At 42.4% G+C, this 57671-nt stretch carries 54 protein-coding genes (1 of these 54 running past the window's edge); 19 read left to right on the forward strand and 35 right to left on the reverse strand.

The window, feature by feature from the left end:
• Positions 1-66 precede the first annotated feature (66 nt).
• Together ptsP and rppH are read right to left on the reverse strand one after the other, a co-directional pair.
• A complete protein-coding gene (gene ptsP / locus CWC28_RS19360; RefSeq protein WP_105175269.1) occupies positions 67-2343 on the reverse strand; it encodes a phosphoenolpyruvate--protein phosphotransferase in 2277 nt (758 codons plus the stop codon).
• Positions 2344-2376: 33 nt separating this feature from the next.
• A complete protein-coding gene (rppH, locus tag CWC28_RS19365; protein WP_063706472.1) occupies positions 2377-2895 on the reverse strand; it encodes an RNA pyrophosphohydrolase in 519 nt (172 codons plus the stop codon).
• A gap of 540 nt (positions 2896-3435) precedes the next feature.
• Between rppH and mutH the strand changes: the two genes are divergently transcribed.
• Positions 3436-4107: a DNA mismatch repair endonuclease MutH gene (gene mutH / locus CWC28_RS19370; protein ID WP_063707194.1), complete on the forward strand. Its 672-nt coding sequence runs from the start codon at positions 3436-3438 to the stop codon at positions 4105-4107.
• A gap of 48 nt (positions 4108-4155) precedes the next feature.
• Here the strand turns inward: mutH and eno are convergent, their stop codons facing one another.
• The 5 genes from eno to rlmD form a co-directional block, all read right to left on the reverse strand.
• Positions 4156-5454: a phosphopyruvate hydratase gene (eno, locus tag CWC28_RS19375; RefSeq protein ID WP_062566760.1), complete on the reverse strand. Its 1299-nt coding sequence runs from the start codon at positions 5452-5454 to the stop codon at positions 4156-4158.
• A 113-nt stretch (positions 5455-5567) separates the two neighbouring features.
• Positions 5568-7202 (reverse strand): CTP synthase, encoded by a 1635-nt coding sequence (gene pyrG, locus CWC28_RS19380; RefSeq protein ID WP_063706470.1) that lies wholly within the window; start codon positions 7200-7202, stop codon positions 5568-5570.
• A 157-nt stretch (positions 7203-7359) separates the two neighbouring features.
• On the reverse strand, positions 7360-8160 hold the full coding sequence (mazG, locus tag CWC28_RS19385; RefSeq protein ID WP_063706468.1) for a nucleoside triphosphate pyrophosphohydrolase: 801 nt from the start codon (positions 8158-8160) through the stop codon (positions 7360-7362).
• Complete coding sequence (gene relA, locus CWC28_RS19390) at positions 8160-10319, reverse strand: GTP diphosphokinase (RefSeq protein WP_063706466.1); 2160 nt, start codon at positions 10317-10319, stop codon at positions 8160-8162. The genes mazG and relA overlap by 1 nt, the downstream gene beginning before the upstream one ends.
• 7 nt (positions 10320-10326) lie before the next feature.
• The gene (gene rlmD / locus CWC28_RS19395) at positions 10327-11652 is read right to left on the reverse strand and encodes a 23S rRNA (uracil(1939)-C(5))-methyltransferase RlmD (RefSeq protein ID WP_063706464.1); all 1326 of its coding nucleotides are present in this window, start codon (positions 11650-11652) and stop codon (positions 10327-10329) included.
• Between the two features lie 80 nt (positions 11653-11732).
• Between rlmD and barA the strand changes: the two genes are divergently transcribed.
• The gene (gene barA, locus CWC28_RS19400; RefSeq protein ID WP_063706462.1) at positions 11733-14501 is read left to right on the forward strand and encodes a two-component sensor histidine kinase BarA; all 2769 of its coding nucleotides are present in this window, start codon (positions 11733-11735) and stop codon (positions 14499-14501) included.
• Between the two features lie 28 nt (positions 14502-14529).
• Positions 14530-14856, forward strand: a complete 327-nt coding sequence (locus CWC28_RS19405) for a hypothetical protein (RefSeq protein ID WP_063706460.1) — start codon at positions 14530-14532, stop codon at positions 14854-14856.
• 68 nt (positions 14857-14924) lie between these two features.
• Here the strand turns inward: CWC28_RS19405 and pdxJ are convergent, their stop codons facing one another.
• From pdxJ to rpoE, 10 genes are all read right to left on the reverse strand, one after another.
• Entirely contained in the window at positions 14925-15656 is a 732-nt protein-coding gene (gene pdxJ, locus CWC28_RS19410; RefSeq protein ID WP_054554340.1) for a pyridoxine 5'-phosphate synthase, read from the reverse strand.
• A gap of 43 nt (positions 15657-15699) precedes the next feature.
• Positions 15700-16386, reverse strand: a complete 687-nt coding sequence (recO, locus tag CWC28_RS19415; RefSeq protein WP_063706458.1) for a DNA repair protein RecO — start codon at positions 16384-16386, stop codon at positions 15700-15702.
• A gap of 17 nt (positions 16387-16403) precedes the next feature.
• Positions 16404-17336, reverse strand: a complete 933-nt coding sequence (gene era / locus CWC28_RS19420) for a GTPase Era (protein ID WP_063706456.1) — start codon at positions 17334-17336, stop codon at positions 16404-16406.
• Positions 17326-18003, reverse strand: coding sequence for a ribonuclease III (gene rnc, locus CWC28_RS19425; protein ID WP_054554337.1), 678 nt, complete (start codon positions 18001-18003; stop codon positions 17326-17328). Before rnc ends, era begins: the two co-directional genes overlap by 11 nt.
• 2 nt (positions 18004-18005) lie before the next feature.
• Positions 18006-18941 (reverse strand): signal peptidase I, encoded by a 936-nt coding sequence (lepB, locus tag CWC28_RS19430; protein WP_063706454.1) that lies wholly within the window; start codon positions 18939-18941, stop codon positions 18006-18008.
• A gap of 26 nt (positions 18942-18967) precedes the next feature.
• The gene (lepA, locus tag CWC28_RS19435) at positions 18968-20755 is read right to left on the reverse strand and encodes a translation elongation factor 4 (protein ID WP_063706453.1); all 1788 of its coding nucleotides are present in this window, start codon (positions 20753-20755) and stop codon (positions 18968-18970) included.
• Between the two features lie 70 nt (positions 20756-20825).
• The gene (locus CWC28_RS19440) at positions 20826-21275 is read right to left on the reverse strand and encodes a SoxR reducing system RseC family protein (RefSeq protein ID WP_063706451.1); all 450 of its coding nucleotides are present in this window, start codon (positions 21273-21275) and stop codon (positions 20826-20828) included.
• 3 nt (positions 21276-21278) lie between these two features.
• On the reverse strand, positions 21279-22232 hold the full coding sequence (locus CWC28_RS19445) for a MucB/RseB C-terminal domain-containing protein (protein WP_063706449.1): 954 nt from the start codon (positions 22230-22232) through the stop codon (positions 21279-21281).
• A gap of 4 nt (positions 22233-22236) precedes the next feature.
• Positions 22237-22863, reverse strand: a complete 627-nt coding sequence (locus CWC28_RS19450) for a sigma-E factor negative regulatory protein (RefSeq protein WP_063706447.1) — start codon at positions 22861-22863, stop codon at positions 22237-22239.
• 1 nt (position 22864) lies between these two features.
• On the reverse strand, positions 22865-23446 hold the full coding sequence (rpoE, locus tag CWC28_RS19455) for an RNA polymerase sigma factor RpoE (RefSeq protein ID WP_036969086.1): 582 nt from the start codon (positions 23444-23446) through the stop codon (positions 22865-22867).
• 404 nt (positions 23447-23850) lie between these two features.
• On the opposite strand from rpoE, the gene nadB reads away from it, so the two are divergent.
• Positions 23851-25473: an L-aspartate oxidase gene (gene nadB, locus CWC28_RS19460; RefSeq protein ID WP_063706445.1), complete on the forward strand. Its 1623-nt coding sequence runs from the start codon at positions 23851-23853 to the stop codon at positions 25471-25473.
• On the opposite strand, the gene CWC28_RS19465 is transcribed toward nadB, so the two are convergent.
• Positions 25448-25792, reverse strand: a complete 345-nt coding sequence (locus tag CWC28_RS19465) for a hypothetical protein (protein ID WP_063707192.1) — start codon at positions 25790-25792, stop codon at positions 25448-25450. The two genes, nadB and CWC28_RS19465, sit on opposite strands and share 26 nt — an antisense overlap.
• Positions 25793-25847: 55 nt before the next feature.
• Positions 25848-26099: an FAD assembly factor SdhE gene (locus CWC28_RS19470; protein WP_063706443.1), complete on the reverse strand. Its 252-nt coding sequence runs from the start codon at positions 26097-26099 to the stop codon at positions 25848-25850.
• A gap of 120 nt (positions 26100-26219) precedes the next feature.
• On the opposite strand from CWC28_RS19470, the gene ygfZ reads away from it, so the two are divergent.
• Positions 26220-27131: a tRNA-modifying protein YgfZ gene (gene ygfZ / locus CWC28_RS19475; protein WP_063706441.1), complete on the forward strand. Its 912-nt coding sequence runs from the start codon at positions 26220-26222 to the stop codon at positions 27129-27131.
• 12 nt (positions 27132-27143) lie between these two features.
• Positions 27144-27629: an FKBP-type peptidyl-prolyl cis-trans isomerase gene (locus CWC28_RS19480; protein ID WP_063706439.1), complete on the forward strand. Its 486-nt coding sequence runs from the start codon at positions 27144-27146 to the stop codon at positions 27627-27629.
• A 50-nt stretch (positions 27630-27679) separates the two neighbouring features.
• Here the strand turns inward: CWC28_RS19480 and CWC28_RS19485 are convergent, their stop codons facing one another.
• The 5 genes from CWC28_RS19485 to CWC28_RS19505 all read right to left on the reverse strand — a co-directional run bounded on the left by CWC28_RS19485 (position 27680) and on the right by CWC28_RS19505 (position 33769).
• Positions 27680-28144, reverse strand: a complete 465-nt coding sequence (locus tag CWC28_RS19485; protein ID WP_063706437.1) for a hypothetical protein — start codon at positions 28142-28144, stop codon at positions 27680-27682.
• Positions 28145-28158: 14 nt separating this feature from the next.
• Complete coding sequence (locus CWC28_RS19490; RefSeq protein ID WP_105175279.1) at positions 28159-28992, reverse strand: DUF481 domain-containing protein; 834 nt, start codon at positions 28990-28992, stop codon at positions 28159-28161.
• A gap of 11 nt (positions 28993-29003) precedes the next feature.
• A complete protein-coding gene (locus tag CWC28_RS19495; protein ID WP_063706435.1) occupies positions 29004-29324 on the reverse strand; it encodes an HI1450 family dsDNA-mimic protein in 321 nt (106 codons plus the stop codon).
• Between the two features lie 119 nt (positions 29325-29443).
• The gene (locus tag CWC28_RS19500) at positions 29444-32557 is read right to left on the reverse strand and encodes an efflux RND transporter permease subunit (protein ID WP_063706433.1); all 3114 of its coding nucleotides are present in this window, start codon (positions 32555-32557) and stop codon (positions 29444-29446) included.
• Between the two features lie 9 nt (positions 32558-32566).
• Positions 32567-33769, reverse strand: coding sequence for an efflux RND transporter periplasmic adaptor subunit (locus tag CWC28_RS19505; RefSeq protein WP_240494387.1), 1203 nt, complete (start codon positions 33767-33769; stop codon positions 32567-32569).
• A 258-nt stretch (positions 33770-34027) separates the two neighbouring features.
• Here CWC28_RS19505 and CWC28_RS19510 point away from each other — a divergent pair, with 258 nt between their 5' ends.
• From CWC28_RS19510 to CWC28_RS19540, 7 genes are all read left to right on the forward strand, one after another.
• Entirely contained in the window at positions 34028-34819 is a 792-nt protein-coding gene (locus tag CWC28_RS19510; RefSeq protein ID WP_063706431.1) for a crotonase/enoyl-CoA hydratase family protein, read from the forward strand.
• 69 nt (positions 34820-34888) lie between these two features.
• Positions 34889-35242: a CidA/LrgA family protein gene (locus CWC28_RS19515; protein WP_063706430.1), complete on the forward strand. Its 354-nt coding sequence runs from the start codon at positions 34889-34891 to the stop codon at positions 35240-35242.
• On the forward strand, positions 35232-35942 hold the full coding sequence (locus CWC28_RS19520) for an LrgB family protein (RefSeq protein WP_063706428.1): 711 nt from the start codon (positions 35232-35234) through the stop codon (positions 35940-35942). Before CWC28_RS19515 ends, CWC28_RS19520 begins: the two co-directional genes overlap by 11 nt.
• A 33-nt stretch (positions 35943-35975) precedes the next feature.
• Positions 35976-36815, forward strand: a complete 840-nt coding sequence (locus tag CWC28_RS19525) for a mechanosensitive ion channel family protein (RefSeq protein ID WP_054562265.1) — start codon at positions 35976-35978, stop codon at positions 36813-36815.
• Positions 36816-36915: 100 nt separating this feature from the next.
• Positions 36916-38067, forward strand: a complete 1152-nt coding sequence (locus tag CWC28_RS19530; RefSeq protein ID WP_105175283.1) for a PepSY-associated TM helix domain-containing protein — start codon at positions 36916-36918, stop codon at positions 38065-38067.
• On the forward strand, positions 38067-38537 hold the full coding sequence (locus tag CWC28_RS19535; RefSeq protein WP_063706377.1) for a PA2404 family protein: 471 nt from the start codon (positions 38067-38069) through the stop codon (positions 38535-38537). Before CWC28_RS19530 ends, CWC28_RS19535 begins: the two co-directional genes overlap by 1 nt.
• 250 nt (positions 38538-38787) lie before the next feature.
• A complete protein-coding gene (locus CWC28_RS19540) occupies positions 38788-40200 on the forward strand; it encodes a family 43 glycosylhydrolase (RefSeq protein ID WP_063706374.1) in 1413 nt (470 codons plus the stop codon).
• Positions 40201-40232: 32 nt separating this feature from the next.
• On the opposite strand, the gene CWC28_RS19545 is transcribed toward CWC28_RS19540, so the two are convergent.
• Together CWC28_RS19545 and CWC28_RS19550 are read right to left on the reverse strand one after the other, a co-directional pair.
• Positions 40233-40982: an RIO1 family regulatory kinase/ATPase domain-containing protein gene (locus CWC28_RS19545; RefSeq protein ID WP_063706372.1), complete on the reverse strand. Its 750-nt coding sequence runs from the start codon at positions 40980-40982 to the stop codon at positions 40233-40235.
• 86 nt (positions 40983-41068) lie between these two features.
• A complete protein-coding gene (locus CWC28_RS19550; protein WP_054554315.1) occupies positions 41069-41533 on the reverse strand; it encodes a MarR family winged helix-turn-helix transcriptional regulator in 465 nt (154 codons plus the stop codon).
• 127 nt (positions 41534-41660) lie between these two features.
• Here CWC28_RS19550 and CWC28_RS19555 point away from each other — a divergent pair, with 127 nt between their 5' ends.
• From CWC28_RS19555 to CWC28_RS19565, 3 genes are read left to right on the forward strand one after another with little or no spacing between them, the layout of a single operon-like run.
• Positions 41661-42812, forward strand: a complete 1152-nt coding sequence (locus tag CWC28_RS19555; protein WP_063706369.1) for a hypothetical protein — start codon at positions 41661-41663, stop codon at positions 42810-42812.
• A 48-nt stretch (positions 42813-42860) separates the two neighbouring features.
• Positions 42861-43751, forward strand: coding sequence for a dienelactone hydrolase family protein (locus CWC28_RS19560; protein ID WP_063706367.1), 891 nt, complete (start codon positions 42861-42863; stop codon positions 43749-43751).
• 48 nt (positions 43752-43799) lie between these two features.
• Positions 43800-44015, forward strand: a complete 216-nt coding sequence (locus tag CWC28_RS19565) for a hypothetical protein (RefSeq protein ID WP_063706364.1) — start codon at positions 43800-43802, stop codon at positions 44013-44015.
• A 76-nt stretch (positions 44016-44091) separates the two neighbouring features.
• Here CWC28_RS19565 and CWC28_RS19570 read toward each other — a convergent pair whose 3' ends face one another.
• The 7 genes from CWC28_RS19570 to CWC28_RS19600 all read right to left on the reverse strand — a co-directional run bounded on the left by CWC28_RS19570 (position 44092) and on the right by CWC28_RS19600 (position 51915).
• A complete protein-coding gene (locus CWC28_RS19570; protein WP_063706362.1) occupies positions 44092-44799 on the reverse strand; it encodes a TorF family putative porin in 708 nt (235 codons plus the stop codon).
• Between the two features lie 11 nt (positions 44800-44810).
• Positions 44811-46028, reverse strand: coding sequence for a hypothetical protein (locus CWC28_RS19575; protein WP_063706359.1), 1218 nt, complete (start codon positions 46026-46028; stop codon positions 44811-44813).
• A gap of 129 nt (positions 46029-46157) precedes the next feature.
• On the reverse strand, positions 46158-47828 hold the full coding sequence (betA, locus tag CWC28_RS19580; protein WP_063706357.1) for a choline dehydrogenase: 1671 nt from the start codon (positions 47826-47828) through the stop codon (positions 46158-46160).
• Positions 47828-49291, reverse strand: a complete 1464-nt coding sequence (betB, locus tag CWC28_RS19585) for a betaine-aldehyde dehydrogenase (protein WP_063706355.1) — start codon at positions 49289-49291, stop codon at positions 47828-47830. Before betB ends, betA begins: the two co-directional genes overlap by 1 nt.
• Before the next feature lies 1 nt (position 49292).
• Complete coding sequence (gene betI, locus CWC28_RS19590) at positions 49293-49883, reverse strand: transcriptional regulator BetI (RefSeq protein ID WP_063706352.1); 591 nt, start codon at positions 49881-49883, stop codon at positions 49293-49295.
• A 293-nt stretch (positions 49884-50176) separates the two neighbouring features.
• Positions 50177-50644, reverse strand: coding sequence for a nuclear transport factor 2 family protein (locus tag CWC28_RS19595; protein ID WP_063706350.1), 468 nt, complete (start codon positions 50642-50644; stop codon positions 50177-50179).
• An 89-nt stretch (positions 50645-50733) separates the two neighbouring features.
• The gene (locus CWC28_RS19600; RefSeq protein ID WP_063706348.1) at positions 50734-51915 is read right to left on the reverse strand and encodes an MFS transporter; all 1182 of its coding nucleotides are present in this window, start codon (positions 51913-51915) and stop codon (positions 50734-50736) included.
• 110 nt (positions 51916-52025) lie between these two features.
• Between CWC28_RS19600 and CWC28_RS19605 the strand changes: the two genes are divergently transcribed.
• Both CWC28_RS19605 and CWC28_RS19610 read left to right on the forward strand, forming a co-directional pair.
• Positions 52026-52913: a LysR family transcriptional regulator gene (locus CWC28_RS19605; RefSeq protein ID WP_063706346.1), complete on the forward strand. Its 888-nt coding sequence runs from the start codon at positions 52026-52028 to the stop codon at positions 52911-52913.
• A 99-nt stretch (positions 52914-53012) separates the two neighbouring features.
• The gene (locus tag CWC28_RS19610) at positions 53013-54104 is read left to right on the forward strand and encodes an alkene reductase (RefSeq protein WP_063706344.1); all 1092 of its coding nucleotides are present in this window, start codon (positions 53013-53015) and stop codon (positions 54102-54104) included.
• 4 nt (positions 54105-54108) lie between these two features.
• On the opposite strand, the gene CWC28_RS19615 is transcribed toward CWC28_RS19610, so the two are convergent.
• Positions 54109-54546 (reverse strand): membrane-bound O-acyltransferase family protein, encoded by a 438-nt coding sequence (locus tag CWC28_RS19615; protein ID WP_063706342.1) that lies wholly within the window; start codon positions 54544-54546, stop codon positions 54109-54111.
• A 150-nt stretch (positions 54547-54696) separates the two neighbouring features.
• Positions 54697-57117, reverse strand: coding sequence for an ATP-dependent helicase HrpB (gene hrpB, locus CWC28_RS19620; protein ID WP_063706340.1), 2421 nt, complete (start codon positions 57115-57117; stop codon positions 54697-54699).
• Positions 57118-57286: 169 nt separating this feature from the next.
• Between hrpB and CWC28_RS19625 the strand changes: the two genes are divergently transcribed.
• Positions 57287-57671: the 5' portion of a substrate-binding periplasmic protein gene (locus tag CWC28_RS19625; protein ID WP_082874103.1), read on the forward strand. The gene runs 383 nt beyond the window's last position; 385 of the gene's 768 nt are visible here — the first part of the coding sequence; its start codon is at positions 57287-57289; the stop codon falls past the right edge of the window.

The following is a 57671-nucleotide window of genomic DNA, read 5'->3' on the forward strand; positions in this document are numbered from 1 at the left end:
CAACCCTTTGGGCGTTTCACATCTTGAGGTGGTTTGGGTATAGGAGCTTCACAGCACAATTTTCCCTCATGATTGACCTTGGCTTGGGGTGTAAAATAATTCACCGAGTTGATGTTCGATCATAAAGTTACGTGTCAACCTAAGTACATGTTTTGCCGTTGGTTGTAATAAGCATTCTGCAAGTAACTTTTCCATATCACTGACATTTAGTCGCCTAAGCACAAACTTAATTTTACTAATCGAAGCATAGTTCATACTCAAGCTTCGATACCCCATCGCAATAAGCAATAGTGCTCCTTCTGGGTCGCCGCCTAACTCGCCACACAAGCTAAATGGCAGCTCATATTGCTGACACTCTTGTGCTATTTTTAACAGCACTCTAAGAACACTTGGGTGATAAGGGTTAAATAGCTCAGCAACACGGGCATTTGAACGGTCAACAGCCAGCATATACTGAGTTAAATCGTTGCTACCCACAGAGCAAAAATCGACTTTTTGCGACCACTCTTCAAGCATAAATACACTCGAAGGGACTTCTAACATCACCCCGATTTCTGGGCGTTCTATTGCCTGTTCGGGGTATTGCTCACTTAACTCAAAATAGGCTTGTTCGAGTAGTTTTAACGATTCATCTACTTCTTCTGAGCCACTGATCATTGGCAACATGATTTTTAAATTACCTAGACCAATATTGGCTTTAAGCATTGCTTTGAGTTGATCTAAAAATAGCTCAGGATGGTCTAAGGTCACACGAATACCGCGCCAACCTAAAAATGGGTTTTCTTCCGTTATATTGAAGTAATCTAAAACCTTATCGCCACCTATATCAAGTGTACGCATCACCACAGGATTAGGGTGATAACTCGTTAGCACTTCGCGATACCACTTTTCTTGTTCTGACTGTGAAGGAAACTGGCCTTTTTGCATAAACCAAGCTTCGGTGCGATACAAACCAACCCCATCGCAAAATGGCTTATTATCATGCTCAGTATTTAATTCAAGGCCCGCATTAAGTAACAAACTAATGTGTTCACCATCTTTGGTAACTGCATCGAGGTTTTGCTCTGCCACAAAACGGTCGTTCAATAATGCTTCTTGAAATTTAAGCTGAGTGTATTCCTCTTGCAGCATTTGCGAAGGCGAGATATATAAACGTCCTGAATAGGCGTCTAAGATCATCGGCTTACCTTCAAACTGCAATAGCGGCACATCTTCAATACCCCAAATTGCTGGAATACCCATAGCACGCGTTAATATAGAAGCATGGCTATTTGCCGCACCATTAACACTCACGACCCCAGCAAGGTGCCCTTTTGGCACTTCAGCGAGCATGGCTGGGGTTAATGTACCGGCAATTAAAATCGTGTCTTTAGGGTAAGGCTTTGCCGCATGCTCGGTATTCACTAAATGGTGTAATACACGCAAACCAATATCTTTAACGTCAACGGCACGCTCTTTAATATAAGGGTCTTGCATCGCATTGAATTGAGTAACTAATTTCTCAATAACAATTTTCAAAGCACTTTTAGCGTTCCAGCCTTGCTGTAATTGTGCTTCAACATTTTGACCAAGGCTTTTTGCATCGAGCAACTGCTGATAAACATCAAAAACCGCGAGTGCTTCTTGTGGAATAGAGTCACTCAGCGTCATCGATAAGGTATTAAACTCGTTACGCGTTGCAGCGACTGCTTGTGTGAATAGTTTTCGCTGTGTGCCTACATCGTCATCTTTTTGTAATTCAATCGAATTGAAGTCGAGTTTAGGGATCACCACAAAGGCCTCGCCTATGGCAATACCTGGCGCACTTGATACCCCTTTAAGTACAGAGGTTTGGTGGGAAAACTCATCAACGCGTAATATTTCTTTTATTTCTGCATGAGCTAACTGAGAAGCCAGCTGTGCTGAAAGCGTAATTAAGAATGACTCTTCGTCAGGGCTAAAAACACGGGCTAGTTTTTGTTGAACAACAATAACCCCTAAAACCTTTTTCTGGTGCACAACTGGCACTGACAAAAACGCGTTGTAGCCTTCTTCATTAACTTCAGGTGAGAGTTTAAAACGTGGGTGTGACTTTGCAAAAGCAATATTAATGGGCTCTTCACGCTGAGCAACAAGACCAACGAGGCCTTCGGTAAAGCCTATACGAAACTTACCCACTGCATCTGGGTTTAGGCCTTGGGTGGCCATCAATACAAAGTTGTCTTGGCTGTAATCTGCAAAATAAATCGAGCAGCACTGTGTTTGCATGGCATCTTTTACCATTTGCACAAAACACCCTAGCGCACTGTTTAAGTCCGCCTGTTGCGACACTGCCTCAGCAATTGACCTGAGCGTGGCTAACATGATGCTGCTCCTTTAATTTAGATAAGGCAGGCCTTATCGTTTTTGTCGCCAATGATCTTTTTGTTGCTCTCGTTTATTAAACGGCATTGCAAACGGAGCAAACTCTTTCATTACTCGACGATATACATCGCGCTTAAACGAAACAACTTGCCTAACCGGATACCAATAACTCACCCATCGCCAATCATCAAACTCGGGGTGATGAGTTTTAAGTAAATTTACATCTTCATCTTTACAACGAAGTTTCAGTAAAAACCATTTTTGCTTTTGCCCAATACACACAGGACTTGAGTCTCTGCGAATTAAACGTTTGGGTAATTTATAGCGTAACCAATGTTTAGAACTTGCGACGATCTCAACGTCTTCAGGAAGCAAGCCCACTTCTTCGTGTAATTCTCTGTACATGGTTTGCTCTGCTGTTTCACCGTCATCAACACCACCTTGGGGAAATTGCCAAGAGTGCTGACCATAGCGACGAGCCCAAAATACTTGTCCCTGATTATTGCAAATTACAATTCCGACATTGGCACGAAAACCTTCGGCATCAATCACCTTAGTGCCTCATTTGTAAGTCGATTTTTATTGATTGTTCCACATAACCTGCGATACAGCAAACACTTTACACCGAAGCCTAAATTAGATTGAAAATAAAATTTTCAACAAATGCTTTTAATCAAGGTATTACGAAGTCATTTTTATAAAAATGCGGCGTTTGAATAAAATAACTATTTACAACCGTATTTTTATCAGCTTACCCACAGCTTGTGCATAACTTTTATAAATCATGCCTAAATTGCAAACAAATCCACAATCAACCGTTGAAATATCCACTTTCTCCACAGAAACTGTGGATAAACATGTTTATATATCTGTATTTATACAAACAACTGATTAATTAATGAAATGGAAACACCATATAAAAACATTAAATTAATTTAATATCAACTAGTTAGAGCTTAACAATCAAAAGTAACACTGGTTATTTTTAGCTCACACTTAACATGCGCAAAAAACACCCAAACACAAAGATATCCACTAAGGCGCGTATTTGCTATCATGAACGGGATAATTAGACAATCAAATAAACGCCTTATGCGACCAATAAAACCAGCCTCAGTAAACGAATTAATGCAACGTGTTGATGCTATTGCCGGCCTCACCTTAGGGCAATTAGCTGAGCAATATCAATTTAAAACTCCTGACGATTTACTACGTGAAAAGGGCTGGACTGGGCAACTTATTGAATATGTTCTTGGCGCAACAGCCGGTTCAAAGCCAACACCTGATTTTGAAGAATTAGGCATTGAGTTAAAAACGCTACCGATTTCATTTAAAGGCAAACCACTCGAAACAACCTTTGTTTCAGTCACGCCGCTTTTAAATGTAACAGGAATGACTTGGCAGCAAAGTACGGTTCGTAAAAAATTAAATCATGTTTTATGGTTACCGATTTTAGGCGAACGCGAAATACTGCCTTTTCACCGTACCATAGGCAGCGGCTTTTTATGGCAGCCAAGCGCAGAGCAAGATGCCCTTTTACAGCGTGATTGGGAAGAACAAATGGAGCTAATCGCCCTTGGTCGCGTAGATGAAATTTCGGGTCATTTAGGTGATGTAATGCAAATAAGGCCAAAAGCTGCCAATAGCAAAGCGCTGACTGATGCGATTGGCCCGAATGGCCAAATAGTACAAACCTTACCTCGCGGCTTTTATCTAAAAACAAGCTTCACCGGCGAGATCCTAAAACAACAATTTCAGCTATAAAAAAACCTCCCGAAGGAGGTTTTTTAGAGTCTTGATAGCTAAGCCAGATTACTGACCTTTAACCTCTTTAAGACCGTTGTAAGGTGCTTTTTCACCTAATACTTCTTCAATGCGAAGTAATTGGTTGTACTTAGCAATACGGTCAGAACGGCTTAATGAACCCGTTTTGATTTGACCAGCTGCAGTACCTACTGCTAAATCAGCAATTGTCGCATCTTCAGTTTCACCTGAACGGTGTGAGATAACAGCTGTGAAGCCAGCGTCTTTAGCCATTTTGATAGCAGCAAGCGTTTCAGTTAATGAACCGATTTGGTTGAACTTGATTAGGATTGAGTTAGCAATACCGTTATCAATACCACGCTTTAAGATCTTCGTGTTAGTTACGAACAAATCGTCACCTACTAATTGTACTTTGTCGCCAATTAGTTGTGTTTGGTGTGCGAAACCATCCCAATCAGACTCATCTAAGCCGTCTTCAATTGAAACAATTGGGTATTGCTCAGTAAGGCCTTTAAGGAAGTGGTTGAATTCTTCAGAAGTGAATTTTTTACCTTCGCCTTTAAGGTCGTAGATATTCGCTTCTTTGTCGTAGAACTCAGATGCAGCACAGTCTAGAGCTAGAGTGATATCTTTACCAAGCTCATAACCTGCATTTGCAACAGCTACCTTGATTGCAGCAAGTGCCGCTTCGTTTGATTCAAGGTTAGGAGCAAAACCACCTTCATCACCTACTGATGTAGAGTGACCTTCAGCTTTAAGTACTTTTGCTAAGCTGTGGAAAACTTCAGCGCCCATACGTAACGCTTCACGGAAGTTTGTAGCGCCAACTGGCTGGATCATGAACTCTTGAATATCAACAGAGTTATCAGCGTGCTCACCACCATTGATGATGTTCATCATAGGTAATGGCATTGAGTAAACACCTGGTGTGCCGTTTAGGTCTGCGATGTGCTCATAAAGCTCAACGCCTTTTGAGTTTGCAGCCGCTTTAGCTGTTGCTAAAGACACAGCTAAGATAGCGTTAGCACCTAGTTTTTCTTTGTTTTCAGTACCATCTAAGTCAAGCATTACTTGGTCAACCGCTTTTTGATCAACTGCGTTTTGACCTTTAAGCGCTTCAGCGATTTCGTTGTTGATATAGCCTACTGCTTTTAAAACACCTTTACCTAGGTAACGTGCTTTATCACCATCACGTAATTCAAGCGCTTCGCGAGTACCTGTTGATGCACCAGATGGTGCTGCAGCACGGCCCCATGAACCATCAGCTAAATGTACATCAGCTTCAACAGTTGGGTTACCACGCGAGTCCATGATTTCGCGACCAATCACTTTTACGATTTCTGACATCTTGATTCCTCTTTTCCCGAAAATGGTGAGTTTGTGCCAATTTTATTAATTATCCTTAATGCCATTGGCTTATTAAAACAAATAAGCCGTGCATAAAGCACGGCCTATTTAAATTACGATGACGCTTTTTGGTGAGTGTGTGCAGCTGCAACAAACCCTTCAAACAGCGGGTGACCATCACGTGGTGTTGACGTGAATTCCGGGTGGAATTGCGCGGCAATAAACCAAGGGTGATCTTTATTCTCAATAATTTCGACTAGTTTCTTATCTTCAGATAAACCAGTGAAACTTAAACCTGCTTTTTCAAGCTGCTCTACGTAGTGATTATTCACTTCGTAACGGTGACGGTGACGCTCAACAATCTCGTCGCTACCGTACACTTCGCTTACTTTAGAACCCGGTGTTAAATGACACTTCTGAGCACCTAAACGCATAGTACCACCTAGGTCAGATTGCTCATCACGCACTTCAACGTTACCATCAGCATCTTGCCATTCTGTGATCAAACCAACAACTGGGTGTGCTGATTTAGCGTTAAACTCAGTTGAGTTTGCACCTTCAAGGCCTGCAACGTTTCGCGCATATTCAATAAGCGCTACTTGCATACCTAAACAAATGCCTAAGTAAGGAACTTTATTTTCACGTGCATATTTAGCCGCTAAGATCTTACCTTCAACACCACGGCCGCCGAAGCCACCTGGTACTAAGATAGCATCAAGGTGAGACAGTAACTCTGTACCTTTGCTTTCTAAGTCTTGTGAATCAACGTATTCAATGTTCACTGTTAAACGGTTTTTCAGACCCGCATGCTTTAATGCTTCGTTTACTGATTTATATGCATCTGGTAGTTCGATGTACTTACCAACCATACCAATTGTCACTTCACCTGTAGGATTAGACTCTTGATATAACACTTGCTCCCACTCAGATAAATCTGCTTCAGGACACTCAAGGTAGAAACGACGACATACGAAGTTATCTAATTCTTGTGACTTAAGTAACGCAGGGATCTTATAGATGCTTTCTACGTCTGGTAATGAAATAACAGCTTTCTCTTCAACGTTAGTGAAAAGTGCGATTTTCGCGCGCTCGTTATTCGGTAATTTACGATCAGAACGACAGATTAAGATATCTGGTTGGATACCAATTGAACGTAATTCTTTTACAGAGTGTTGAGTTGGCTTAGTTTTAACTTCACCTGCAGGGCCTAAGAATGGCACAAGCGTTAGGTGGATAAACAAAGCGCGCTCACGGCCAATTTCAGTGCCTAGCTGACGAATTGCTTCTAAGAAAGGTTGTGACTCGATGTCACCAACTGTACCGCCAATTTCAACGATTGCTACATCGCGACCTTCAGCACCGTCGTATACACGTTGCTTAATGTCGTTTGTGATGTGTGGAATAACCTGAATTGTTGCACCAAGGTACTCACCACGACGCTCACGTCGTAATACATCTTCATAAACACGACCTTGTGTGAAGTTGTTGCGGCTAGTCATCTTGGTACGGATGAAACGCTCATAGTGACCTAAGTCAAGGTCAGTCTCTGCACCGTCTTCAGTTACAAATACTTCACCGTGCTGAATTGGGCTCATAGTGCCTGGGTCAACGTTAATGTAAGGATCCAGCTTTAAAATAGTCACGTTAAGACCACGTGCTTCTAAAATAGCGGCTAATGACGCTGCTGCAATACCCTTACCCAACGAAGAAACAACCCCGCCAGTTACGAAGATAAATTTTGTACTCATGCGAACCCTAGAATATCAGGAATTAAAAGGAATAATATAGAATCAAGACGGGGCGATATTATAGCAAAGGGGCTGCTATCAATCCAGATAAAATTAGCAAATAAGTGCACAAAAAACGAGCTCGGTTACACTGTACCCAAGCTGTATCATTACTGACTTAGTTTGCCTGCTTTTTAATGGCTTCCCATGCGTTGTCCATTTCTTCGAGGCTAGCCGTTTCTAAACTTTGGCCACGTTCATCTAGGTAAGCAGCCACTTTTTCGAAGCGTGACGCGAACTTAGCATTGGCACTTCGTAATAATTGCTCTGGATCGCGCTTAATATGACGGGCTACATTTACCGTTGCAAACAGTAAATCGCCAAGCTCTTCTGCACTGTGCTCTGAGTATGGATCATGAGCCAGCGCTTCTTTTACTTCGTCGACTTCTTCAGCAACTTTATCAAGTGCACCATGATAACTTGGCCAATCAAAACCAAGGCTTGCTACGCGCTGTTGAATCTTCTTCGCTTTTGAAAGACCTGGCATTGCATCCGGAATGTCTTGCCACAGGCTCATTTGTGGCGAGGCTGATTTTTCTGCTCGCTCTTGTGCTTTTATAGCTTGCCACTGCGCTGAAAGCTCTGCATCCGACAGTTCACTTTGCTCTGCAAAGACGTGGGGATGACGACGGACTAGTTTTTCATTAAGCGTATTGGCCACATCGGCAAAATCAAATAAGCCCTGCTCTTTAGCAAGTTGAGCATAAAAAATAACTTGAAACAGTAAATCACCAAGCTCACTTTTAAGCTCTGTAAGTTCACCTTTTTCAATGCAGTCTGCTACTTCGTAAGCCTCTTCAAGGGTGTGCGGCACAATGGATTTAAAATCTTGCTTTAAATCCCACGGGCACCCAGAGTCTGGGTCCCGCAGTTTGGCCATAATTGCAAGCGATTGCTCAATAGCGTGTTTATCTGCCATTACGAATGACCACGCTTTGCTTCATGAACACCTTCTATTTGGTGAAGCTTCGACAATAAGCGGTTGGTACTTGATAAGTCATGCACTTCTACCTGCATTGAAAACAGAGCAAGCTGTTTATCTTCAACCGTGTTAACGTTCATGTTCAGCACATTCACTTTTTCATTGGCAAGTACTGAGCTGATATCTCGAATAAGCCCTGAACGATCCGTTGCTTCTACTTTTATCGTTAATGAGTAAGAGCCATTGATATCATCTGACCAACTTACCGATATCACCCTCTCAGGATGATTATTCTTAAGCTTTTCAAACGAATCGCAATCTTCACGGTGAACGGCAATACCACGCCCTTGGGTGATATAGCCAATGATTTCATCGCCAGGCACCGGTCGGCAGCACTTCGCAACATGGCTCATTAAGCTACCTACCCCATCAACAACAATGCCGTTCTTATCACCAGAGACACTTTTTGGCTTTTTAAACTTAATTTGCGGTTCGTCATCATCACGATCACTAATAAAGTTTAATAACTGATTTAAGCGAACATCACCTGCGCCTACTGCCACCATCAAATCTTCAAGGCCGCGTAAATTAAAGCGCTCGATTGCAGGCGCCAGATCTTTGGTTGTTAAATCTAACTTTTGGAGCTCAGTTTCAAGAATTTCTTTACCAGCACTTAAGTTTTTATCCCGATCAAGCTGCTTAAACCAATGATGGATTTTAGAGCGTGCTCGTGATGATTTAATATAACCAAGCGATGGGTTTAACCAATCACGGCTTGGGTTAGGCTGCTTTTGAGTTAGAATTTCAACCTGATCACCAGTACTTAATTGGTAAGTGAAAGGCACAATTTTGCCAAACACTTTTGCGCCAATACAGCGGTGCCCTACATTTGAGTGAATGTAATAAGCAAAATCAAGCGGTGTCGCGCCCAGTGGCAAATCATAAATATCGCCTTTTGGCGTGAACACATAAACACGGTCTTCAACAACTTGGTTTTTGAGCTCTTCAGCTAAGTCACTACCATCAACAACCTCTTCTTGCCATTGCAGTAACTTACGTAACCAACTAATTTTTTGCTCATAGCCTGAACCACGCCCTGGTAGTGCACCTTCTTTATACATCCAGTGCGCAGCAACGCCCAGCTCTGCATCTTGATGCATGTCGCTCGTACGAATTTGGATTTCGACAGTTTTACCTTCAGGGCCAAATACCACGGTATGAATCGACTGATAACCGTTTTGCTTTGGTGTTGCTATGTAATCATCAAATTCTTTATTTAAATGACGCCAATTGGTATGCACAATACCTAACGCCGCATAACAATCTTGTAGGCGCTCTACCACAATGCGCATAGCGCGAATATCGAAAAGCTGATCGAACTCGTAGTTCTTCTGCGCCATTTTTTTGTAAATGCTGTAGATATGCTTTGGTCGCCCATATACCTCACCTTCAATACCTGCTTCAGCCAAGCGTGCTTTGACTAAAGCAACCATGTTTTCCATGTAAGCTTCACGAGCAAGGCGCTTATCATCCAGCTGTTTGGCGATGTTTTTATAAGTCTCTGGGTGCAGATAACGGAACGAAAGATCTTCAAGCTCCCATTTAAGCTGACCAATGCCTAATCGGTTAGCAAGGGGTGCAAAAATATCGCGAGTTTCTTTAGCGGCAATAACGCGCTCTTCTTCACTGGCGTCTTTCACATCACGTAAGTGGCAGACCTGTTCTGCCAGTTTGATCACCACGGCGCGCACATCTTCAACCATGGCTAGTAACATACGGCGGATATTATCGATTTGCACTGTACCTTTGCCTTGATGGGCTAAGGTACTAATGGTGGCCATTTGGCTTACGCCTGTTAGTAATAATGCAACGTGATTGCCCAACTTGTCGGTGACTGTCTCAATCGAGATTTTTTCAGCTAAAAAATAAGGCGTTAAAAATGCTGTCGCAAGCGAGTCTGCATCTAAATTAAGCTCAGCTAAAATCTCCACCATTTCAATGGCTGTGTTTTCACGTTTTGCATCATCGCAATGCAGGCACAATTGGTGAGCCTGCTCTAATAAGGTATGTTTGTCTTCTGTTAGCGCTAACAGCTCGATACGGCTGGCAAAATCACTCGGCTTTGTTAGCTGATGTGACTGTCTAGTGGCTACCATGTGCGCTTTACCTCCTGTGAAATAACGCCATCGTTTCAATATGCCCGGTATGTGGGAACATATTCATAAGCCCAATTTTTTCAATGCTAAAGCCTGCTTGTAGAATAATTGCACTGTCACGGGCTAAAGTAACAGGATCACAAGAGACGTATAAAATCGTTTTAAACTGAGTAAGTGGTAGCTGCTCTAAAATGGCCATTGCGCCAGTACGTGATGGATCAAGCACTAACACATCAAGTTTGGCACTAAACCAAGCAGCTGATTGCATTGATTGTGTTAGATCAAAGCAATAAAAATCGGTATTCGACAATGAGTTAGTTTGCGCATTTTGTTTTGCTAATGCAACCGCAGAATCGACCCCTTCAACACCAATAACATAATTAGCATACTTTGCAATCAATAATGAAAAGTTACCAATACCACAGAATAAATCCAGTACCTGCTCATGACCTTGTAAATCTAACCATTGTTTTGCTTGATGCAACATGGCTTGATTCACTTGCGGGTTAACCTGAATAAAGTTTTCAAGGCCAAATTCAAAGCGTAAATCATAACCTGGTATCTGGTAGTACGGCATAGGGTGGTCACTGTGATCAATTTCACCGCTTTGTGATTGCCAAACAACACGCCAGCTATATTCATTACAGGCCGCGACGACAATGGCTTTTAACTCTTGATTAATAGCTTTCGTGTGCCTAATGACCACAAAGGCTGCATTATCAGCTTCGCATAATTGTAAGTGGCTAATACTACTCAGGCCTGAATGGCTGTTGATAAGAACATCAAAGACCGTAAAAACATCTCTAAAAGTGCCAGTAAGTACATCACAGTTCTCAATGCTAACCAGTTGCTTAGAGCCTTGAGCTCGATACCCCACTCGCATTTTTTTGGCGGCTTTGTCGTGCATTACAGCAATACGCGCAGAGCGACGATAATGATGCTCATCACTGAGCAAAGGTGCTTGCCAATTTAAGTCATCGGCTTTAGCAAATTTACTAAATAGCTGACTCACCGCTGCTTGCTTCTCAACGAGTTGCTGCTTTGCATCAAGGTGTTGTAACTGACAGCCACCACACACTTGATAATGCTGGCAAAAAGGAGTAACCCTATGCGCTGAGGCTGATAGCACTTTTTTACAATCTGCACTGGCAAAGCGCGCTTTATCTTCAATCAACAAGGCTTTTACTTCTTCACCCGGTAAAGCACCATTAACAAAACAGACTTTATTTCCTTGCTTAGCAACGCCTCGTCCTTGGTGGTCCATAGCTGTGACATTGAGGGTTAGCATTTTTTGCGAAACGGATTTTTTTTTGGCTTTGAAAATCTGTGCCATCGGGCAACACCTTAATTATTGATAAAGCGGGAGTAAGTATATACTCTTAAACAACGATAATAATGATAACAACATTCTTTATGACTAAATTTGGCTTACGTGACTCAGTCTTAACCCTTACACTTATACCGACTGTGATCATAGGCTTGTTGCTGGGCGGTTATTTTACAATAAATCGTTACATTGAGCTCGATGAAATTTTATATCAGCAGGGTGTAACTATCATTGAGCCCCTCGCGATTGCCGTTGAGCAGCCTTTAATAAAGCGTGATAAAGCCTTATTAACTCGCTTAGTGAGTCATACACATAACAAACACTCCCCTGCTATCCAATCCATTGCTATTTTCGATGAAAACAATGAGTTGGTGATTTTTAGTAAATACCAAAGTGAATTCAAAGAAATTGTCAAAAGCAATGCAAACAGCATGGATGGCATTCAAGTACAAAATTCTGAGCACTATCTAACATTCTCTACTGCGATAATTAATCATAGCCGCCAAGACATGATTTGGAATCATCACAGCTATCAAGCATCACTAGGTACTGTGGTGATCATGCTCAATAAACAACAAGCCATTATTGGCCAGCAACGAGCCTTACTGGTCAGTGGCGTGGTAATTTTACTGGCGCTAATACTTGCGACCGTACTAGCATTTAGATTGACTCGTATGTTTATTCAGCCACTTAATAAGTTAGTACTAGCTACCGACAAGCTTATTGAAGGTAAAGTCGATACGGGGCTTGACCAAAAAATGTTTGGTGAGTTTGAATTACTACGCGCAGGCTTAAACACCATTTCTGAAACCATGGTCATGCAACGTGATGAGATGCAAAAACACATTGACCAAGCAACCTCAGATTATCGCGAAACACTCGAACAATACGAAACCCAAAATATTCAGTTAAGTATTGCTAAAAAAGACGCGCAAGATGCGAACCGAGTTAAATCTGACTTCTTAGCTAAAATGAGTCACGAATTACGTACACCGTTAAATGGTGTAATTGGTTTTACACGCCAGCTTTATAAGACTCCGCTAAATAAGCATCAAAAAGATTATCTCGATACCATCGAGCTTTCGGCTAACAGCTTAATGACTATTATCAGTGATATTCTCGACTTTTCGAAATTAGAAGCCGGTGCCATGGAACTAGAATCAATGCAGTTTCAGCTCCGTGATAATATAAACGAAGTACTAACCTTACTGGCGCCAAGTGCTCACGAAAAGCAACTTGAACTCTCTATATTTATCCACCCGCAAGTGCCTGATAACCTCACTGGCGATCCGACACGCTTCAAACAGATTTTGATCAACCTGTTAAGTAATGCCATTAAGTTTACTGAAAAAGGCTCTATCAAGGTTGATGTTGGCTACCGTTTATTGGATGAAGAGCGCGCCTCTATTTTGGTGTCTGTGACCGACACCGGTGTGGGTATCCCAATGGATAAACAAGATGCGCTATTTACTCCATTTGGCCAAGCAGACTCGAGTATCACCCGTAAATTTGGTGGTACAGGCCTTGGTTTAATCATCACTAAACATATTGTTGAAGCGATGAATGGCCGCATTACTCTAAACTCAGCACCTGGTAATGGTACCTGCTTTACGTTTAATGCCGTATTCAGAACGCCAAGTAACTCAATTACCAGTGACTTACCGACCCAATCACTGATCAATAAACGTATTCTGTATCTTGAGCCTCATGAGCATACCCATCAAGCAACGTTATCGCTACTGCATGAATGGCAAACTCGCGTTACCGCCTGCATGGATGAAGAAAGCTTCTTAAATGAGATCAACAAAGACTTCAGCTACGATATTTGTATTATTGGCCATACCGCCACAATCGACGATATGCAGCAACTGAAGAGTTATGTAAAAGCAGTGCGCCCTGTCACTGATTATTTATACATTATGCTCAATACCGTTTCGCATAATATGCGTGAAGCCTTTGTTGGTAGTGGTGCAGATGCTTGCTTGAGCAAACCGCTTAACCACCGTAAATTATGTGAGGTACTTGCTGCGCCTTACCGCCTTGATCACCCGGTGCATAATATTGAGCAAGGTGATGAAAAGTTATTACCACTAAAAGTACTGGTTGTTGACGATAACGATGCCAACCTAAAACTTATTTGTACCTTGCTTGAAGAACAAATTGAGCTAATTGATACCGCACACAACGGCTCACAAGCTTACAGCTTAAGTAAAAGCCACAAATATGACCTGATTTTCATGGACATCCAAATGCCAATTATGGATGGTATTACAGCATGCAAACTCATACGTGAGTCATCTCTTAATGAAGATACGCCTATCATTGCGGTAACCGCTCACGCCTTAGCAGGTGAAAAAGAGCAACTGCTTAAAGATGGCTTTAAAGGCTACTTAACTAAGCCTATTGATGAAGATATGCTAAAACAAATAATCAGCGATCATAGCCCGCAATCGCCGATTAATCGCGAACGCAGCAAAACTGCCACAGTAGCTTCAGAGCCCCCATTTGAAAGCGCCCGCCTCGATTGGCAATTGGCACTTCAACGCGCTGGCGGTAAAGAAGAGCTAGCGCTTGAAATGCTCAACATGCTATTACTCAGCGTGCCTGAGACCTTACGCCTACTCAATGAAGCTATAGAAAAAGAAGACTGTGAACATGTACTTAGCATAGTCCACAAGTTCCATGGCGCATGTTGTTACACCGGCGTCCCCAAACTTAAATCCCTCGCAGAAACCCTCGAAACAGCATTAAAAAGCGATTGCGATTTAAATTACATTGAACCTGAATTATTTGAGCTAATTGATGAGCTGAATAATTTGTTAAGTGATGCGGGAATGGTTGAGCAACAACGATAAAAGTTAGCATGAATATCAAGGAAGATTAATGTTTTTTATTTTATTTTTGATTTTTACATCATTATCGTTCTTTTGGTTTATTCTCAGTTATAAAAAGCTTGGTGGAATGGTAAACGATTACGTAAAGATCAATTACACAGAGCAATGGCAAGAATACGAGAATAAAGCCCGTTTAATGGGAGTAAAACCTAACTCAATTGTGTTTCATTCAGTTAAGAAAGGTGAATTTTCGGCCATAGATGATGGTGTTTTGAAAAGTTTCAAGAAAAAACATCATTACATAGTAACCCTACTCTGCCTATCGCCACTGTTATCATCCTACCTCTCAGAATTTATTGTTTACCTGAACAAATAAAAACGCGGTGGATATTATCTCCACCGCGTTCAGTATTGAAATTTGCTGGCTCTTATTAAAGCCGTCAGCTAAAGTCTTGCTTCAATCATTAAACGTTTCATATCGCTGACTGCTTTTTCTAAACCATCAATCGCTGCACGGGCAATAATCGCATGACCAATGTTTAACTCATAAATTTCTGGCATTGCCGCAATGGGTTTTACATTGTGATAATGAAGACCATGACCTGCATTTACGATTAAACCTAGGCTATCAGCATATTGTACGCCGCTACGAATGCGCTCAAGCTCAGTGTGAAGCTCTTCGTCATTTTCAGCATCGGCATAAGCACCGGTGTGAATTTCAACGTAAGGAGCATTACATGCTTTTGCAGCGTCAAGTTGCGCGTTGTCAGCATCAATGAATAACGAAACCTTAATTCCTGCTGCTGTTAGCTTTTCTGTAGCTGCTTTTACTTTTTCAAAATTACCCACAACATCAAGGCCACCCTCAGTGGTAAGCTCTTCACGCTTTTCAGGCACTAAACAAACATAAGCAGGTTTCACTTCAAGGGCGATGTCGATCATTTCATCGGTGACTGCAATCTCAAGATTCATACGTGTTTGAATCGTTTTTGCCATCACATATACGTCGCGGTCTTGAATGTGACGACGGTCTTCACGCAAATGAATGGTGATACCATCTGCACCAGCATGCTCTGCAACAGCTGCAGCATGCGCAGGATCTGGGTAACTCGTGCCACGCGCTTGGCGTAAAGTGGCAATGTGATCAACGTTTACACCAAGAAGAATATCTTTCATTTTTTTACCTGTTTAAAACAACGATTCAAGGCTGTTCATCAGCCTACTTAATAAATAACTCACGGCTTTTTAATGGCTTTTTGCCAAGTAAAGGCTTGAGTAGGTATCGACTTAATTGCTTTGCCATATATAACACATCAGGGGCGCTAAAGTCATGAGCCGCTATGGCATTTAATTGCTTTCCTGAAAAACCACTATGAGGGTCGTCATGCAGTAAAAAACCGTATTCAGCAAAGTACTGGTAATTTGCTGCATCGTTTATTTCATCCCCTTCGGCATCAACGCTAAAATCAACGCCATAACCCAGCATCTCTAAAAGTTGAAACTCGTAAGAACGCAGCACTGCTTGTAGGTTTTTAGTGGTTGATAACTCGTCAAGATGCTGTTTATACAAATGATAAACGCTTTCCATCGGCTCATTGATAGGTACGATACGATTGGTTAATTCGTTCATATAGAAGCCGCAATAGAGCTCGGTGCCTTTTAACATTGTTTGCCCGCCATGGGGCTCAAAACGATTGATGTATTTTAAATCAGACTTACCGCTGTATTGTACAAGCAGTGATTGGAAAGGTTGTAATTGTGCTTTATGTTTAGTGGCCTGGCGGCCACTAATGCGAGCCAGCATTCTTAGCTGACCTACGCCTTCTACCAGCATATCAAGCATGACTTGCGAGTCACTAAATGGACGTCGGTGCAGCAAGTATGCTGTGTAGAATTCGCTATCCATGGCGTGTAGGACTTTACTTAGTCTTCACCATAGCCAAGGCTACGTAGTGCACGCTCATCATCGGCCCAACCTGATTTCACTTTTACCCAAAGTTCTAAAAACACTTTGTTATCAAGCATGCCTTCAAGATCTTTACGGGCTTCACGGCCAATCACTTTAAGCTTTTCGCCTTTATTGCCGATCACCATACGCTTTTGCGTTTCACGCTCAACTAGGATCAAACCATTGATTTGCCAAACGCCGTTTTCTTGCCATTTAAACTGCTCGATCTCAACGGTCACTGAGTACGGTAACTCATCGCCCATAAAGCGCATCAGCTTTTCACGGATCACTTCTGCCGCCATAAAACGCATTGAGCGGTCCGTAACGTAATCTTCAGGGAAGTAAAACTCACAAAGCGGCAGACGTTTGGTTACTTCTTGTTTGATTAATTCAATATTTTTACCTTGCTTCGCAGAAACAGGAATAATACCAACAAAATCAAACTTATTGCCCAAGAAATGCATGTGCGGAAGCACTAAATCGCGGTCTTTCACTTGGTCAATTTTATTCATAACTAATAACACTGGGCGACCACTTTGACGTACTTTGTTAAGTACCATCTCATCGTCTTCGTTCCAGTGTGTGCCTTCAACCACAAAGATGATCAGTTCTACATCGCCAATTGAGCTTGATGCAGCACGGTTCATTAAACGGTTAATTGCGCGTTTTTCTTCTACGTGTAAGCCTGGTGTATCCACATAAACAGCCTGGTATTTACCTTCGGTATGAATACCCATAATACGGTGACGCGTGGTTTGTGGCTTACGAGAAGTAATAGACACCTTTTGCTCAACAATATAGTTAAGTAAGGTTGATTTACCTACATTTGGGCGGCCAACAATGGCAACCATCCCACAGTGCGTATCTAGCTCTGCAGGTTCTTTGCTAATTAAATCATCAAGATTCATTTTTAAGTATCTTTAAGGCTTTTTCAGCGGCTTTTTGCTCAGCTTTACGACGTGAGCTACCTACTGAGATAATGCTATCCATCCCTTCAACAATACATTCAACCGTGAATGTTTGATTGTGCGCTTGGCCTTTTGTATCAATTACAGTGTAGCCAGGTAACGATAATTTGCGCGCTTGTAAGTATTCTTGAAGTAATGTTTTCGGATCTTTTTGATTTAAGCCCGGTGAAATTGCGTCAAGACGCGACTCGTACCAACTTAAAATTAACTCACCACATTGTTCAATGTTTGAGTCTAAGAACACCGCACCAATAATCGCCTCTACGGCATCAGCAAGGGTTGATTCACGGCGAAAACCACCGCTTTTAAGCTCACCCGGACCTAAGCGTAAGTAATCGCCTAAGCCAAACTCAAGGCCAAATTCAGCCAAGGTTTGACCTCGCACTAGGGTCGAACGCATGCGGCTTAAATCACCTTCGCGTGCTTTTGGAAATTTAGTATAAAGCGCATTCGCAATCACAAAGCTCAAAATTGAATCGCCCAGAAACTCTAAGCGCTCATTATGTTGGCCTTTATGACTGCGGTGCGTCATTGCCTGCTCAAGCAAAGCTTGATCAGTAAATGTATAACCTATTTTGTTGTATAACTCTGTTACGTTTTTTTTCATCGTTACTGAATATTACCTAGGCGTTCAAAACGAACACCAGTTGGAACCCAGCCTGGTAAAAAGTCATCTGGGCCATTTTCAAATTCAAAACTCATCCATATAAAGACGGCTTTACCTACCAAGTTTTCTTTTGGTACAAAGCCCCAAAAGCGACTGTCTTGGCTATTATCACGGTTATCACCCATCATGAAATAATGATCGGCAGGAACAACCCACTCGTCTGAGCGTGTACCCGGTTGTTGATAATAACGGCCTTTCATTTCAGGAGCTTGCGGGTTAATCAAAATATTATGATTCACTGTGCTTAGGTTTTCTTCTAAGCGCACTAAATTCATCGAACCCTGCTTGAACTCGTCACTATTGAGGATTTCCATATCAATTTTGTTGTATTCATTACACAGCAAATCACCTTGCTGCGTCACACCTTCTGCACATTTTGGCTGAATATAAAGGTGCTTATTGCGATAAACAATTTTATCGCCCGGTAAACCAATCGTACGTTTAATGTAATCAACACGCTCGTCTAATGGGTATTTAAATACCACAATATCACCACGCTCAGGTTCACTTACATCAACTAACTGGCTGCGCCAAATTGGGTCTTTGATGCCGTATGAGTACTTCTGTACCAAAATGAAGTCACCCACTAATAGGGTTGGCATCATTGAGCCAGATGGAATTTGAAACGGTTCAAAAATGAAAGAGCGAAAAATCGTAATCGCTGCAATCATCGGAAAAATTGACTTAGCCGTTTCAGTGATACTTGGCTCAGGCGCAATTAATGCTGCGGTTTCTTCGTCTAATTCACCACCTGCTGCATTTTGAGCAAGGGCAATGCGCTGCTGACGTTTTGGCGCAAACATAAAGTGGTCGATTAACCAAATTAATCCTGAGCCTAGCGTTAGCAACACTAAGAAAATAGAAAAGTAACCCGCCATGCATTAATTCCTTTATTTACTTCTAATTATTTACCAACTTTAAGGATAGCTAAGAATGCATCCTGAGGTACTTCAACGTTACCTAGTTGCTTCATTCGCTTTTTACCTTCTTTTTGTTTTTGTAGCAGTTTCTTCTTACGGCTCACGTCACCACCGTAACATTTCGCGATTACGTTTTTACGTAATTGCTTAACGGTTGTACGAGCAATAACATGCTGACCAATTGCCGCTTGAATCGCAATATCAAACTGCTGACGTGGAATTAAATCTTTCAGTGCTTCAGCTAACTGACGTCCACGTGATTGAGCGATATCACGGTGTACGATAATCGCTAACGCATCAACACGCTCACCATTAATAAGTACATCAACACGTACCATGTCTGAAGCTTGGAAATGCTTAAAGTTATAATCAAGCGATGCAAAACCACGGCTTGTTGATTTTAACTTATCGAAGAAGTCCATGACTACTTCAGCCATCGGTAATTCGTATGTCACCGCAACTTGCTTACCATGGTAGCTCATTTTAGTTTGTAGACCACGTTTTTCAACACAAAGTGTAATTACGTTACCTAAAAACTCTTGTGGAACTAATATGTTAGCTTCAACGATTGGCTCACGGATTTCAATAATGTTGTTTACCGGTGGTAAGTCAGACGGGTTATCAATCTGTTTAGTTCCGTCTTTTGTTTCTACTTCGTAGATTACTGTTGGCGCAGTGGTAATAAGATCAATGTCGTATTCACGCTCAAGACGCTCTTGGATGATTTCCATGTGTAGCATACCTAAGAAGCCACAACGGAAACCAAAGCCTAGTGCTGTAGAGTTTTCTGGCTCAAAGAATAACGACGCATCGTTCAAGCTTAATTTATCAAGCGCATCACGGAAAGACTCATAGTCATCTGATGAAATAGGGAACATACCTGCATAAACCTGCGGCTTAATGCGTTGGAAGCCAGGTAAACGCTCAGGAGCAGAATTACGTTGTAAAGTGATGGTATCACCTACTGGTGCACCATGGATTTCTTTAATACCCGCAATAACAAAGCCTACTTCACCGGTTTTTAGGATACCCGTGTTAGTTTGTTTTGGTGTGAAAATACCCACTTTATCTGCGATATGAACCTGATCATTCGACATGATCTTAATTTTATCACCCGAGCGTAATTCACCATGCTTGATACGCACAAGTGATACAACGCCTTGGTATGGGTCAAACCATGAGTCAATAATAAGCGCTTGTAGTGGCTTATCTTTGTCACCTTCTGGTGGCGGGATATCTTTAACAATGATTTCAAGTACGTCTTCGATACCAATACCGGTTTTCGCACTACATTGCACAGCATCTAGGGCATCAATACCAATGATATCTTCAATTTCTTCAGCTACACGAAGTGGATCGGCTTGTGGTAAGTCGATTTTGTTTAGAACAGGAATAACTTCTAAATCCATTTCGATTGCTGTGTAGCAGTTAGCCAAAGTTTGAGCTTCAACACCTTGACCCGCATCAACAACTAAAAGTGCACCTTCACAGGCTGCAAGTGAACGAGAAACTTCGTAAGTGAAGTCAACGTGTCCTGGCGTGTCGATAAAGTTTAACTGGTATGTTTCGCCATCTTTCGCTTTATAATTTAGCGTTACACTTTGCGCTTTGATGGTAATACCACGCTCACGCTCAATGTCCATTGAGTCTAACACCTGCTGCTGCATTTCACGGTCTGTTAAACCACCACAGACTTGGATAAGACGGTCAGAGAGAGTCGATTTACCATGGTCAATATGGGCGATGATCGAAAAATTACGGATATGCTTCATAAACTGGATTCTAAACTTCTATATAAAATGGACTAAGTGTATAAAGCGACAATTTTACATTTAATTGGCTTTAATCACCATCTATTTGAGTGAAAGGAATAGTAATTGGGTGAATTTTTATTACTTTAATATCATGTTTAAGGCTCTTAACCCTTGATTTTGCTATTGCATAGCCTGTTAAACCGCCGATCACAGCCGCTAAAATTTGCCAGCCTTCGGTTAGCGAAAATGCCGCAAATGCGATTAAAGCAAAACCCAAACTGAATAACAGCGGCAACATGTAAACAGCCATAGCATGTTTGACCAAATGGCTATCATCAAGTACCAAGGTTACTTTTTGACCTACTTGTAGCTCTGTATCAAAGGTATAAGGGAAGGTTTTTTTGGCTGTGCCAAACAGTTTGGCAAAAACTTGCGAACCACAGCGACCATTACAGCCGGCACAGGCCTGCTTTTGTTCGGCTTCTAAATTCGCTGTCGTGCCTTTAACCGACACGACAGTGAGTGTTTGTTCAATCATGATTTAAAGAGGTCGCGCTACCGACTCAGCTATAGCTTTGGCTGTCATAGCAGGGATATTACCAACAACCGATACATCAAAGCTACCACCATTGTGCACATACACCGTTGTTGCACCCGATGATAACGCGCCACTTGCACGTTTACCTGGTAGTGGTCTTTGAATAAAAACAGACACTTCAACAAACCCATCTGAATATAAATAATAGTCAGCAAGTTCATTGTTTAGGTCGAGTTTATGGCGGTCTGATTTTAACAGTTTGAAGCCATCAGGGAGCCAGCCAATTTTCCAATCATTTGCTGCGCCGTCGCTATCACTGGCAATATCATTGGTTGAAAGCACCGCAGGAAACTCACGGTTTTGCATCTCAACTAACATCGGCGCAGGTTGCTCGGTAACGCTAATATGAGTTAGCTGTAATTGCTCTAGCATCTCACCTTTGTGATTTACATAGGCTGATTTAAGTAACAACGAAGACTCAGTATCGAGCCAAATCCAATAGTTGTACTTGTATTCATCTTTAGATTCGATACGCACTAACTGTGCAGAGCGCCCTGCAATACGACCTTTTCCACCCAGTACAAAATCATAATGGGCACTTAATCTATCGATATCTTTAAAAAGTACTTCAGGAATAGGTCCGGCAATAGAATCTGTTTTAACTGAGTAAGGCTCTGAATGCGGTTCAAAATAAGTAACTTGATCATCAACGCGAACCATTTCAAGACCAGCACCATTTAGTAAACTTAAATGTTCTAGCTCAATATCATCCTGTTTTGCATGTAGCCAGCGGTACGGCTCCATCGCTTGGCCTTTTACAACCACAAACGATGCGTCAAAATTGCGAGTATGAACGGCCGTAGCCATATCATGTAATAATGTTTTGGCGGGATTTTCGTCGCTGGCAATGGCAGGGGCCGTTAATACCAGCGACAAAATAAAAGTAAAAACTTTCATTTAATTAGTTTTTTTCCTCTTCTGCATTATCTGCAGTTTGCGATTCTTCTAGCGAATATGCAACACGCGCTTGACGTTGGTGTTCAAGAACTAACGCACCAATACGTTGCTGTTGTAATTCACGTAAACCTTGCTGAGCGTTTTCTAATGCAGGTTGCTCAGATGAGTAACTTACAGGAGAAGCCATACCGGTTAACGGCACTGTTTGTAAGGTTGGAATGTCATTTTGTGGCGCTTCGGTGTTTTGTGGCAAAGTTTGTACGCCCACAATCGCAAACATAGCAACGCTTGCAGCAATGGCCACTTGGGCAAATGGACGACGCCAATTAAATGCTACCACGTTATCTGTGCCTGTTGCCGCCACGATTTCTTCGCTTTTTGGTGCCGTTGTTTTATTCGCGAAATCAGCGTAAACAGGTTCTTGCTCAAGTGCTTCAGCCACTGCATCTGCAATGTCAAAGTTAAAAGCGTTATTATTTGCCTCAGCACGCATTACATCACCAATCATTGCGTAACGACCAAATGTAGACACATCGTCGTTTGTGATCGCTTGATCAGTTAACTGCTGCTCGCCGTCAAGTAACGCGGATAACTGCTCATTATCCAACTTGTTAACGTCTGCTTTTGTCATACTAAGACTCACCTATTAATGGATTCAATTTATTATCAATCGCCTCACGGGCACGGAAAATACGTGAACGCACCGTTCCCACAGGGCAATCCATAACCACGGCTATTTCTTCATAGCTCATACCTTCAATTTCACGAAGGGTAATCGCGGTTTTTAGATCTTCAGGCAAACTATCAATCGTATTAAAAATTACAGCACGTACTTCGTCACTTAATAACAGGTTTTCTGGCGATGCGTTTGAACGCATTGCATCTGCACTGTCATAAAATTCTGCTTCTTCAGCATCAACATCGTTAGCTGGGGGCTTACGGCCCTGCGCAACTAAGTAATTTTTAGCACAATTTACGGCGATACGGTATAACCAAGTATAAAAGGCGCTATCCCCTCTAAAGTTAGGCAATGCACGGTAGGCTTTAATAAAGGCTTCTTGTGCGACATCAGCAACATCACCTTGGTTTGATACATAACGTGAAATCAAACCTGCAATTTTATTCTGATATTTTCTAACTAATAGGTTGAAGGCGTTTTTATCTCCTTGCTGGACCCTTTTAACTAGCGCTAAATCCAAATCCTGCTCGCTCATTCGAGCCGGTACTCCTCTGTTTGATTCTTGCTTGCTATTCATATACTCGCCATTGTTTACACAAACTCTGACTGCACCATGAATATAAAAGTTCAGTTTAAAATGATTTTTTTATAAAATAGCACGCAAATAAATTGAGTCATACCAATCTTATTACACGACAATCCTAATAACTGCTGAAAAATCAACGGTTATCTCAATACAGCGTCAGTAAACTTCACAGCTCAAAACAGCTCACAATAAACTGTTTATGTGACGATAAAACTAATAAGATTGGTATAACGTATTAAAATGACTAATAGTGTTAAAGCAAATATGGTACATATACGTATACCACATAAAAATTTATTTGCTCAAACTTTTGGCACTACTAGCCGAGCATTGTAACCGCAAAGACCACAGACATGAACCAAAATAAACATCACATTACTGATGTCGCTATCATTGGCAGCGGCGCCGCAGGCCTTTCTCTTGCTTTATCGCTTGCTAACCATTGTAAAGTGACGGTCCTTAGTAAAGGCGCATTAACCGAAGGTTCTACCTTATATGCTCAAGGTGGTATTGCAGCAGTATTTGATAAAAAGAATGACAGCATTGAATCGCATGTTGAAGATACACTCGATGCTGGTGGTGGCTTGTGTGACCGTGATGCGGTTCACTACACAGCGAGCAATGCTAAAAAATGTTTAAAGTGGCTGATTGAGCAAGGTGTGCCTTTTGATATGGAATTTGATTCAAAAGGTAAAGAGCGTTTTCATTTAACTCGCGAAGGTGGCCATAGTCATCGCCGTATTTTGCATGCTGCCGATGCAACTGGCCGAGCTGTGCAAACAACTTTAATTAGCCAAGTGCAAGCACACCCTAATATCACCCTATTAGAAAACTATAATGCGATTGATTTGATCAGCGATAAAAGCCTAGGTAAAAAAGGCAAACACATTCATGGTTTATATGTGTGGAACTGTGTTGACAAAAAAGTTGAAACTATCGCTGCCAAGTTTGTATCACTTGCAACGGGTGGCGCAAGCAAGGTGTACTTATATACCTCTAACCCTGATGTATCGAGTGGTGATGGTATTGCAATGGCATGGCGTGCAGGGTGCCGTGTTGCCAATATGGAATTTAACCAATTCCACCCGACGAGTTTATATCACCCAGAGCTGCAAAACTTTTTGATCACAGAAGCAATGCGCGGTGAAGGTGCGTATTTAAAACGCCCTGATGGCACTCGCTTTATGAAAGACTTTGATGAGCGCGAAGAGCTTGCTCCACGCGATATCGTTGCTCGCGCTATCGATTTTGAAATGAAACGCCTTGGTGCTAACTGCGTGTATCTGGATATTAGCCATAAAGATAAAGATTTTATCATTGAGCACTTCCCGACTATTTACGCCAAATGTTTAAGTGTTGGCCTCGACATTACGAAAGAAGCCATTCCTGTGGTGCCGGCTGCACACTATACCTGTGGCGGTGTTATGACTGACTTTAACGGCCGTACAGATTTAGACAACCTTTATGCGGTTGGCGAAGTGGCTTACACAGGTTTACATGGCGCAAATCGTATGGCGAGTAATTCGTTACTCGAATGTATCGTGTTTGCCCATGCCGCAGCGAAAGATATTTTAAGCAAAATCGATGCAAGCCCAGCTCTTGAAGCTCTGCCGCAGTGGGATGAAAGCCGCGTAACGAACTCAGACGAAGAAATCGTTATTACTCACAACTGGCATGAATTAAGACTATTTATGTGGGATTACGTGGGTATTGTGCGCTCAACAAAACGCTTAGAGCGTGCACTTCACCGCGTTGAATTACTGCAGCAAGAAATTCACGACTATTACGCGAACTTTAGAGTGACAAATAACTTATTAGAACTTCGAAACCTAGTACAGGTTGCAGAGCTGATTATTCGCAGTGCCCTTGAGCGTAAGGAAAGCCGTGGTCTTCATTACACGATTGATTACCCTGAGCAAAACGAAAACCCAACGCCGACAATATTAACCCCTAATTCGGTTGCTGCACTGCAATAATCGCGCGCTTTAAACGCGAATAACTCACTTCATCAACACTGGCTGCGCTTATAATCAGCCAGTGTGATTGATAAAACCCAGCTAACCTCAGCACAACAAAATTAGCAAACACATAACTTTTAGCCGTTATCTGGCCTTGCATGTTAATTGTGTCGCTTGCAAACCTAAGATCCGTTTGCTCTAAGATGACAACACCCTTTTCAGGTTGTGACTGTTGGACTTTTTTGAAGCTAATAACGGCGATGATAAGACAGCATAAACATGCCAACAGCTGAGCGATAATATGCTGATAAGCAAAACATAAAATGATGGCTATCAAGCAAAAAAAGACCACAAAGGGTTTGTGGTCTGGGGTATTATTTGTAACGGTAAATCTATACACGAACTCGGTCTAAAATTAACGAGACCATACCGTTAAGTTCAGGGTCTTTACACTCTTCGTGGCCCATAAACCAAGCGAATAAATCAGGATCATCGCTTTCAAGTAAGCGTTGAAATACTGCTTGTTGCTCTTTTGTTAGTGAGTCAAACGCTTCTTCAACGAATGGCATAAATAAAACATCAAGTTCTAACATACCGCGACGGCATGCCCAACGAATACGTTCTTTACTGTGAATTTCAGTCATTTTAAACCTCGTACTTATTTGTCTGCAGTTTACCAAATTGCCATCGAATAAACAGCTATTTAAATTGCTACCCTAACTAAGTTATCATTAGCGCTCATTCATATCGTAAAGAAGGTTTTTATGTCGACTGTTTACGCATGTCCTTTATCTCATTCACTTATCAGCCTAACAGGCAAAGATAAGTTGTCTTACCTTCACGGACAAATTACTCAAGATATCAACAAACTAAATAATGAAAACTTCCTATGGGCTGGTCACTGTAATGCAAAAGGCAAGCTTTGGGGTGTGTTTAGATTGTTTTCATATCTTGATAGCTATTACCTTGCAGGTTCAAAACCTGAAGTTGAGCAATCACTAGTCGAGTTAAAAAAATATGCGGTATTTTCGCAAGTAGAAATTCAGCAATGCGAAAATCAGCTAATTGGCTTATTAGGCGATGACCTAACAGCGACTTTAGACGCCTTAGCAATTAAATTTGACGATGAGCACAGCGCTGTCGATTTTGCTGGCGGTAAAGCGTTAAAGCTAGCTGATAACCGCGTATTACTTATGGTAAATGATGAGTTTAGTTTGCCTGATAACGTTACAGCCCTTGATGATGACGCGCTATGGCAACAGGCTGCTATTGCAGCAGGTGAGCCATCGTTAAATAGTGACGCAGTTGGCGAGTACGTGCCGCAAATGGTTAACTTGCAAGCGCTCGGTGGTATCAGCTTTAGAAAAGGCTGCTACACAGGGCAAGAAACTGTCGCCCGCATGAAATACTTAGGCAAAAATAAACGCGCTATGTATATCGTATCTGGTAAAGCAGATGGTTTACTTGATGAGCTTGAACTCGAAACTCAACTAGGCGAAAACTGGCGCCGTGCTGGCAAGCTTATCAGCCAAAGTTATAATCAACAGACGCAAACTTTAATGGGTCTGATTGTGCTCCCAAACGACAATGAAGCTGGTCAGATTTTACGAGTTAAACACCTCCCTCAGGTAGAGTTATCAATTCAAGCTCTGCCTTACTCTCTCGAAGATGAATAAATAGGAATGACTATGATCGTAGCAGCAAACAAAGTGGTAAAAATGCATTATTCAGTATTGGATAATAACAAAAATACCATCGACAATTCTTTCGATGGTGAGCCACTGGTGTTTATCGTTGGCACGGGTTACTTAATTCCAGGCCTCGAAAATGCGCTATTAGGTAAAGAAGCGGGTGATACATTCAGCGTTACTGTTGAACCAGAGCAAGGCTATGGTGAGCGCCATGATGATCTAATGCAAGCCGTACCAAAATCAATGTTTGAAGGTATGGAAATTGAAGTGGGTATGCAGTTCCGCGCTACGACAGATGACGGTGATCAATCAGTGATGATCATCGAAATTCAAGACGAAGACGTTATTGTAGATGGTAACCACCCTCTTTCAGGTATTACCCTACATTTTGATGTTGAAGTGCTAGAAGTGCGTGATGCAACTGAAGAAGAATTAGCACATGGTCATGTGCACGGTGAAGGTGGTTGTGGTCACAGCCACTAAACCATGACTATAAAAAAAGCGCCATTGGCGCTTTTTTTATATCTCAGTGCTTATTCAGCTGCTTTCTGTGCATCCAGTGCTGGCTCTGGTTCAGCAATATGCTCTCTAAGCGCAGCCAGTAAACCTTCTTGGTCGTTGGTTCCTAAACGGTAGTGTGTACCGTCTTTCATTGCCAGTTCGACTGCACTGAACCCTGAAACACTATAAACCCACCCATCATGCGTAATGCGCAGGCCTACACCATGACGAAATGAGTTACTTACCGCTCGAACAGACTCAATCTCATCAAAGCTAACGGTTTTACCAAACACACCTGGCCCAAATGCCCAACTTACCGTTTTATCACTTACTTTTATTGTTAAGCCATGGAACAAAAAGCCCACCAGCACTAGAATTGCGCTAAACACCATAAGAGGTATATCGGCGCCAATTAAATTCCAAGCTAAGGCAATAAAAGCGCCTATCCAGCCTAAGATTACAAAGATAAAAATAGCGTACTGCTTATGTTGATACATACGAAGAGATTCTCTTAAAAGCTATAAACAAAGGTCGCACTCAGCTCAGAATCGTATTTGAGCTTATCTTCCTCTGGTTTTGAGTTATAGCGATACATATAGGTAAATTTGAGTGATACATCACCCATAATTTTGCTGATCAATGACGTTTCTGATTTTAAACGCGAGTTTAATCCCGATAACGATTGTTCATAACTCACATCTTGATTAAAGCGAGTACGAGTGGAGACTGTCCGTTCCCACTGCAGCGCTAAACGAAGCAGGTAACCTGTTTTTGTTTCATCTTCTTCAGTGGCTGTATCTTGATCCGCCACTGAGCGATATAAACCCGGCCCCACATCGATATCGACTTTATTTTTACTGCCTTGGTAAATACGGTTACCGTAACCCGTCGCTATGGTGCTCTTAAACTCAAGACCACTAAATTTATCTCGCTCGTAGTCACCATAAATGAAAAATGACTCACTTTTTACATTTAGCTTATAGTTACCTTGGCCTGACACGAAAATACGATCAGCAGAAACTTCTTCATCGCCGGTTTCTTCGTTGCGGTCACGTTTATATAAGGTATCGAGCTTAAATTGGTTACGCCATTTTTCAAAATCTTGATAAAGGTTACCTTTGAGTTTGAAGCTGGTTGAGTTGGTATTGCCACGGCTTACCATAAAACCAAACTCCATATCTCCGTATAGCAATTCGCCTTTATGGATTTGATGGATCTCTTCTTCTGATAGCTGCCCGTATTCGTGAAAGTCTTCAAACGGATCAACAGCAAAAGCCTGCCCACTGCTAACAAGCAAGGCGGCCAAAAAAATTCGTTTTATGGTCTTAAAACTAGAGTCAAACATTGGCTGGAGAGTTATTCGCTATCTTTCCAAAGAATGTGGCAAAACGGTGCATCTTTGTCTCGGCTAATTAAAATTTTCGCAAACAAAATATCTTGATTGTCGAATTCAAGTCCTACTAAGACTTGCACAAATAGCTCAGGTTCAATTTCTAATGCGACAAAATCTTGCCACTGATCGTCAGGCTCACTTTCTTCAATAAAACCTAGCTCTTCTCTGTGCTCGTTAAAATCAGCAATATCTTGCTCGCTTAAGTTATCAGGTGCTAACTCTAAAAAGATATCATACGCCTGATGTGTTACTTCTTCTTCACTGTATAAGCGTGGACCAGCCATTCCTTAAACCTCTGCACATGTGTGTCACTTTTGAATCTGGCTATGATAACAAACCTGTTTTGATTTTTACCAAAAAAAAAGCCAGGTTACCCTGACTTTTTTGTAATTTATAAGACTTTTTACTCTGTGGTTGCTGTGCCTTTTATTTTTTCGCGCATTGATTGCACGAGCGTATAAAATAGCGGAACAAGCAAAGTACCAAAAATGGTTGCCGCTAACATCCCAAATAACACGGTAATACCGAGCGATATACGACTACCCGCCCCTGCGCCACTTGCAAACACCAGCGGTAATACGCCAAGCACAAACGACAGTGCCGTCATCAATACCGCTCTAAATCGTAATTTTGCCGCGTTGAGGGCCGCTTCAAAAATACCTTTCCCTGCCGCGCGCTCTTCCATAGCAAATTCAACAATCAAGATAGCAGTTTTAGTGGAAAGGCCAATCAGTAGCACTAAACCAACCTGTGCATAGATGTTGTTTTCCATACCAATCACATACAACGCAAGCATGGCACCAAATAACGCCAGCGGCACTGCTGCAATGACCGAGAACGGAATTGTCCAGCTTTCGTATTGCGCTACTAAGAATAGATACACAAACACCACCGCTAAACCAAATAAGATTGGCGCCATGTTACCCGCTTCAATCTCCTGTTTAGACTGCCCAGCCCACTCATACACGTAGCCTGTTGGTAATTGCTCGGCCAACTCTTGCATCGCTTTAATCGCATCACCACTGGCATAACCCGCTGCCGGTTGTCCGCTAATGCTTGCACTGCGGTATAAGTTAAAGTGCGTTAAGCTTGTAGGACCTAGGATTGGCTCAAGTTTAGCTAATGTAGTGAGCGGCACCATTGCCCCTTCATCATTACGTACATAGTAGTACTGTAAATCTGCTGGGTTTTGACGAAAACGGCTTTCTGCCTGCATGATAACGCGGTAAGTACGGCTGAACTGGTTAAAGTCATTAATGTATAACGAGCCGAGTTGCGCCTGTAAGGTTAAGAAAATATCGCTAAGCGCCACCCCTTGAGCCTTTGCTTTATTGCGATCAATTTCAAGGAAATACTGCGGCACATTCGCTCTAAATGTACTGTAAACATTTGAAAGCTCTGGACGCTGGTTTGCTTCATAAATTAAGCCATTTAATACTTGAGCAAGCTCAGCAGGCTCACGCCCTTCACTGTCTTGTAATCTAAACTCAAAACCAGCACTGTTACCAAGCCCCGGAATTGCAGGCGGATTAAAGGCCATGATTTGCGCATCTGGCATTGCCCAAAACTGCCCCATTAAACGGGTTAATACAGCACGTAAACCAAGCTCAGGGCTGGTTCGCTCTTCCCAATCTTTGAGTACCACGATACCAAGCGCATTATTAGAACCCGCACCGCCGAGTAATGAGAAACCAGAAACCGCAATAAAATCGGTTGCCGCTGGTTCATTTTTAACAATATCCCCCAGCTTGTGCATCACTTCTTGGGTACGACCGCTTGCTGCGGCATCAGGTAATTGCACATCAACAAAAAGAAAGCCTTGGTCTTCTGCTGGTACAAAGCCTGTAGGCACTGTTTTTACTAGCCACCCTGCAGCAGCAAAAATAACCACCGCAAACAGTGCCATTCTCGCTGTACGTTTGAGGATAAAGTTAATAACTTTACTGTAACCATTGGTTGAGCGGGTAATGATGTTTTCAAACGGGGCTAACCACTTAATCGGCTTCATGGCCTTTTCGCTTAACAATAAAGCACACAATGCAGGGCTTAATGTCAGTGCGTTTAAAGATGAAATGAGTACCGCAAAAGAAATCGTCACCGAGAATTGCTTATAAAGCTCCCCGGTTATTCCCGGCATAAAGCCTACTGGCACAAACACCGCAAGCAATACTAAGGTCGTTGCCACTATTGGCCCCGATACCTGCTCCATCGCTTTGGTAACCGCTTCTTTAATTGGTAGCTTTTCTTCTTTTAGTATTCTTTCAACGTTTTCAATAACAATAATGGCATCATCTACTACGATACCTATTGCAAGCACTAAACCGAACAAGGTGATTAAGTTGATGGAGTAGTCCATCATCATCATAAACGCGAAAGTCCCCACCAAAGATACCGGAATAGCCACCGTTGGAATGAGCGTAGCGCGCCAATTTTGTAAGAATAAAAATACCACTAAAATAACCAAGCCCACCGCTTGGACAAGGGTGACAACCACTTCATCAATCGAGCGATTAATGAACTCTGTCGTGTCATAAGGAATTGAGTACTCAACACCATCAGGTAACTGTTTAGCCAGCTCTGCCATACGTGCTTTTACATCGTTGGCAACTTGCGTCGCATTCGCTTCTGTTAGCTGATAAATAACTATAAATGCAGTGTCTTGCTGGTTTAACTTTGCTGTTGTGCTGTAGCTTGCTGCACCTAATTCAATACGGGCAATATCGTGCAGGCGCACAAAGTTACCATCTTTACTCGAGCGAATAATAGTTTGACCAAACTCTTCAGGGGTTTTTAAGCGCCCTTTTGCCTGAATCGAATATTCAAATTGCTGGCTCGGTGCTGAGGGGGCAGCCCCCAGCTTACCTGCTGCTACGATAGTATTTTGCTCTTGTAGCGCGGCTTGAACCTCTGACACAGTTAAACCCAGTGATGCCATTCGATCTGGGCGTAACCACAAGCGCATTGAATAGGTTTGCTCCCCCATTACCTCAGCAGATGCAACTCCATTTATACGGCCAAGAGGCTCGGTTAAGTAGTTGGTTGAATAGTTGCTTAAGAAAATAGCGTCGATATTTTCTTGGTTAGAGTACAAGTTGATACCAAGTAGCATCGAGCTCGATTTTTTCTTAACCGACACACCTTGGCGCTTAACCTCCTCAGGTAAGCCTGCTTCAGCAAGTGCCACACGGTTTTGTACGTTAACTTGGGCAATATCTGTATCTGTGCCGACCTTAAAATACACAGTTATGTTGGCCGTGCCGTTATTCGACGATGTTGATTCGATATACATCATATCTTCAACACCATTAACCTGCTCTTCAATGGGCCGGATCACCGACTCTTCAACTATTTGCGCACTTGCACCTGGGTAACTGGCACTAATTTGAACTTGCGGAGGGGTAATTTGCGGGTACATATTCACTGGCAGTAAAGCCATTGAAATTAAACCCGCAATGGTAATAACAATCGAAATTACTAAGGCAAATTTTGGGCGAGATATAAAAGTTTTACTGATCATATCTCACTCCTAAGAGTTAGCTTTGCTAGAAATAGTGCCGGTTGTTTCATCGACATTTTTTTCAACAGCTTTCACTTCAGCGCCTTGGCGAACTTTTTGTAAACCTTCAATAATGACTTTTTCACCAGCCTCTAAGCCTGACTCAACCACCCACATCGCATTAATACGACGACCAAGTTTAACAATCCGCATAGCCACTTTGTTTTCGTCATCAACAACGAGCACAAACTTACCTTGCTGGTTTTCTTGTACCGCTACTTGAGGAATGAGTGCCAAGTCTTGTTTATTGGTGCTTTCAACGATCAAGGTGACAAATAAGCCCGGCATGACAATGCCATCTGGGTTATCGAATGCAGCTCTAAGTTCAACCGTGCCTGTATTACGGTTAATTTTGGTATCAGCAAAATCAAGTACGCCTTTATCAGCGAAAGTCGAGTTGTTCGGTAAGCGTAAAGTTAAATCAATAGGCACATCACGAGGGTCTTTATCTGACGGTGCTTGATGATTTTGGCGATAAGAGATGTAGTCAGCTTCTTCAACCTGAAAGCTCACATAAATTGGGTCGACATCGGTCAGCTCTGCTAGTTCATTGGATGATGGGCCGACAATATTTCCCACGTCATAGTTTACTTTACCTATGCGCCCTGCAAACGGCGCTCGAATTTCGGTATACCCTAAATTGAGTTTCGCTTTTTCAAGCTCAGCCTCTGCGGCTTTTACCGCTGCAGTGGTTTGCTCAAAATTAGTGGTTAGTTTATCGAGGTCTGATTGCGAAATAAAACCTTGCGCTGCCACATCTTTACCACGCTTTAAATCACGTTCAGCGGCGCCTGCTGCGGCAATTTTACTTTTTAAATCAGCTTCAGCTTCTGACACAGTCGAGCGGTACTCAGATGGGTCAATACGCAGTAAGAGCTGATCTTTTTCAACCGATGAGCCTTCATTAAAGTGGCGTTCAATGAGTTCACCCTCAACACGGGCTCTAATCGCAACCTCTTGGAATGCTTCAGTGCGAGCAACAAATTCTCGGTAATTACCAACTTCTTGTGTGACGACATTAAATACTGATACAGCCGGTGGCGGCGTAGCTTGTTGTTGTGCTTTATCATCTGAACAGCCAACCAATGTGGTTGTTAATGCTACAGAAATTGCAGCAAAAGCCAAAGAACGAGATGATTGTTTTGTTATGCGAGCTGTTTTGCGCATCAGCATATATTTACTCCTTGTAGCGCGACTTAAAGCTAAGTCTAGTCGTGTCATGGGATTTTGCGAAAGTATCTAACTAATCACAAAATCAAACTAGCGATGAACTAGCATCTTTGTTTTAAAAATATACACCAATTTGTAACTAAATATATGACAAGGTTACCCATTTTTGGAAAATATAATGATTCCTTGCGACACATCAGCAATTCTTTACTTAGTTGTAATTAACTCGTAAGCTCTAGCAAACAGGTCAGAGGAGTTACCATGATAAAACTAGAAATAAAACAACAAGTCGCATGGGTTAGCCTTGCTCGTCCAGAGAAACAAAATGCGCTCAGTTTTGCCATGTTTGTCGAGCTTTCAAACGTAATCAAAAAAATTAAACGCGATCGCAGCTTACGTGCGGTGGTTATCTCTGGCGAAGGCGAACACTTTTGCTCTGGACTGGATGTTGCTGCGGTAATGAAAAAGCCAAGCAATATCATCAAGCTTTTATTCAAGTGGTTACCAGGAAACCAAAACTTAGCGCAAAAAGTAGTGCTAGGTTGGCAAGACTTAAGTATTCCGGTGATTGCAAAAGTAACCGGACACTGCTTTGGTGGCGGTATGCAAATCGCACTCGGTGCTGATTACCGCATCGTCGATAAAAACGCTAAATTAGCGATCATGGAAGCGCGTTGGGGCTTGTGTCCTGATATGGGAGCTAACGTGGTGCTTGCTGGCTTAATGAAGCGTGACCAAGCACTTTGGTTGGCAAGTCATGCAGGGCCGGTCTCGGCTGAAGACGCAAAAGAGTATGGCTTAGTTACACAACTCACTGATGACGTTGATAAACAAACCGATGCTGTACTAGAAACCCTCATGGCGCGCTCGCCGGATACCCTTGCTGCAATTAAACGAATTACTCAGCAAAGCTACCGTTCACAGCAACGCAAGATTCTCGCTAAAGAAACCTGGAGTCAAATTCGCTTACTGATGAATCCAAATACTAAAAAAGCGATTGCAAAGGCGAAAGGCGCAGAGGATATTCAGTTTAATAATGCCAAATCATGGTAAGCTAAAGTCGCATAGTACAACTGACAAGGGTATGATGTAGTTGTACTTTATTCGCAATTATCCTGACTTATGAAATACCTTATCAGTAGTGTCATTATTCTTACCTGCTTAGCCGTTGCCAAGTTTTTAACGGCTTTGCTTGAAAGCTCTTTCCCTGCCCCGTTACTCGGTATGGTGTTACTGCTCATGCTACTATTAACGGGCCTCGTAAAAGAACAACATTTAAAACCAACAGCCAGCCCTTTACTTAATTACATGCCGTTGTTCTTCATCCCTGCTGGGGTTGGCATTATTGAGCACCTAGGTTTAATTTCGCAGAACTGGCCTTTATTACTGACTATTTTTATTGTCGTGCCACTGACCAGTGTTTTACTCATAGGCACTGTTATCACCTATTTTAAGGGCCGTGAAAATGACAGTTAGTTTATGGTGGCTCAGCGTCCCGTGCATTATTGTACTTTTCTTAGTTCTGCGGTTTTTAAACGCGAAAACCCAGCACGCTACGGCTAAAGCGCTTAGTAATCCTGTGTGCTGGGCAATTGTGTTAACTGCAGCGTTGTTAGTGGCGCTTAAGCTCCCCTATGAGCCTTTTGCCGAGCACAGTAAAGTTTTAAGCTGGTTACTTGAGCCTGCCATTGTGGCATTGGCTTTACCGCTTTATCAGCAATTTATCCATGTCAAAAAGAACCTGCTACTAATCCTTATAAGTTGTAGTTTAGGGGTGATGAATGCCACCTTAGTCGCCTCGCTAATATGTTATTTTTTTGCAGCCCCTGCACAGCTAAGCGCATCTTTAGCAAGTTTGTCTGTCACTACCCCCATCACCTTGTTAGTAACAGAGTCGCTAGGCGGCATACCTTCTTTAGCAGCAGCCATGGTGATTTTTATTGGCGTACTTGGGGCTATATTTGGTAATTTGATTTTCTCGCTTATCAATATCCGCAATGCACAAGCAAAAGGTGTTGCCATTGGTACCGCTTGTCATGCCATTGGCACAGCATCATTAATTAGCGATCAGCCAAAAGCCGGTGCCTTTGCCTCTGTGGCGATGGCATTAAGTGCGCTACTCAGCGCGATAATAGTGCCGATACTTTATCCTGTTATTCAGCATGTTCTGGTATAGTCAGAATTCGCAGTAACCTTGTTAGGAAAACACATGATTGACTCAGAAATTCAGCAAGTCGAAAAATACTACAATCTGATTATGGAATATTTGGTCACCTACAGTATGCAAATTTTAGGTGCCATCTTAATTCTATTTATTGGTTTATGGATTGCGCAAAAAGTATCGAATATGGTTGCAGGTCTCATGCAGCGTCACAATATCGATATTACCCTCACCAACTTTGTCAGTAATGTCATCAAAGTATTGCTGATCATTATGTTCTTGGTTATTGCCCTTGGCAAAATTGGCATTAGCGTTACCCCATTTGTCGCTGCCATTGGTGCTGCATCACTCGGTGCTGGTTTAGCAATGCAAGGCATGCTTTCAAACTACGGTGCGGGCCTTGCTATCATTGCAACAAGGCCATTTGTTGTTGGCGATACTATTGAAGTAAAAGGCGTGAGTGGGCAAGTTAAAACCATTGAGCTTGGTCACACAATTCTGATTAACGAAGAAAAAGTCGAAATCACCATTCCTAACAAACATATTGTTGGTGAGATTTTACATAACTCGTTTAGCTATTCATTAGTTAAAGGTGAAATAGACATCGCCTATGATGCCAATGCAGACCTCGCTATTGAGCTTATCGAAAAAGTGTTAGACGAGCATGAACTAGTTAGTGACTCTCCTCATGCACAAGTCGGTATTGAGCGCTTTGCTGAAAGCGGTGTTACCTTGAGCTATCGCTTTTGGGTGCCAACCACCAAAATTATTGAGACCAAATTAGCAGTGAACCGCAATGTATTTAAAGCAATTCAAGGAGCGGATATCGAAATTCCTTTCCCACAACGAATTGTTACCCTCAATCAAACTAATGATAAAGGCGCTTAAAGCGCCTTTTTTGCAGCTCGTCGACAGAGATTGTGTTTGTTCAAAAGATTGTAGTACAATTTAAATGATAACAATTACTATCATCAATTAACGTCGGACTATTTTTACCATGAGTAAACGTCTTTGGTTCCAACTGCATGGTTGGTTTTCGCTCCCAGTATGGGTGCTATTTTGCTTTATCTGCGTCACAGGTACTGTATCTGTTATAAGCCATGAGCTTACTTGGCTGACCAACAGTGAAGCACGCGCAAACAACCCGAATGATTTACCAGCCCTTGGTGTTGATCAAGTTATTAATAGCGTTGAAAAAGCCTACCCGACTGCCGATGTAATGAGTGTACTCACTTATGAGCCTTACTTGGTTAATGCGGTTATTTTCACTGATACCGACAAACCTTACGCTGTGGCTTACGTCAATCAATACACAGGCGAAGTACAAGCGGTTAATGACACTATCTCATTCATTGAGTTTATGCGTACCCTACACGGCTGGCTATTCTTCCCTTGGCAAGAAGGTTACAGCGTAGGTTACTACCTCGTCAGCGCTATGGCTTTTGTTATTTTAGGTGCACTAGTAACAGGCTTAGTGATTTATAAAAACTTTTGGCGCGCATTTAGTCAGCCGAAACTACGTTTTAACCAAGGTAAAAAAACCTTTCTAAAAGATTTACATACCCTAAGTGGTGTTTGGTCAATTTGGTTTATGGCAGTAATGGCACTTACAGGTCTGTGGTATTTGGTGCAAGCCATCATGTGGCATAACGAAATAGACATTGAAGAGCACGCACCGCTCGTGGCAGTGTCAACTTTACCTGCGGATAAACAAACACCGCCAACCGACTTAAAAGCGGCACTGGCTATTACCAAAGAGAAATACCCAGATTTCAAACCTAGCTATGTGATGCTGCCAGAGCATAACCGCGGCATGTTTAATATCATGGGCAGTGGCGATACTATTTTCTACGATAACTACGCTTACTCAACTTCAATCAATCCTTGGACAGGTGAAATTGCAGCAAGCAAGAGCCCAGAAACCATGTCGGGACTACTTACCCTTTCGCATATCGCCGATCCGCTGCATTACGGTAATATTGGCGGTCTGTGGACAAAAGTTATTTGGTTTATCTTTGGTTTGATTTTAAGTGGTATGTCGATCACTGGTTTTATGATGTACGCCGCAAAATTAGTAAATAACAAACCTGTAAAAGCGCGCCAAGCTGCGCCAGTGAATAACGTTCAGGAGGCAAACTAATGGCTCGTTTACAAGCAACTTGGTGGCAACGTAAAAAGTATGTTTTACATGCTGTGGTACTGGCTTTGCCTGTGTGGTTTATTTATCAGTCATTAAACCCTCAGTTTCCTGCTCTTTGGCAAGAACAACAAGCGGGCGAATTTAAAATCGCTCCAATGCCACTTAATGAAGACGCCCCGTATTCACACCACAATGAGTATGTTAAAGATTTCTTTATCGCCTTTAATCAAGGTGACATAAGCAATGTTCGTCAGGCGTATTTAAATATTGGCCAAGCACCTTTACCACTGACTGAGTTTGCTAAAGATGAAGAAGGCATAATGCATGGCACCAATCATGGCCAGCATGCCCACGCGATAGCCCCTGAAACCATCTCAGCTGATGATAAATTGTGGATCACCATCCAAACTTGGCAAGGCCAACTTCATACACTCAAATGGGATATTCCCAGCCAGTTTATTACTCAATAACATCCGAAAGCCACTCACTGAGTGGCTTTTTTGTATCTCAGCTAAATACTAAAGTCCCTTTCAAAATAGTTAAAGGTAAAATTTTTGTTAATTATTTTTACCGATCACCTTTACAAAAGTAATAATATAATAAAGTATTATAAATAGTTTTCATTTGCAGCAATCCTCTTAATAGAGATGGTGTTGATCAAAACTCATCCATGGAGCAAAACACACAAGGAAAGCTCAATAACAATGATTTGGAGACACAATGATACTTTCAAAAAAAGCGCTAGCTGCGCTCAGCTTGGCAACAACCCTCATACTGCCCAGTGCTTATGCGATTGACAATGGCGTATACACCATTAAATCAAAGTACAGTGCCAAGTTTGTTGAAGTAGCCAGCGCGCAAACCAACGACGGTGCGAATGTTAGTCAGTGGGCTGACACTAATCACGACACCCAGCGCTGGTTAATCACCAACATAGGTGGCAGCAACTATTCGGTTATTAACTTAAATAGTGGTAAAGCCCTAGAGGTGTTTGACTTCTCGACCGCCGATGGCGGCAATGTGGTGCAATATGAGTACGCTAATCTTGCCAGCCAACACTGGCAAATTAATGAGGAAGGTAGCGGCTATTACAGCTTTATTAACGATCACAGTGGTAAGGCTCTTGACCTATATGCTTTTGATGGCAACGATGGCGCAAATATTAGCCAGTGGAGCTACAACGGCAGCGATGCGCAGCAATGGCAGCTAACTAAGCTTGCTAATGTTGAATCAACCCCTTGGGATCCATCAACGAGCAATGGCGCTGCAAACCACTGGCCACTAACAGGTAGTTTAGTCACTCACGATCCAACCCTTGGCTATGAAAATGGCACTTGGTGGGTTTTTCAAACAGGACCTGGTATTTACGGAAAATATTCAAGCAACGGTGTTGATTGGAATGATGCCCTACCAATTTTTTCAAATGGTTTAAGCTGGTGGAGTAACTATGTGCCAGATCATGATGGAATTGATGTCTGGGCGCCTGAATTAAAAAGCTACAACGGCCGCAGCTGGCTCTATTATGCTATTTCGACCTTTGGTTCACGTGTCAGTGCTATTGGCCTTACCTCAGCAAGCAGTGTAGCAACCGGTGATTGGCGTGATGATGGTTTAGTCATTAACACGACTAATAGCAATGATTACAACGCTATTGACCCTGATCTTGTGGTGGCAAAAGATGGTGCACCTTGGCTTGCCTTTGGCTCATGGAATTCGGGTATTAAACTAACGCGAATTAACCCTATGACCATGAAACCATTTGGCCAAATCTACTCTTTAGCAAGTCGCTCAGGTGGTATCGAAGCACCTACCATCGTGTATCGCCAAGGTTACTACTATTTGTTTGTGTCGGTTGGCAAATGCTGCGACGGCACGAATAGCACTTACCGCATTGCGTACGGCCGCTCTAGTGACATCCGCGGTCCATACCTAGATAAAAATGGCACCGACATGCTAGCTAGCGGCGGTAGCATTCTTGATGCGGGTAATAGCCAATGGGTAGGTCCAGGTGGACAAGACATTTTAAATACCGATGTGATTGTTCGTCATGCCTATGATGCAGGTGATAATGGCACCCCTAAATTGCTCATCAGCACCCTGAATTGGGATGCGAACGGCTGGCCTAAATACTAGTTCTCCCCACTAAGCGCGTGCAAACGCGCTTTTTACAATCTATCTAAAATACTGCGAATAAAGTCAGAATTAAGAATCTGAGTTACAGCCCCGCTACACCACAAATAGGCACGTTGAATCGGGTAACCTTTAAAAATCCAACGCTTACGCACATGATTAAAGTCGTGCAAATAATCCGCCTTTGTTTGCGGTAACGAGTCATTGGCTAACTTCTGCCACGCCTTATAAACCCCACTCATATCGGCACCACGCATAAAACGCTGTAACCAGCGCGGAAAGCGTGCAAAGCGAATCGCTGACTGAAAATCAATAATGTATGGCTTGCCATCTTTTGAACAAATCACATTTCCCAAATTACGTAAGTCGAGGTGCACCACCCCGCGGCGATGCATTTTTGCGACCAAACGCTCAAACTCTTTAAAGAAATCACTCGGTAAATGCTGCTGTTGCAAGGCAAGCTGGCGAAGTGGCGTGCCTTCAATAAAATCATAAGCAATGGCAATTGATGACAAACGGCAAAAGTTATCGACCACTCCGTCTACGTCTTGCAGGCGTGCCAGCCCTTTGTACTCTTGATTGATAAAAAGCGGCGCGATGGTTTTTCTCACCCACCATGGGCTGTGCTGAAAATCTTTAATAATTAAATCAAATTTCGCGTCTTTATAACGATAAACAATGGCATTGGCAAAGCGGCCTGTGTGAACAACCGACAAACCTTCTGGGCTAAATTGATGAGCTGGAAATTGAGCGTGAAGCTGCGCAAGCAAAGATGATTCAAACATAACAATCCGGACTTGTTAAAATTAAATGCCTAGGCAACTATATTATCAAAATGAACCTTCAGCGACAATGTACCGCTTAGAGAAATTTATGCTTTTAAATTATGAATTGCTCTAAACAACAAGCTTGCGAGTTGCTTTTGCTCATCATCAGAGAAGCCTGTGAGTGCTTTGCGATAGATATCATTTACAGTGGGTAAAATTTCTGGGTAAAGCTGTTGGCCTTTTTCTGTGAGGCATAAAAGAGTTGAACGGCGATCTTCAACTGACTGCTTTTTAGCAACTAAGCCCTTGTCTTCTAAACGAGAAAGTAACCGACTCATGGCACCGCGGTCATACACCATGTGCTCACACAGCTCAGCCAAGGTATTTACTTTACCGCGTGCAAGTAGCACAACCACAATGTACTGAGCCGAGGTTAACTCTTTATCCTCTAACGCATTATCAAGATGAGTCACCAGATTTGAACGTAAATAAGAGACTAAGCGACCTAAGTCTTGCACGGGATCTAAATCTTCAATACAGCACTGGCCAATTGATGCAGGTTCTTTCATATTTCCTCTAAAGCGATGAATAGCAATTCATAGACAGTTAATCAGCAAAATAATTCAATCCTATTAGATTGCTTCAACGGCTATGAATAGTGTAGCGTGAACAAGCGTACTAACTGTCGGGGGCGTTATGCTAACTAAACAACATATTATCAAGTATTTATCTCTTACAATACTGCTACTTCTTTGTTGGCTAGAGCATTATAACCATTTCATTATGCGCTTTATCGACAGCGCCCTTGTACAATCAACCTTAGTGTACGCTTCTTCTCGTACAGTTAATGCTGCTATATCGCTATTGCAATCAGCCGAAGTGGGCATTGGTATTGCGAGTATTCAACCTGCACAACTACTCGACCCAGTAAATGACCTAGCTGAATACATGTCAGATGCTATGCGCCTTGCAATAGGCTCGTTATTTTTACAGCGCATTTTATACACCATTTCTTCTGGGGTTATTTTTAGTGGTGTTTTTACTGTTTCGGTCGTCGCTTACTTTATATGTGAATGGCGTGACTATTTTCCTAACTTACGTCATAAGATTATGGCGAGCTTAATTTTAATTCGCTTTTTAGTGCCTGCTGTGGTGCTTACAACAGGCCTTGTTAGTCAAATATTCTTAGATGAGCAAATAAACCAGCAAAGTGAACTGGTGAGCGAAAAAGTCGAGACGGTGAATAGCAGTGCAAATAATACCTCTGCCCTATCTGCCAAGCTAAAGGCCGAGGTCGATAATGAAAAACAAACCATCTTCGACAAGCTCTCGCTATTAAATGAGCAGCAGATAAAAAACCACCAGCAAGCGACAGAACTCAAAGTTAAGCTGGCAGAGGTTGATAGCCAAATAGAAGCGATTCAAGCAACTCGCAGCTTGTCTGAGCGACTGACCTTTACTGAGCTTGAACAAGCCAAGCCATTACTTGATAAAAAGCAGCAATTAACAGCGCAGTTTAATGCAGTACTAAACCAGCAAAGACAGCTGAATCTTGACAAAGACGCCTTAAACGAACAACTAGAAAACCTTAACGCATCACTCAATCAAGACCAATCGTCTCAAGTGAGTAAAATTATAGACACCGTCACCTCTGGCATTAGCAATATGGTAGCTGCCGTCGAAGACTTATTTATCGACTTTTTGAATATCTTGTCACTGCTGATTTTAAAACTGTTATTAATGCCGTTGATTTTTTTATACCTGTTCAACAAAGCTTTTAAGGCCATTTGGCAGCGCCGCTTTATGGATGTGGTAATACAAACAAAGCAACTGGCTGTTAATCGCTGATATTTCAGCTAAAGTTATAAACCTAACTCGTTTTTAAAGGATATAAGTATGACTGAGCAACGCCATAACCACATTCCCCAAGAAGCTTTCGATTGGTACGATGAATACGCCCATGGCTTGATGGACCGCCGTACCTTTATGAAAAAACTGGGTGGCTTAGTCGCCCTTGGTTATTCAATGGCAATGCTAAGTAGCGCTTTACTGCCAAACTACGCATTAGCTGAGCAAGTGTCCTTTAATGACCCTGATATCAAAGCCAGCTATAAAACCTTTGACTCGTTTAAAGGCCATGGCGAAGGTAAAGGTTATTTAGTCGAACCCGCTAACTTAACGGGTAAGCACCCATTAGTGTTAGTGATCCACGAAAACAGAGGCTTAAACCCTTATATTAAAGATGTTGCTCGCCGCCTTGCCAAAGCTGGATTTATTGCCTTTGCGCCAGATGCATTACACCCTCTTGGTGGCTATCCTGGTAATGACGATGAAGGTCGCGCAATGCAGCGCTCTATGGATAAAGAAAAAATCCAACAAGACTTTATTGCCGCAGCTGAATACATAAAAAGACACCCAAATAGTAATGGCAAACTCGGTGCGGTAGGCTTTTGCTTTGGTGGTTATATGGTTAACTACCTAGCAGCAGTTGATAGCAAATTAATTAATGCGGGCGTGCCCTATTACGGCACTCCAGCTGTTAAAGAGCTGAGACAAAATATAAAAGCCCCGCTACTTGTACACTTAGCTGAATTTGATAACCGCGTTAATGCAACTTGGCCAGAATACGAGAGCGACTTAAAAGCGCATCAAGTGCCTTACACTATGCATATGTATGAAAAGGCAAACCATGGCTTTCATAACGACTCTACCTCTCGTTATGATGAAAAACAGGCAGAGCTTTCATGGCAGCGCACACTGGCGTTTTTCAATGAGAAATTGATTTAAACAGAGCAATTTCATACACTCTCGAAAAAATTTTAGGCTAGAAAAGAGATGGAATCGCAAGTCAGTTATCGCTTTGACTCACAGCAAACCGCCAATCGGTTTTTAAACAAGCTTAAGCATTGGTCAGTGGCTAAAGTCACTGCGACCCTTTGCCAAGGTGGTTTTGGCGTGAAAATACGCTACGAAGTCGATACCAGTGGTTTTGATTACACCCTTGCGGAGCTTGATGATTTAGCGATGCAACACGAAGGCGAAGAGATTTAATACTCATTTTCTAGACATAAAAAACGGCTAACCTTGGTTAGCCGTTTTTATTAAAGCTGTGCTAATAAAGCCCTACTTATAAATCAAAGCTGCGAGAAATTGACGCAACGATTCGCTCATCTGCATATTCAGAATCAATGCTGGTATTTTCACCTGCAATTTCAATATCAAAGCCCGCATAGCTCGTTTGATACGCTAAACGATAATGCTTGTATGACTTATCACTGCCATCCCAGCTAAACTTATCGCCATCTAATGAGTTAGAAACATCAAAACTAGCACGAAAAGCATGGTTTGGTGCAACTTCAAATGTGTGAGCGACCATGTAAATTAAATGGCCTGCACCGGTGCCAAAATAATCCCAGCTATACCACAAGTTAAATTCTACTTGGCCTATACTGCTGTCGTAACCAAATTTCGAATACACCTCTGGATAATTACCATCGCTCGAGTGATCTTCACCATGATACGAGTAGTAGGCAATACCATAATCAACACTAAGAGCATCGGTTAACTCAGCATAGTTACCAAAGTACACATCCCACTCGATGTCGGTGCCTTCGCCAAAATCTACATTTGAAGCCCACGTACCTACATACATACCTGAATCTGCAAAGGCATAATCTAAGCTACCCTGAATCGCGGGGTCATTCATGGTTTGGCTTACACCATTGAAGGTGTAATCCGATGCCAATGTAACCGTAGTCGATAAGTCAGCCATGGCTGATGTCGACAGTAATGCCAATGGCAACGCTGCTGCTAATACTGTTTGTCTTGTTGTCATGTTGGTTTCCCTTAGCTAACTGTTTCTATTTTTGTGTAATCTAATTTATTGTCTTTTGGTGAACCTTCGATATTTTTCACTGTTTTTAACTTGCTGTAGCCAATAAACGCAGCACAGCCGAAAAATAACGCAATAACGAGCGCACCAACCCATTGGATCTGTAAAAAGTCGAACTTAAACAACAGGGTTAACAATGAAAGCGCCACCACATTTAAGGCAATATAATTAAATTTACCTAAACGTTTCACCGTTAAGTTTAGATTATCTGTGTATAAACGGATCAAAGAATCAAGTGAGTTGATCACAAACACCACACCAACAAACACCATAGCGATGTTTTTCAGGCCTGCTGTTGCAATACCCGCTTCATGATATTGATACAAAACACTAAACCAGATAGCGATTGGAATAGACGGGAAAATCAACATAGCCGCCAGCACTTGGTAAGTTTTTAAACCACCCACAAAGCGCGAAGTAAATTGACCAATCATGATGCTCCAAGCAAACCACCAAAACAGGTAGAAGGCATGGTAATCATTTAGTGGTAATACAAACTCATTGATGTTGCCAAAGTAACCACCGATTAAAGTAAGGTTATCAACAAATGCTGATGTTTGTGCATCAGAACCCACAAAGGCACCGAACCACATAAATGCGATTAAAGCGATAAACAACCAAGTAGTAGAAATACTTAAAAAGCGTACATATTTAATGTCTGTGCTCGAATAAACAGCAAAACAAATCGCTGCAAACACCATTAAGTAGAATGTCGGAATAATTGACTCACCATCACCAAGCGACGGCAGGTACCAAGGTAAATTCGACAGCAGTAAAAATGCAGTAAATGCGCATGTACCAATAATAACGATGTTATTAATTAGTCTTACCCAAGCAATTTCAAAGAACTTTACTTTGGGTTCTATTACGCAGAAATAAAAGCACGTAAGGAAATAAAATCCCCAGATCAAGAAGCCCCAAAAGCCAAACTCGATGGCTAATGGATTGGCAAACGCATACTCTGGGCTTGCTTTTATGTCTGCATAACCTGCAAACTCTGTCAGTGGAAACATAATCAAGCCAACATCTAGGCCCGATGTAAATAAAATTGCAATGAACGTAAACGTTCTAACCGGTGTGACGCCAACACACCTAACCGTACCCCATTTAAATAAAATAACCGCAATTGCTAACAGGGTAAAAATGATGCCAGCACTAAGCCAAAAGGTCATAGTTACCCCCCCAAAATAAGTAATAATACTTCATTGTTTCTCCAGTTTTATTCCTCGCATTAACGCACCACAAACAACTCGTGATGCGCGCCACTGCAAGCCCCACAGCCGAAACTGCGGGTGGCCTTATTAGATCTCCGAACTACGCTGCGTTGATTGCCATTGTTTTTCCATGGCAACATCTGCAGTTGATGCCGATAACACAGGCTTACCTAAAATGTGGTCCGCCGCTTTTTCTGCCACCATAATGGTTGGCGCATTTAAATTACCGTTTGGAACGGTTGGGAAGATAGATGAATCCACAACCCGTAAACCTTCGATACCGTGTACTTGAGTTTGCGAGTTAACCACGGCCATCTCATCTTCACCCATCTTGCACGAACATGACGGATGGTAAGCACTCTCAACCGCTTGACGAACAAACGCATCAATTTCTTCATCGCTTTGAACATCTTTACCGGGTTGAATTTCACCATCGCGATATTCATCAAACGCACTTTGCTCAATAATCTCGCGAGTTAGACGTACGCAAGCTCTAAAGCCTTCAATGTCATCTTGATGCTGTAAGTAGTTAAATTGGATCTTAGGCGCAACCTGAGGATCCGCCGACTTAATCGTTACTGCACCACGGCTTTTTGGTTTGTTATGCCCAACATGAACTTGGAAACCATGACCATCAAAGGCACTCTTACCGTCATAACGAATGGCTGCTGGTAAAAAGTGATACTGAATATCTGGCCATTCAACACCCGGTTTTGAGCGAATAAATGCACATGATTCAAAATGGTTAGTCGCCCCTAAACCTGAGCGATTTAATAACCAACGAGCCCCAATTAGCCCTTTTGAAACAAGGCCTAATTTGCCGTTTAAAGTAATTGGTTGCTTACACTTATATTGGAAGTAAAACTCCAAGTGGTCTTGTAAGTTTTGGCCAACACCTGGTAAGTGATGTTTAACCTCAACACCCGCTTCGCTCAGGATGTCTTTATCACCAATACCTGATAATTGCAGAATATGCGGTGAACCAATTGGGCCCGCACTTAAAATAACGTCTTTTGCTGCAAATGCTTGCTGCTTAGAGCCAGATACTGAATACTCAACGCCCACGGCTTTTTTGCCTTCTAGCAAAACTTTTTCAGCTAAAGCACCGGTGACTAGCGTTAAGTTTTTACGTGACTTAACTGGGTCTAGATACTCACGGCTAGCAGAGCTTCTTACGCCATCTTTAACTGTCATATGCATTGGCCCAAAACCTTCTTGCTGGGCTGCATTGTAGTCATCAGTTTGCGCATAACCTGCTTGTTGGCCCGCTTTGATAAAGGCTTTATAAAGCGGATTAGCCATTTCATTACCGTTATTAACCCCTAATGGACCGTTATCGCCACGGTAATTGTTACCACCTAAGTAAAATGATTCTGCACGTTTAAAGTACGGTAAGCATGCTTGATAATCCCAACCATTAGCGCCGTGTTGCTGCCACTCATCAAAATCTTTGGCATGACCACGTACATAGACCATGCCGTTAATCGATGATGAGCCACCTAACACCTTACCTCGTGGGCAGTGCATTTGACGGTTATCTAAATATGGCTCTGGCTCGGTATGAAATTGCCATGCATATTTGTCAGTATTCATTGGGATTGATAGCGCGGTAGGCATCTTTATAAAAATGCTTTTATCACTACCACCCGTTTCAAGTAATAACACCTTATTGGAAGGGTCTGCTGATAGTCGGTTTGCCAACACGCAGCCTGCTGAGCCAGCACCGACTATGATGTAATCATAGTTCTGTGTACTCATTAAAATGGACTCTCTATATTGCTCATACCCACATAAATCGATTTAGTTTGGGTATAGTGATCTAAAGTTTCGATACCGTTTTCACGGCCGATACCTGATTGCTTGTAACCACCTACGGGCATTTCTGCAGGTGAATTACCATAGCTGTTTATCCAACAAATACCGGCTTGTAACTGGTGGATCACGCGGTGTGCACGCTGAATATCTTTAGTGAACACGCCTGCGGCTAAGCCAAGGTGGGTATCGTTTGCACGCTGAATAACGTCATCTTCATCATCAAACACCAACACGCTCATTACCGGGCCAAAGATCTCTTCTTTAACTATGGTCATGTCGTCTTTACAGTCGACAAAAACGGTCGGTTCCACAAAGTAGCCGTTTGGAGCAGATGCTGGTGATAGTGCCTTACCGCCGGTTAATAAGGTTGCGCCTTCTTGAATACCTTTATCGATATAGCCAAGTACAAGCTCTTGATGCTTTTTAGAGATAAGCGCCCCTAAATTCACCTCAGGATCCATTGGGTCGCCAGCAATAATATTTTGCTCAGTGCGTGTTTTCAGCTCATCAATAAACTGCTGATAAACATTTTTATGCACATAAATGCGCGTACAGTTAGTGCAGATTTCGCCTTGCGTATAAAAATTACCTAGCATTGCCGCACTAACAGCTTGTGATACATCGGCATCATCAAATACTAATAACGGTGACTTACCACCAAGCTCCATGGTCACATCTTTAAGTGAACCAGCAGCGCTTGCCATTACTTTTTTGCCTGTGCCTACTTCACCAGTGAAAGACACTTTTTCAATATTTGGGTTTGCTGTTAACCATTGCCCTACTTCAGCAGCGCCTTGCACGACGTTGAATACGCCAGCAGGTACACCCGCTTCGATGAAAATCTCTGCAAGTTTAATTGCACCAAGTGGTGTTTCTTCTGAAGGTTTAAAAATAACCGCATTACCCGCAGCCAGTGCTGGGCCTGATTTCCAACAAGCAATTTGTAGTGGGTAGTTCCATGCACCAATACCGGCACAGATACCTAAAGGCTCTTTACGAGTGTAGTAAAAATCATTGCCAACCATTTGTTGCTGACCCACTTGTGCAGGAGCAAGACCAGCAAAATATTCGATAACATCGGCGCCAGTTTCAACATCGACACACTCGGCTTCTTGCCAAGGCTTACCCGTATCAAGTACTTCTACTTTTGCCAGTTCATCGTTACGCTCGCGTAAGATTGCCACGGCTTTTAATAAAATACGGCTACGCTCAATTGGCGTCATTGCAGACCACGCTGCAAACCCTTGTTTTGCGCTTTCGATTGACGCGTTTTGAATAAACTCATCAGCGATTTCAACGTGATAGATTACTTCATCCGTTGCAGGATTCTTAACTGCAAAGGTATCGCCAGTTTGATTCTTTAAAAAATGGCCATTAATAAAATTTTCGTAAACAGGTGTGGTCATTTTAGGCTCCATACTGTTTTATCAGTGAACGAATGTAGTCTTTAGCTAATTGCTCACAATGTTCGAATTGATCTTGGTCTGACTTACTTAATACGGCTCTTAGCCATAAACCATCGATCATGGCTGCACTTAACTCAGCAGCTAAGTTGGCATCACTATCGCTCATTAACTGTTTGAATGAGCTTAATAAGTTACTAAATAAACGTTTACTATTTACGTTTTGTAAGCGATGCAACTGGGCGTCGTGCATAGAATGCGCCCAAAAGCTCAACCAAGTTTTGGTGTTATTGCTTTGCTGCTGAATACGCGAAAAGTTTGCTTCAACGATAAACATTAATCGTTGCTCTGGGCTAGTATGCGGCGTTACTTGATTCATCAGAGCTTGCTTTAAACTCGTCAATAAATAACGCACAGTGGCTTCAATTAAGCCCTGCTTACCACCAAAATAATGACTGATAATGCCAGACGATAAGCCTGCCTTTTTACTAATGCTATTTATGGTGGTGCCTTGCAAACCAAGCTCTGCAACCGACTCTATTGTGGCGTCAATTAACTGCTGACGACGAACAGGTTCCATTCCAACTTTCGGCATAATTTTTTATTGATTGAACGTTCAATTAAAATAAAGGTTAAGGTAATGAGCATGGCAATTCAAGGTTGACAAATTGTAAACAACCGCAAAGCTACACTCGTAAGTTAAGCTAACCCACTGTTCTTACGTTTATTATCCGGAATATAAAAAAGTTTTAAATTTATTCAAAATAAAGCCTAAAAAGTATGAATTTAAGCTGAAATGCGGAAAAAAGAGAAAATTTATTGCAGGCGTATTTTTAATAAAAAAGCGCTTATAAAAGCGCTCATTTTAGGCTAAAAGTTAAGCTAAGCTCATTCGTGGTATTTACGAATCACCGCTATCTTGCCATCTTCGATTTCGAGCACATCCATAATGGTTTGCGTGTATTCAATTTCTTGCTGGTTTTGTGGGTGTATACCTTTAGCGTGATGGGTATAACGCAAAGCAATGGCAGAATCATTAAAAATAAAGGTATCGAGTAAGTTTGCTTGGTATTCAGTGTGCGCCCCAAGGTAAAAAGTCATGCCTTTACGCATCATCGCTTTGCCATCTGGCTCTCTTGAATCATCTGTTTGATAAGGTAAGTGTTGATTTGCTACATCGTCAGTTAATAAAGCTAAAAAGGCTTCTAATTCTTTGTTGGTGGCATTGGGTGCTTGTGTTGCAACCATGGTATTAAAGTACTGCTGTGCTAATGCTGTGAGCTCTGGGTTAGCTTGCTTTGCTTGGCTGCTAAATGTGCTTAGCAAACAAATAGCTAGAAAATAAAGGGGCTTCATCGTTATTCCTTGTGGTTTTAGTTAATGACTAATAATCAAACTACGCACCTAAAATAACGACAAAGCATCGAACTATCAACAATTTAGTTTTAAGCTGTTTGTGGCTTTATGATCTCACGTTTATCTAAATAACCGCTGTATCGTGTTGCAATTAGCGCCGCTAAACTGATGATAGCACCAATCCAAGCAGTGTCTTGCAATGAGTAGTTTTCAACGACAATGCCACCTAACACTGAGCCCAGCGCAATACCGATATTAAACGCAGCAATGTTTAACCCAGAGGCCACATCGACGGCATTGGGTGTAAACTTTTCGGCAAGTTTAACCACATAAACTTGCAGCCCAGGCACATTACCAAACGCAAATGCCCCCCATACAAGTATGGTCAGTACCGCAGTGACTTTAGATTGCATGGTAAAGGTCAGCACTAACAGCACAATACTTAAAGCACTAAAGATAATAGTCAGCGCACTAATGGGGCCTTTTTTATCGGCTAATTTACCGCCGTAGATATTGCCAACAGCAACCGATACCCCATATACCAGCATAATTAAACTAATGGTGGCTGATGCAAATCCAGTTTGCTGCTCTAAAATAGGCGCTAAATAGGTAAAGGCAGTAAATGTGCCACCATAACCAAGTATGGTCATCAAGTACACGAGTAAAAGCCTAGGCTGCACCATTACTTTTAATTGCTCACTCAAAGTAGCCGGTTTACTTTGCTTTAAATTGCTCGGAATTAAAAACGCGCTACCAACAAGTGCAATTAAGCCCAGTAAAGACACCACTAAAAAGGTCGCTCGCCAACCAAAGTGCTGACCAATCCAAGTCCCTAATGGCACACCGGTTACTAATGCAACCGTTAAACCAGTAAACATAATCGCAATAGCACTGGCTTCTTTATCTTTACTGACAAGCCCAGTAGCGATGGTTGAACCAATTGAGAAAAACACCCCATGGGCAAGGCCTGTTAAAATCCTTGCGGTGATCAAGCTACCATAACTAGGTGCTTGCCAAGCCAGTAAATTACCGATTACAAATAGGCTCATTAAGCTAAGTAATACATGTTTTCGATTCCAGCGTCCGGTAAGCGCGGTTAATACTGGCGCCCCCACCGCAACCCCTAATGCGTACAAGCTAACAAGTAGCCCGGCACTCGGTAACGAAACCGCTAAATCATTAGCGATAGTTGGCACTAAGCCGACAATCACAAACTCAGTGGTGCCTATGGCAAACGCACTGAGAGTTAACGCAAGTAATGCTATTGGCATCACATATCCTCTGTTTAATTTTGAAAGTGCGGCTATTGTGGCTAAAATTAAATTTGCAAAAAATAGCAGTAGTGACAAAATACTTTTGTCAAAAATGAAAAGGTAAAACCATGAGCGTGATCTCCAACACCCAAGATTTAGAAGCATTTATTAGCGTGGTTGACACCGGCGGGTTCTCAAGTGCAGCCAATGCCTTAGATGAGCAAGTTGCAAAAATATCACGGGCGGTAACTCGGCTTGAAAAATCATTAAACGTTACCTTATTCAACCGCACCACAAGGCGCATTGAGCTGACCGAAGAAGGTCAGTTATTTTTAGGCTATGCTAGAGAAGCACTGAGTCAGCTTGCACAAGGCGAAGAAGCCTTAAAGCTTCTACACTGCGCCCCATCAGGAAAATTAAGAGTCGATGCTGCAAGTCCTTTTGTGTTTCACCAATTAGCGCCACATTTAAAAGCCTTTAACCAAGCTTATCCTGACATAAAACTTGAGATCACCAGCCACGACAACATTATCGATTTGCTTGAGCATAAAACCGATATTGCTATTCGTATTGGCGAGCTTGCTGACTCAAACTTGCATGCGCGCACTTTGGGAGTTAGCAAACTACAGCTCGTTGCCAGCCCGGATTATTTAAAGACTTCATCACCTTTAAATGAGTTAACCGACTTAGCCTCGCACCAGCTTATTGGTTTTACCGATGCGCCGCATTTAAATCACTGGCCGCTAACCACGCCTTTAGACCTAAAATTTTCAATCAGTGCATCAAGTGGTGAAACTGTGCGCCAGCTTTGTATTCAAGGTCACGGCATTACCTTGTTGTCGGAATTTATGATCAACGAAGATTTAAAAGCAGGCAGTTTAGTAAAAGTGCTCGAAGGCGAGGTACTGAGCCCTAATCGCCGCGAAAAAGTGCATGCGGTGTATTATCAAAACAGTGGTGTTTCATCACGAGTATTAGCGTTTTTAGACTTTATAGCACCCAGGTTAACGCTGTAGTTTTTTGCAATTTTAACAAAAGTGTTTTGTGATTAGTGGCATTAATTTCATAAATAATTTTCGTTATGCTGAAAGCATATTCGCTTTCAAGGAGCCGTAATGAACAAATTATTCGATACCGTACAACTTGCCGGTCACACACTAAAAAACCGCATTGTCATGCCACCAATGACTCGCTCTCGCTCATCACAACCGGGTGATATCGCCAATGAGTTAATGGCCGACTACTATGCACAACGTGCCAGCGCCGGCTTAATTATTAGCGAAGGCACACAAATATCAGCCCTAGGTAAGGGCTATGCTTGGACACCGGGTATTTATACTGCCGAGCAAATTGCTGGCTGGAAAAAAGTAACCGACAAAGTTCATCAAGCTGGTGGCATTATGTTTGCTCAGCTTTGGCATGTTGGCCGCGTATCTCACCCAAGTAACACAGGTGGTGAGCAACCAATTGCGCCATCAGCGATTGCAGCTAAAGACGTCAAAGTTTTTATTGATGAAGATGACAAACCCGATTTTGTTGCCACAGCACAGCCACGCGCAATGAGCCACGACGACATCAAACAGGTTATAAACGAATACCGTCAAGCTGCCCGTAATGCTGTAGATGCAGGGTTTGATGGTATTGAACTTCATGCTGCCAATGGTTACTTAATTAATCAATTTATTGATTCAGAGTCGAACCAACGCACCGATGAATACGGCGGCAGTTTAGAAAACCGCTTACGCTTTTTACAACAAGTGACACAAGCGGTATGTGATGAAATTGGCGCTGAGCGTGTTGGCGTACGCCTTGCTCCACTCACAACACTCAATGGGACGGTCGATGAAAACCCGTTCGAAACCTATATTGGCGCAGCAAAAGTACTCAATAAACTCAACGTTGCTTACCTGCACATTGCCGAAGCTGATTGGGATGATGCGCCTTTAATGGAGCAAAGTTTTAAGCAAGCGCTACGTAAGAACTATGCTGGACTAATGATTTATGCAGGCAAGTACACTGACGAGAAAGCAGAGCAAGCATTAGCCGCAGGCTGGGCTGATTTAATTGGTTTTGGTCGCCCGTTTGTTGCCAACCCAGATCTGCCAGCGCGTATTGAACAAGGCATTGAACTGGCTCAGCATGATCCAGATACCCTATTTGGAGGCGGTGCTAAAGGCTACACTGACTACCCCTTAGCAACGCAATAACGCACTAAAAAAGGTGGCTCGTCAACCAATAGCTCAATACAATAAAGCTGATGTTGGCGAGCGCTCTAAACAACCAAGGAGCAGAGCTAAACTGTATTTGGCTGTACTTGCTTACTAATACCAAAGCGCCCATCACAGTAAACCAAGGAGTAAAAAAGAATAGTGGCTTTAACTTCACTAAACTCACTGCTAAATCGTGCAGCGCCCCACTGACAGCAAAAGTAACAACAACCGCACACCAAACCGGCATAATGTCATTGCAAGGCTTCATTACATACCGAGATAAATAATAGCTCCACACCGGATTCCAATATCGCCAAAACAGATAAAACGAGCTCGCACCCAGCGAGCGTGTCAGCATATTGCGCAGCGAATCTTTATGCCCCAGAGGCACACCTGTTCGTTTTTTAACATATTGAGCAAGGGTAATAGCTGCAGACACTGGCTTTCTCTTTTTACTAATGACTCAATTAGACTACTAAACAGTCAACAAAAGGGATACCAAAACAAGGCTGGAAATTGTAACGGTTTATGAAGCATGCAGCTCTAAGGCAAGTGATGAAGCTGAGCTAAGCACTCAGCTTCATTAAAATCACATCTTACTTTTTACTTTATTAGTTGCTTGGCTGGTGGCTGGGTCGTCTGGCCAAAAATGTTTTGGATAACGCCCTTTCATTTCTTTTTGCACATCGCGGTAACTCGTTTGCCAAAAGTTAGCTAAGTCTTGAGTTAACTGCAGCGGTCGCCTCGCTGGTGATAATAGCTCCATTAATAATGGCAGTTTACCTTGTGCCAGCAAAGGCGTGCTGGTCATACCATACACTTCTTGCATGCGTACACTGAGCTTCGCAGGGCCATCAAGCTGATAGGTCACTTTTACATTTGAACCACTTGGCACCGTTAATCGTAAGGGCAGTAATTCATTCAATAAGCTTTGCTGCTGCCAATCAAAACAGCTTTTAATTGCTTCGCTGTAATTGAACTTTTTTAATTGCTCAAGGTTTTTAATATCATCCAAATAAGGTGCAAGCCATTGGTTATCGGCAATTAATTCATCATGACTTAAAAGCGGGAATGATTCTGGTAACAGCTTACTTGCCAAACTCATTCGAATAAGTAACTGCTCACTGTCGGGCTGTTCATTAAATAACGAAAACCCCTGCTTACTAAATAAGTTTAACCACGCTTTAGTGCGTTCGCTCTTATCTAGGGGCTGTTTACTTGGCTGACTCGCTATGGTGATAGCACCGAGCTTGAGCTCATCTTGATGGATAAAACGCCCTGCTTTTTCATCGTATTCGCAGCGAGTTTGCTCAGTAAATAAATGCGAAAGCTCATCTTCAAGGTCACTTGGCATAAAGGCAACAGCAGCAAAAACACGGTTTCCTTTATGGCCGCCCATATGTGCAATGGCAATATAATCATCGTTATGCCAAAACTCCTCACTTAAGTCGGCGCCCGCACCATTGGCAAGTAAATAACCATTACCGCGCTTTTTGGCTAGGCGGTCAGGAAAGGCAAGTGCCACCAGCAGCGACAAGTGCTCTGTTTTAAGCTCATTAACCGGCTTGAGTTGCAAGCGCGATAGCCAATATGTTAATTGCTGCTTAAATACTGGATGCGGTTTGCTGTGCTGGCTATGCAATGCCAAATTAAGATCAGCTGGCATACTAATGCGGCTTTCAAGCAGTGCCGTTAAATACCCCGCTAATACATAAATACCAGGCATGCGCTGCTCTAGTTGCTTTGCCTTAATGAGCATATGCGAGAGGCGAATATCGGCTCCATAGCTCAGCATTTGGCTGCCAAGGGCTGTTAGCTTTTCATTTTCATCAATAGCTTCGAGCATTTTCAAAAGTGCCGTTGCCTGTTTAATCTGCTGGCTACTAGGTGGGTCGAGTAAGCTAAGCTCAGCAAGTGACGCCCCCCACTGCTTTGCCTCTAATAACAACTGACTAATATCACTGGTCAGAATTTCTGGCGCATCATGGCTATTACGGCGCTCAAAAGTTTGTTTAGAGCCTAATCGATACACAACCCCCGGCTCAATTCGCCCAGCACGACCAGCGCGCTGAATGGCAGAAGAACGAGAAATACTTTGCGTAACGAGCTCTGTAACACCGGTTTTTAAATTGAAATTGGCAGCACGGCGTTTGCCGCTATCAACCACAATGCGTATTCCTTCAATGGTCAAACTGGTTTCAGCGACATTGGTGGTTAATACCACTTTGCGTTTACCATGTTTAGCAGGCGCGATAGCAGCTTGTTGCTCGTTTTTATTTTGCTCACCATACAAGCTAAATACTTCGACGCTATCACCTAAATCATTTAAAGACTGCTGAACGCGCATGATTTCACGCTGCCCTGGTAAAAATACTAAAGCACTGCCCGTTTGCTCACTAAGCGCCTGTTTTATTAGTGCAGGTATGTCATCGAGCCAACGGCTTTCGTCTTTAAGTGGAATATACACTTCATCAATGGGGTAGCTTCGTCCTTGTGATGAAATAATCGGACAGCTGAAAAACTCACTGTAACGATCGCCATCTAAGGTTGCCGACATCAGTAAGATTTTTAAATCATCGCGAAGTGCCGCCTGTGTTTCGAGGGCAAATGCCAAAGCCGTATCTGCGGCAATTGAGCGCTCATGAAATTCATCAAATATAAGTAAATCAACATCACTAAGCTCTGGGTCATTTTGCAACATACGCGTCAGCATACCTTCAGTGACAATTTCGAGTTTAGTTGTAGAACTTACTTTTGATTCGCCACGAATGCGTAAGCCGACACTGTCACCGACTTTTTCATTCTGCTGACTTGCCAAATACTGGGCAATATTGCGTGCGGCCAGTCGTCTTGGCTCTAACATAACAATGCGTTTAAAGTGACCTTCGCGCATTAGGGTAAGAGGCAGCCATGTCGATTTACCCGCTCCCGGTGGCGCTTGCAATAAAGCCATTGGGTTACTCTGTAATGTGGTTAACAGGGATTGATAAATATCTTGAACTGGCAGCACGTTAGGTATCTCTTACTTTCTTTTCGCGCATTGTATCAAAAAACTAAAAATTGCGATGGCTATAGGCTTATTTTCTATCTCGGGCTTTAGAAGTGAAAACATTGCATTCTGCCAGTTTAGACTTATTCTTGATTAAACGACCAAACAAAAATCAGAATAAGGAATTAACTTGTTCAGGATTTACACCCGTATTTTAATCACCTTGCTACTTTTAGTTTTCCCGTTTCAAAAAGCGTTTAGTCAGCAAAAAATTACGGTTGCACTTGGCAATACACTACCACCTTGGGTGATGGTTGAAGACAACACAGGTATTATTCCTGACTTACTTCGTGCAACACTCGGTGTTCACGGTTATCAAATACACTTTGTCTACGTTCCCTATGCAAGGCGGATCCCTTTGTATACTGAGAACTTAGTTGATGTTGTGTCTGATATTAATGAAAAAATTATCGAAACCCATCAAATGAGCGGTTACTTTTCAGATATTGCTTACAGCTACGAGAACTTCGCTTTTAGTCTGGCCAAGCAAAACCTGCAGCTTAGCTCTATTGCAC

Source organism: Pseudoalteromonas sp. S4492, from assembly GCF_005886115.1.
Lineage (GTDB): Bacteria > Pseudomonadota > Gammaproteobacteria > Enterobacterales > Alteromonadaceae > Pseudoalteromonas > Pseudoalteromonas gelatinilytica.

Coding starts and splice junctions, on each gene's coding strand:
- ptsP (WP_105175269.1), bottom strand. CDS start 2,343: ATGTTAGCCACGCTCAGGTCAATTGCTGAGGCAGTGTCGCAACAGGCG.
- mutH (WP_063707194.1), top strand. CDS start 3,436: ATGCGACCAATAAAACCAGCCTCAGTAAACGAATTAATGCAACGTGTT.
- eno (WP_062566760.1), bottom strand. CDS start 5,454: ATGTCAGAAATCGTAAAAGTGATTGGTCGCGAAATCATGGACTCGCGT.
- pyrG (WP_063706470.1), bottom strand. CDS start 7,202: ATGAGTACAAAATTTATCTTCGTAACTGGCGGGGTTGTTTCTTCGTTG.
- mazG (WP_063706468.1), bottom strand. CDS start 8,160: ATGGCAGATAAACACGCTATTGAGCAATCGCTTGCAATTATGGCCAAA.
- relA (WP_063706466.1), bottom strand. CDS start 10,319: ATGGTAGCCACTAGACAGTCACATCAGCTAACAAAGCCGAGTGATTTT.
- rlmD (WP_063706464.1), bottom strand. CDS start 11,652: ATGGCACAGATTTTCAAAGCCAAAAAAAAATCCGTTTCGCAAAAAATG.
- barA (WP_063706462.1), top strand. CDS start 11,733: ATGACTAAATTTGGCTTACGTGACTCAGTCTTAACCCTTACACTTATA.
- CWC28_RS19405 (WP_063706460.1), top strand. CDS start 14,530: ATGTTTTTTATTTTATTTTTGATTTTTACATCATTATCGTTCTTTTGG.
- pdxJ (WP_054554340.1), bottom strand. CDS start 15,656: ATGAAAGATATTCTTCTTGGTGTAAACGTTGATCACATTGCCACTTTA.
- recO (WP_063706458.1), bottom strand. CDS start 16,386: ATGGATAGCGAATTCTACACAGCATACTTGCTGCACCGACGTCCATTT.
- era (WP_063706456.1), bottom strand. CDS start 17,336: ATGAATCTTGATGATTTAATTAGCAAAGAACCTGCAGAGCTAGATACG.
- rnc (WP_054554337.1), bottom strand. CDS start 18,003: ATGAAAAAAAACGTAACAGAGTTATACAACAAAATAGGTTATACATTT.
- lepB (WP_063706454.1), bottom strand. CDS start 18,941: ATGGCGGGTTACTTTTCTATTTTCTTAGTGTTGCTAACGCTAGGCTCA.
- lepA (WP_063706453.1), bottom strand. CDS start 20,755: ATGAAGCATATCCGTAATTTTTCGATCATCGCCCATATTGACCATGGT.
- CWC28_RS19440 (WP_063706451.1), bottom strand. CDS start 21,275: ATGATTGAACAAACACTCACTGTCGTGTCGGTTAAAGGCACGACAGCG.
- CWC28_RS19445 (WP_063706449.1), bottom strand. CDS start 22,232: ATGAAAGTTTTTACTTTTATTTTGTCGCTGGTATTAACGGCCCCTGCC.
- CWC28_RS19450 (WP_063706447.1), bottom strand. CDS start 22,863: ATGACAAAAGCAGACGTTAACAAGTTGGATAATGAGCAGTTATCCGCG.
- rpoE (WP_036969086.1), bottom strand. CDS start 23,446: ATGAGCGAGCAGGATTTGGATTTAGCGCTAGTTAAAAGGGTCCAGCAA.
- nadB (WP_063706445.1), top strand. CDS start 23,851: ATGAACCAAAATAAACATCACATTACTGATGTCGCTATCATTGGCAGC.
- CWC28_RS19470 (WP_063706443.1), bottom strand. CDS start 26,099: ATGACTGAAATTCACAGTAAAGAACGTATTCGTTGGGCATGCCGTCGC.
- ygfZ (WP_063706441.1), top strand. CDS start 26,220: ATGTCGACTGTTTACGCATGTCCTTTATCTCATTCACTTATCAGCCTA.
- CWC28_RS19480 (WP_063706439.1), top strand. CDS start 27,144: ATGATCGTAGCAGCAAACAAAGTGGTAAAAATGCATTATTCAGTATTG.
- CWC28_RS19485 (WP_063706437.1), bottom strand. CDS start 28,144: ATGTATCAACATAAGCAGTACGCTATTTTTATCTTTGTAATCTTAGGC.
- CWC28_RS19490 (WP_105175279.1), bottom strand. CDS start 28,992: ATGTTTGACTCTAGTTTTAAGACCATAAAACGAATTTTTTTGGCCGCC.
- CWC28_RS19495 (WP_063706435.1), bottom strand. CDS start 29,324: ATGGCTGGTCCACGCTTATACAGTGAAGAAGAAGTAACACATCAGGCG.
- CWC28_RS19500 (WP_063706433.1), bottom strand. CDS start 32,557: ATGATCAGTAAAACTTTTATATCTCGCCCAAAATTTGCCTTAGTAATT.
- CWC28_RS19505 (WP_240494387.1), bottom strand. CDS start 33,769: ATGCTGATGCGCAAAACAGCTCGCATAACAAAACAATCATCTCGTTCT.
- CWC28_RS19510 (WP_063706431.1), top strand. CDS start 34,028: ATGATAAAACTAGAAATAAAACAACAAGTCGCATGGGTTAGCCTTGCT.
- CWC28_RS19515 (WP_063706430.1), top strand. CDS start 34,889: ATGAAATACCTTATCAGTAGTGTCATTATTCTTACCTGCTTAGCCGTT.
- CWC28_RS19520 (WP_063706428.1), top strand. CDS start 35,232: ATGACAGTTAGTTTATGGTGGCTCAGCGTCCCGTGCATTATTGTACTT.
- CWC28_RS19525 (WP_054562265.1), top strand. CDS start 35,976: ATGATTGACTCAGAAATTCAGCAAGTCGAAAAATACTACAATCTGATT.
- CWC28_RS19535 (WP_063706377.1), top strand. CDS start 38,067: ATGGCTCGTTTACAAGCAACTTGGTGGCAACGTAAAAAGTATGTTTTA.
- CWC28_RS19540 (WP_063706374.1), top strand. CDS start 38,788: ATGATACTTTCAAAAAAAGCGCTAGCTGCGCTCAGCTTGGCAACAACC.
- CWC28_RS19545 (WP_063706372.1), bottom strand. CDS start 40,982: ATGTTTGAATCATCTTTGCTTGCGCAGCTTCACGCTCAATTTCCAGCT.
- CWC28_RS19550 (WP_054554315.1), bottom strand. CDS start 41,533: ATGAAAGAACCTGCATCAATTGGCCAGTGCTGTATTGAAGATTTAGAT.
- CWC28_RS19555 (WP_063706369.1), top strand. CDS start 41,661: ATGCTAACTAAACAACATATTATCAAGTATTTATCTCTTACAATACTG.
- CWC28_RS19560 (WP_063706367.1), top strand. CDS start 42,861: ATGACTGAGCAACGCCATAACCACATTCCCCAAGAAGCTTTCGATTGG.
- CWC28_RS19565 (WP_063706364.1), top strand. CDS start 43,800: ATGGAATCGCAAGTCAGTTATCGCTTTGACTCACAGCAAACCGCCAAT.
- CWC28_RS19570 (WP_063706362.1), bottom strand. CDS start 44,799: ATGACAACAAGACAAACAGTATTAGCAGCAGCGTTGCCATTGGCATTA.
- CWC28_RS19575 (WP_063706359.1), bottom strand. CDS start 46,028: ATGACCTTTTGGCTTAGTGCTGGCATCATTTTTACCCTGTTAGCAATT.
- betA (WP_063706357.1), bottom strand. CDS start 47,828: ATGAGTACACAGAACTATGATTACATCATAGTCGGTGCTGGCTCAGCA.
- betB (WP_063706355.1), bottom strand. CDS start 49,291: ATGACCACACCTGTTTACGAAAATTTTATTAATGGCCATTTTTTAAAG.
- betI (WP_063706352.1), bottom strand. CDS start 49,883: ATGCCGAAAGTTGGAATGGAACCTGTTCGTCGTCAGCAGTTAATTGAC.
- CWC28_RS19595 (WP_063706350.1), bottom strand. CDS start 50,644: ATGAAGCCCCTTTATTTTCTAGCTATTTGTTTGCTAAGCACATTTAGC.
- CWC28_RS19600 (WP_063706348.1), bottom strand. CDS start 51,915: ATGCCAATAGCATTACTTGCGTTAACTCTCAGTGCGTTTGCCATAGGC.
- CWC28_RS19605 (WP_063706346.1), top strand. CDS start 52,026: ATGAGCGTGATCTCCAACACCCAAGATTTAGAAGCATTTATTAGCGTG.
- CWC28_RS19610 (WP_063706344.1), top strand. CDS start 53,013: ATGAACAAATTATTCGATACCGTACAACTTGCCGGTCACACACTAAAA.